We start from the raw sequence: 55,226 nt of genomic DNA, 5'->3' as shown, positions 1-55,226 counted from the left end.
TTTGAACTTCAATCTCGTTTCACCGAGCTCGTGGACGTGTATATCGAAGACCGGCCTGAAGAAACCGCTGTTGAGGAAGTTCTGCACGAACTCGAAAGTGTACTTCGGCCCGTAGATGTGGAGGGGCTTTTCACGATTCCAGAGGTTCATCGTCTGAATCAGAGCGGCTAAACCGAGGTAGTGGTCGCCGTGGAAGTGTGTGATGAAAATCTTCTCCACCTTCATCGGACTGAGCTTCGCGGTGTTCATCTGCCTTATCGTGCCCTCGCCGACGTCGAAGAGTATGATTTCCCCCTTGTAGCGGAGCGCTATAGCTGGAACGTTCCTCTCGCGCGTCGGCATTATTCCGCCAGTGCCGAGAAAAATCACCTGAAGCATGTTGGTAGCTCTCGCGGAGGGGTTAAAAAGGTAGCCAAAGAATTAAATACATCGGCGCGTTAGAAAACCGGGGTGAAAGCATGGAGGAGATTATGAAGGCCATCGAGGAGAAGAACTGCGAAAAGCTCAGGAGGATTCTCTACTACAAGGTGGACGACCTGAGCGACGAGGAGCTTAAGGAGGTCCTCGAGAAGGCCGAGGCGCTCGCTAAGGAGTGCAAGGACTGGGAGCTGTACAAGCTCGTGCTCTACTACTACCACGAGATACTCAACGAGGACAAGATTTCGGAGTTCGAGAAGCTCGCGAAGGAGAGCGACGACTTCGAGCTGAAGTTCCACCTGGCTGACCTCTACTACCTCATCGGGGAGCTTGAGAAGAGCCTTGAACTGTTCAGAGCGCTCCTTGAAGAGGAGGTCGCCAAGGGCAACATCGAGCACGCCGCGAGGATATACTACAGCATGGCCATGATTCACGAGGAGCTCCAGGAGTACGAGAAGGCCCTCGAGCTAATCGAGAAGGCGGAGGAGCTTTACAGGGAGCTCGGCGACGAGAGGGAACTCCTCAGGATTGAGATTCACAGGGGCTACATAACCTTCGAGGCCGGCGAGGCCTACAGGGGCAAGGCCATAATAGCCGGCGTCCTGCCGAAGGTTCTCAACGACAACGAGCTTCTCGTCGAGGCACACCTCAGCTTCGAGGAAATCTTTGAGGAGGAAGAGAACTACGATGCGGCCTTACAGGAGTGCCTCTACGCCCTCATAAGGGCGAAGGGAACGGACTACGAGGACATAGCCTTCGGTTCATTGATGGACGTCCTCTGGCAGCTCTTCCTCGACGACGACTTCGAGACGGTTTACCTCAACATAGATATGTTCATCAACGCCTTCCCGGACATGAAGGACTTCTTTGAGGCGGTAAAAGCTCTCGCACTCTTCAAGGACGGCAAGATTGACGAGGAAGAGGCCAAGAAGGCCATCGAGAAAGTCAAGGACCCAAGGTTGCTCGAGATGCTCGAGTTCCTTGGTGAGGCGGAGCTTTAGAGGGGAACCACAACCGGAACCCCTCTTACCTCCCCTATCTCCACCTTAACGCCGTAGACTTCCTCAAAGAGTTCCTCGCTCAGGACTTCAAAGTTACCGTCCGCTATTTTTCTCCCGTCCTTCATGAAGACGAACCTCTTGGCAAAGCGCAGGGCAAGGTTTACGTCGTGCATGACCGTAATGACGGTCTTCCCCTCCCTCGCCAATTCCCTCGCGAGCCTCATCACCTCAAGCTGGCTCTTGAGGTCGAGGTTGTTGGTCGGCTCGTCCATCAGCAGGATTTCCGGTTCCTGAGCCAGAGCCCTCGCTATGCTGACCTTCTGCAGTTCCCCACCGCTTATCTCGTTCGTCCTCTTGAGGGCCAACTCCTCAATGCCGAGCCTCTTTAGTGCATCTTCAACGACCTTCAAATCCCTCTCCGAAGGGGTTAACCCCATGTAGGGTCTCCTGCCGAGGAGAACGGTGTCGAAGACCGTCAAAAACCCCGGCTCGACCCTCTGCGGGACGTAGGCGAGAACCTTCGAGAGCTCCCTTGGGGAGTAGTCGTTAATCGGCCTGCCCTTGACGAACACACCGCCACACTTCAGAATTCCGGCGAGACACCTGAGGAAAGTGCTCTTTCCGGCCCCATTCGGCCCGAGGATTGCCACGAACTCACCCTCACTTACTTCAAGGCTTATTCCCCTCAGGACCTCCCGCTCGCCGTAGGAGAAGCTTATGCCTTTCGCCTCAATCATCGCCGGCCCTCCATCTTCACGAGGAGGTATATGAACGTCGGCGCGCCGAGGAACGATGTTATGACGCCGACGGGAAGGTTCATAGGCGAGACGATTAGCCTCGCGACTGTGTCGGCCGAGACGAGGAGTAGCGCTCCTGCTAACGCCGAGAGGGGAATCAGCGAGCGGTAATCACCGCCGGCGATGAGACGCATTGAGTGGGGCGCTATGAGTCCGATGAAGCCGATTACCCCCACGAAGGCCACCGTTACGGAGGTTATGAAGGCTGAGAGAAGTGTCCCGATTAGCCTTTCTCTCTCGATGTTGACCCCAACGCTCTTGGCTATCTCGTCTCCAAGGGTTGAGGCGTTCAAATCCCACCGCTTGACGAGGAAGTAGGCGAAAACAAAGGCGAAAGCGACGGCCATTATGGCGTTTTCCCGCCACGTTGCTCTCGCGAGGTTTCCGAAGCTCCAGTAGACCATCGCCGAGAGCTGAAGCTCGTTGGCGAAGTACTGGACGAGGGTAGTTAGAGCAACGTAGAGGGAGCTCATCGCAACTCCGGCCAAAACTATTGCCTCTGGACTCAGACCGCGGAGCCTCGCGAGGGCGAGAATGACGAGGGTAGCGCTTATCGCCCCGAGGAACGCGAAGAGAACGACGGCGTAGGGGTTGTTGAGGAAGACCTGCCCCGAGTTGAGGGAATAACCCGCGCCGAGGATTATGGCGAGGGAAGCACCGAACATGGCCCCGTTCGAGACCCCCATAGTGAACGGTGTGGCGAGGGGATTTCTCAGGTAGCCCTGCAGAACCGCGCCGGCGATGCCCATCGAGGCCCCGACGAGGATTCCGGCGACGATTCTCGGGAGCCTTATGCCGAGGATTACGAGGCGGTCGTCCCTGCTCCCACCGCCGAAGAGAACCGCGAGGACTTCCCTAACCGGAACGTGGTAGGGTCCGCTCGAGAGGGAGAACAGAGAGACCGCTAACAGGGAAAGGAAAAGGGCGAGGCCTATGAGGAACTTTCGCCTCAGGTACGCCCTGTAGTCCATGACCATAGGCATCACGGGTTCGTTGGAAGGCCGTAGGTGACGTTTCCGCTGGCGAGGTCTATCTTCCCAAACCCGCCGAATTCCTTGGCGAGCTCGCCGTAAACCGGCTTTCCGACGAGGAAGGTGAAGATTTCGTTGGCCTTCTCAACGGGGTCTATACCCTTGAAGCGCTCCGGGTAGATAACCTTTCCGATGTAGTATGCGTCAGCTATGGCAATTCCGATGTTGGTGTTGTAGAAGTTGTAGGGCAGGACTCCGTAAACGTGGCCCTCCTTGACGGCCTTGAGCGAGTTGTAGAAGTCGGGGTTGCTCTTGTAGTCGTCGAGGATTATCTTCAAGCCACCCTCGTCGATGAAGATGTAGTCCGGGTTCTCCTTCAGCAGAAACTCCTTGTCCACCTGCACCCAGCCGTTTTTACTGCTCAGGTTCGAGGCGACGTTGTCGAGGTGGAGAACGGTAAAGGGCGCGTAGTCGGTGAAGGTGCTCGTTATCCCGTGGGCGCCCTTGAAGCCTATGCCACCGACGTAAACCCTCGGGCTCTTCAGGCCCTTCGTGAGGTTCTCAAGGTAGCTCTGCTGTTCCTCGATGAACTTTATGACCTCCTCGGCCCTCTTCTCCTTTCCGAGGATTTTTCCAGCTAAGAGGAGCGACTTGAAGAAGACCGGGTCTGTGAAGTTCTTCAGCGTTCCGTAGCTGAGAACCACGACGGGGATTCCCGTCTTCTGCTGAACCTCATCGGCGGTCTGCTTACTAACAAAGACCATGAAAATTACCTGCGGGTGAACCTTAATCAGGGCCTCCATGTCCGGAAGCTTTCCGGGACCGCCGGGGCCGATGACCGGCAGTTTGAGAAGCTCAGGGTGGGCCAGGATGTATGGCCTCCCGTAGGGGAAGCGCTTCTCGAACTCCTCGATTCCAACCACCTTATCGGTCGCGTTGAGGTAGACGAGGATTCTCAAAGCTCCCGGTCCGACGGCCACGACCCTGCTAACGTTTGCCGGAACCTTCACGGTTCTTCCGAGGGTGTCGGTGACGGTGATGTAGCCCGGGCTCGTGGTTGAGCTCGTTACCGCTGGAGAGGAACTGGCTGGCTTGGTTGAGCTCGACGTTGACGTTCCTATGCATCCCGCTATTGAAACGACCAGCAGGATTACGAGGAGCGCGAGGGCCTTCTTCATCTGTATCACCAACTCCAAAAAAGGTAGCACGCTTTTAATGGTTTTGGTGCATCGATGTTACCAACTCTTTGTTCCAAACCGGCAGATTTTTAGGTGAACCTTGTTTCATTAATTCTGGTGATGAACTTGAGAATCGCGGTTCCGCTTGCTGGGGAAGATTTCGAATCAGAGGTTTCGGAGCACTTTGGGAGGGCAAGGCGCTTTGCGATAGTTGACGCCGAGAACGGAGAAATCAGGGATGTCAGAATAGTTGAGCTCCCCTTCGAGGAGCACGGGCCGGGCGACATTCCGAACTTCCTGAGAGAGCAGGGGGTAGAGGTTGTCCTCGCCTACGGGATAGGGAGGAAGGCGATTGCCCACTTCGAGGCCCTCGGCATTCGGGTGATTCCGGGGATAGGCGGGAAAGCACGGAAAGCCGTCGAGGCGTTTCTTCGCGGGTCTGCCGAGAGCGACCCCCAGTGGAGGGAGCGGATAAGTGAGGGCAGGGAGCACAAAACATGATAAGATTTTTAAATGAACTTTTCTTCATTTCTTTGGTGGTCGCATGGGAGTTAAAGACTTCGCCCCGAGCTGGTTTGCGAGCGTGATGGGAACCGGAGCGCTCGCTTTGGTCAGCAAAGCCTATTCATCAAAACTTTCTGCGTTGAACGGCTTTGCTGAGTTCCTCGCCTACCTCAACACGCTCCTGTTTTTCGTCCTCCTCGTTCCCTGGACGCTGAGGTGGGTAAAGTACCGCGAGGAGGCCTTAAAGGACCTCTATCACCCGGTTCTCGGCAACTTCTACGGGACTATCGGCGTCGCCTCGCTCGTCCTCTCGGCGGACTGGCTGTTCATCTTTGGGAATGAAAGGCTCGCCTGGGCCTTCTGGCTCTTTGGGGTGCCCTTTGTCCTGCTCTTCGCCTTCCTGATTCCCTACATCGTCTTCACAGGAGAGGGAATAGACACCAAGAACATAACGCCCGCCTGGTTCATTCCGCCGGTCGGGCTCATAGTAATCCCCATCAGCGGGGCGAAGCTCATGACACTCTCCTCCGGAACGGTGAAGGAGCTGATGGCCTTCATCAACTACTTCGCCTGGGGCGCGGGCTTCTTCCTCTACTTGGCCCTCTTCGCCATCGTTATGTACCGCTTCATAAAGCACGAGCCGATGCCCTGCGGGATAGCTCCCTCAATCTGGATTAACCTCGGACCAATAGGAGCCGGGACGAGCACGCTCTACGCCCTCGTGAAGGCCAGCGACTTCCTAAAGGTGAAGGAGCCTTTCCTGGCCTTCGGGTTAATCTTCTGGGGCTTCGGTGTCTGGTGGTTCGTCATGGCAGTAATACTGACGCTCCACTACATCAGGAAGCTCAACCTGCCGTACAGCCTCGCGTGGTGGGCGTTCATCTTCCCCTTCGGCGCCTACGTCAGCGCGACCTTCAAGGTCGGGACGACCTTCGGGATAAACGCGATAACGGACTTCGGCTTCGCCCTCTACTGGCTCCTGCTGGCGATGTGGCTGGTTACTGGAGCCTTAACGCTGAAGAACTTCGTCTTCAGAAGCTCAGCGCGACAAGGAGCGTCTTGAGGGCTATGACGTACATTATGGCCCCTATCACCTTTTTTACCTGCCCCGAGCTCATCTTGAAGTGCATCAGGTGAGTTCCCAGCCAGCCACCGAGTATTGCTGGAACCGAAACCCAGAGTAGCAACTCCCAGTCAAGAGTCCCGAGCTTCCAGTAGGTCAGAAACCCGCTCAGCGATGAGAAGAACACTATTAAGGCGGTAGTGCTGGCGACTTTCTTCGGCTCGTAGCCAAGGAGGATTAGGGCCGGGCTGATTATTCCGCCACCTCCGACGCCGAGGAGACCACCGAGGAAGCCCGCGATTCCTCCAATCAAAGAACCCTCAACGAGGTGGTTGCCCTTTCTTTTCCGCTCCTTCGGCCTGAAGAAGAGCATCATTGTCCCGGAGTATAGGAGGAAAGCCACGAAGACAGCCAGAACGACGCGGTGTGGTATGAACTTCCCGGAGTAAGCTCCGAGGGGAGATGCCAGAGTCGCGGTGACGAGAATCGGCAGACCAAAGCGGACGTCGAGCTTTTTCGCCCGCAGGTTCTTGACGGTCGCTGAAAGCATCGAGAGGACGTTTATGAAGAGGCCGGTCGGCTTGGCGCTCATCAGGGGCACTCCAAGCCAGCCCATGACGGGAACTATGGCTATCGCCGAGCCCACGCCACCTATCGAGAAGACCACGCTAAGGATGAAGGCTATGAGCGCTAACTCCGGGTAGTTCGTTTTAGGCCACCCGAAGAAAATGAGAAGAGCCTCATTTAAAAGGTTTTTCATCTTTGAGTTCATCTCTGAGGTAGGTCTTCCTGAGCTCCTCGGCTTCAATCTCTATGAGCCTCAGGAGGGCGTATTCAAGGAGTCTTAACTCCACGAGGAGCTCAACGAGCTTTTTACGCCTTCCCTCCAAAGACTCTTTCGCGAGCAGTTTCCTGACGGTTTCTTCAAGGGGCATGACTTCCTTCTCAAGGATTATCTTTGGCTGTTCAAGGAACTTCTCGAAGAGGGCCGGAATCGCCGTGAAGTACTTCGTCCGCCCCCTCTTTTGAACCTCAACGAGGTAGTCCCTCTGAAGCCTGCTCAAGGCCGTTGAAATAGCTGACCTGCTGAAGCCGGTTTCCTCAACGAGGTCCGATATCGTCATGGGTTCCCCTCTCAGGAGGAGCAACGCGTATATCCTCCCCTCAACGTGCGAGTAACCCCAGCGTATCATGAGCTTCTCAACGAGATGAACGAACGCCTCTTTATCCCCCACAGAGCCCACCAAGGGTTGGATAGGGCGCGGAATCTTAATAAGTTTGCTCCGGAGGAAAGTCTTAATCGTTATGTCAGAAATTTCTGACATTTTCGAAAACTTTAAACGCATTTTGCCGAACCCATAATCGGGGGGTGGTGAAGATGAAGGCCCCGAAAACGATAAAGGAGCCGTTTCCGAACGCGATGAACCCTTCAACCGATGTAGGGGAGGTTGAATCCAGAGAAAACGGAAACCAGCTCACCACCGCGCTGAAGGCCTTCAAGCTCATACTCGGAAACCCGATAGCGAGGGCGCTGATAAGGCCGACGTTGAAGAAGTACGAAATCAACGGACGAGAACTCCCGGCTCTCTACTGGGCTCTCAGCATCTACGCGGGCGAGAGCATAAACGCGCCGATGATGGTCCGCTTCCAGGCGGATACGATAAAGCTCCTGCTTAAGCTCGGCATAAAGCTCGCCCACGGCGACGAGGAGGCCGTCAAGGAGGCCCTGCTGAGGGACCCCCACATAAGGCGCGGAATCTGGGTCGTCCTCGAGGGCATAGCGAAATACGGGGTAACAGTTCCACAGCGCCTAGCCGGGCCGTTCCTTATAGTCTGGAACTTCACCAACATGTGCAACTTCCGCTGTCAGCACTGCTACCAGAGGGCCGACAAACCGCTCGCGAGCGAGCTATCGCTCGAGGAGAAGCTCAACCTCGTTGACCAGCTCGACAGGGCCGGCGTCGCGGCGGTTGCGATAAGCGGTGGCGAGCCGACGATACACCCGCACTTCCTCAGAATCGTCAGGGAGCTATCGAGCAGGGGAATTCACACGTCGGTGGCAACGAACGGCTGGACGTTCGCCAAGAGAGAAGAGCTTGAAAAGGCCGTCAGGGCAGGAATAAAGTACGTCGAGGTTAGTGTTGACTCGGCGAAGCCGGAGAAGCACGACAGGTTCCGCGGGATTCCGGGGGCGTGGGAACACGCGGTAAAGGCCCTGGAGAACGCGGTCGAACTCGGGATAAGCCACGGAATGGCCACGATAATGGACAAGGAGACGTACCAGGAGATAGACGACATCCTCGACTTAGCTGAGAGCATAGGCGTGAAGCGCGTCATCTTCTTCAACCTCGTGCCGACTGGAAGGGCCGAGGACATGATTAAGGTGGACCTCTCTCCGGAGGAGCGCGAGGAGTTCATGAAGGAAGTTTACCGCCAGATGAAGAAGCGGAAGCTCGAGATACTGACGACCGCGCCACAGTACGCGCGCGTCACCCTGCTCATGAGCCAGGGAAGGAGCGTCACGCCGGCGCACTTCTACATAGGCGAGGACAACTCCGTGAAGACGCTCGCCGAGTTCATAGGCGGTTGCGGTGCGGGGAGGATTTATGCTGGAATCGAGCCCGACGGAACGGTAGTTCCATGCGTCTTCCTCCCGCTCCCCGTTGGAAACGTCAGGCACATGCCGTTCAGGGAGATATGGGAGAACAGCAGGATATTCAACCTCCTCCGCGACAGGGATAGCTGGGAGGGCCAGTGCGGGCGGTGCCCCTACAAGTACATCTGCGGGGGCTGTCGCGCGAGGGCCTACCACTACACGCTGGACCTTGCTGGAGACGACCCCGGGTGCGTTATCAACAAACGCCTCTGGGAGGAGATAGTCAAGCACGGAAAGCCGAAGGCCCTCACCGAGCTCAACTGGGTGGACGAAACGGTCGTTCTCCGCGGGCCGAGCCTCTACGTGCCGAGCTACTACCGGGCCGTCGAGGTGGCGATTGAGAAGGGTCTCGTGGAGGTCTATGGGTACCAAGAGGTTCATGCATAAAGCTTTAACCGGAAGGGCAAAGTTTAACGCATGAGACAAGAGACCAGAGCGGTGTTACTCCTCACCTTCCTCTCGCCCTTCCTGGCCGAGGTCCTCGGTGGCTCAACGCACCCGCTCCAGCTTGTAGTTCAACCCCTCTCCTTTCCCCTTCTCTGGCTCTTCTACGGCTCCGGCGTTTTGTTGATGCGAGAGGCGTGGATACGGTTCGGCCGGGGAAAGGTCGGCCTCATGCTCCTCGGCGCCCTCTACGGCGTCGTTGAGGAAGGGCTCGTAATCCGCTCGTGGTTCGACCCGAACTGGCCCGACCTTGGGGCGCTCAAGGACTACGGCAGGGTCTTCGGCGTGAACACGAGCTGGGCCGTTCTCCTGACGGCTTACCACGCCACGATGAGCATAGCCCTCCCGATTCTGATAGTGGAACTGCTCTACCCCGAACTGCGCGGAAGGTCTCTCATCGGAAAACGCGGGGCCTTTCTGGCCACAATCGCCTTCTGCACCTCTGCCTTTGCATTCGCGCACCTCACCGGCTACGTCCCTTCCCCGGGTCAGTACTCGGTCGCCATTCTATCGGCCCTCGCGCTCTTCCTCCTCGCCAGGAAGTTCGGGGGCAGGGACGTTCCCTTCACGCCATCCCGTCCCTTCACGGCCGGCTTCATCTCGGGAGCTACGATTTTCACGGCCCTCGCCTTTCTTCCCAAGGACCTTCCACCGCTCGCCACCGATGCAGTTGGAACGCTTGCGCTCGTCCTCTTCTTCGCCTCCCTCAACGGTGACGAGAGAAGGGCCGTGCTCGGCTTTCTGGCGTTCTGGCTGGTAGTCTACGACGTCCTGCTTGAGCTCACCGGCGTCATAGGCGAGGCCATACTCGGCCCGCTGAGCTACGCGCTCCTCTTCAGGCGTCTGGGCACAGCAGACCGGGCCTGCACCGGTCAACCTCGAGCTGAACCGTAACGTGGGTTACCCCGAACTTCCTCAGCCTCTCCTCGGCCTCGTCTATAATCCTCTGCGCCTCGCTCAGGGGCATGTCCTCAACAGATAGATGGCACTCGAAGTGAAGCTCATCCTCACCGACCCGCCAGGCGTGGAAGTGGTGGGCGTTCTTAACGCCGGGGATTGATTCCAGTTCAGCCTTTATCGCCTCAAGGTCGAGCTCCGGCGACGCCTCCATCAGGACGTCAACGCTCTCCCTAAGCACCTCGTAGGCCTCGCGGAGGATGTAGAGCGCTATCAAAACCGTAACGAGCGGGTCAACCCACTCGACTCCGTAGAAGCGAATCAGTAAACCACCAATCACGACGGCCACCGACGAGAGGGTGTCGCTCAGAAGGTGGAGGTAGGCAGAGCGGACGTTAAGGCCGTGGGCGTGCCCGTGGAGGAGGAAAACCGAGAGCAGGTTCGCGATTAGGCCGATAAGGGCCACCGGGAGCATTATGGCTATGTCAATCGGCTGGGGATTCCTGAAGCGTCGGTATGCCTCGACGACGAGGAAGAGCGAAACGCCAATGAGAACGGCGGAGTTGATAAATGCCACGAGAATTTCGGCTCGTTTGTAGCCGAAGGTGTACTTCTCGTTGGGCCTTCGCTCGGCGATTTTTAGGGCGAAGTAGCTCGCGAGCAGGCTCATGCTGTCGCTGAAGTTGTGAAGCGAATCGCTCAGGAGAGCCAAACTGCCCGAGATGAACCCGCCGATTACCTCTGCGATGGTTATCGTGAGGTTCAGGACGATTGAGATGGCCAGGTTCCTCCTGAGTCTGTGCCCGTGTCCCATCCCACCACCGGGGAGAGTTCCATCGAACCGTTAATAAATTTGTCTGCACACCACCGGTTTCAAACCCAACCATTTTTAAGGTGGCACGCCAATTTCCATCGGTGATACCATGCACGAGTGGGCGCTGGCGGATGCCATAGTTAGAACCGTCCTCGACTACGCCCAGAGGGAGGGGGCAAAGAAGGTAAAGGCCGTCAAGGTCGTTCTCGGCGAACTACAGGATGTCGCGGAGGACATAGTGAAGTTCGCGATGGAGCAGATGTTCGCGGGAACGATTGCAGAGGGGGCCGAGATAATCTTCGAGGAGGAAGAGGCGATCTTCAAGTGCCGTAACTGCGGGCACACCTGGAAGCTTAAGGAAGTCAAGGACCAGTTCGACGAGCGCATAAAGGAGGACATCCACTTCATTCCCGAGGTCGTCCACGCGTTTCTTGCCTGTCCGAAGTGCGGAAGCCACGACTTTGAGGTCGTCCAGGGAAGGGGAGTTTACGTTGCCGGGATAATGATTGAGAAGGAGGGAGAGGCATGATTGACCCGCGCGAGATAGCGATAAACGCGAGGCTTGAGAAGGTCAGGAGAATAATCCCAGTCGTCAGCGGAAAAGGCGGTGTTGGAAAATCGCTCATCTCAACGACCCTCGCTTTGGCTTTGGCGGAGAAGGGCCACAAGGTCGGCCTGCTCGACCTCGACTTCCACGGGGCAAGTGACCACGTGATTCTCGGCTTCGAGCCGAAGGAGTTTCCGGAGGAGGACAAAGGCGTTGTCCCACCGACTGTCCACGGGATAAAGTTCATGAGCATCGCCTACTACACCGAGAACAGGCCAACACCGCTCCGCGGTAAGGAAATCAGCGACGCCCTCATCGAGCTCCTCACGATAACCCGCTGGGACGAGCTTGACTACCTCGTCATCGACATGCCACCTGGACTCGGCGACCAGCTTCTCGATGTTCTCCGCTTCCTCAAGAGGGGAGAGTTCCTCGTCGTTGCAACTCCGTCGAAGCTCGCCCTCAACGTTGTCGAGAAGCTCATACAGTTGCTCCTCGAGGAGAAGCACAAAGTCCTTGGCGTCGTCGAGAACATGAAACTGAACGACGAGGAAGACGTCAGGAAGCTCGCCGAGCGCTACAACGTCCCGTACCTCATCGGCATACCCTTCTATCCGGACCTCGACGCAAAGATTGGAAACGTCGAGGAGCTCATGAAGACGGAGTTCGCGGAGAAGGTTAGGGAGCTTGTGGAGAAGCTCTAACTTCACAATTTTTCTTTTGGTGACTCAGATGAACCTCGAAGAACTCTTCCAAGGAAAGAAAAGGGTCGTGGTCTGCGGAATTGGAAACGACATCAGGGGGGACGACGCCTTTGGCGTTCTGGTCGCGGAGAGGCTGAAGGAGTTGCTCGACAACCCCGACGTCCTCGTGCTGAACTGCGGGGAGGTTCCTGAGAACTACACTGGAAAAATAGCGAGCTTTAAGCCAGACCTCGTCGTCCTCGTCGATGCCGTTGATTTTGGCGGTGAAGTCGGCGAGTACATCATAGCCGACCCGGAGGGAACGCTCGGAGAGGCGATATCGACGCACGGACTTCCGCTGAAGTTCGTTACACAGTTCATGAAGACGCTGGTCAAGGCGGAGTTTGTGCTCATAGGCTGTCAGCCAGGCTCGACAGGCCTCTTTCAGGAACCGAGCGAGCTGATAAGGAAGCGCGCCGAGAGGCTGGCGGAGCTGTTGGCGGGGATTCTCAACAAGGAGTAGCCCCAGCGGGACCCACGATACCACATCAACTCCAAGCCCCAAAGCTTATAAGCCATAAAACGTACTCACGAGTATGATACTCATGAGTAAGTTTATTGACCGCGAAAGCGAGCTTGAGTTCCTGAGGTCGAGGTACTCCTCGGGGAAGCCCGAGCTAATAATCCTCTACGGTCGGAGAAGGATAGGCAAGACGTACCTTATTCAGAGGTTCCTCTCGGAGGTCGGGGGAATTTATCTCCTCGCGGAGGAGAGCGAGACTATCTTAGAGGATTTCTCAGAGAGACTGGCGGAATACTTCAACGACCCGTTCCTGCGGGAGAATCCGCTACAGAGCTGGAAAGCGTTTTTCACTTACCTCGCGGGAAAAAGCCGGGAAAGGCTCGTCGTGGTGATAGACGAGGTCCAGTACGTGGCCAAGGCCCACAGGGAATTCCTCAGCGTCCTCCAGAAGTACTGGGATTTGCACCTTTCGAAGACGAAGATAATGCTCGTTCTCTGTGGCTCGCTGGTCTCCTTCATGGAGGGCGTTCTTTCAGCCAAATCGCCGATATACGGGCGGAGAACCGGGGCGTGGAAGGTTGAGGAGATGAGCTTTTTTAAGGTCAGGAAGTTCCACCCGCTGAGCACGGAGGAGGCGGTTTACGTCTATTCCGTCTTCGGTGGCGTCCCCCAGTACTGGGCCGACTACAACCCCGAGCTTGACTTCTGGGGCAACCTCAGAGTTTTGCTCCTCTCGAAGGGCGCCAAGTACTACGACGAACCGAAGTACCTCCTCAAGGAGGAGCTTAGGGATGTTTCGCGCTACTTCTCAATCCTCAGGGCGATAGCGCTCGGCTACACCCGGTTTGGGGAGATAGCGGACAAAGCGAAAATAGAGAAAAACTCACTCGGCAAGTACCTGCTCGTCCTTCAGGAGATGGGCTACGTTACCGAGGAACTGCCCGTAACTGGAGGAAAACGGGGACTCTACCGCATAGCGGACAACCTCTTCAACTTCTGGTTCCGCTTCGTCTATCCGCGGAGAAGCGAAATCGAGATGGGGATTGACGTTGTTGACGACATTAAGCGGAACTTCAACGAATACCTCGGCTTCGTTTTCGAGCAAATTGCGAGGGAGTTCCTAATCGAGTTGAACAGAGCAGGGAAGCTTCCGTTCCGCTTCACAAAAATCGGTAGATGGTGGCGCAAGGGTGAGGAGATTGATTTGGTTGCTTTGAACGAGCGTGAGAAGAAGGCGCTCTTCGTTGAGGTTAAGTGGAAGAAACTGAGCGAAAGGGAAGCGCGGGGAATTCTGAAGGACCTGGAGAGGAAAGCAAAGTTGGTGGGGCTTGAGGGCTGGGAAAAGAGCTACGGACTGGTGGCAAAGGACGTTGAGGAGAAAGAGGAGTTTAGAAAAGAGGACTGGTTCGTCTGGGATTTGAAGGACTTCGAGGGAATTTAACGTGAACTATTTGATTTCCAACATTCAAATTCCGTCAATCCTCCCCAAATCCTCCCTCGTGTTCACGTTGAAGAAGCTCTCGCGCCACTCCTCTGGGAGGGACTCTATCGGAAGGTAGCAGGGATTAGCTTCACGGATTGCCCTGTTGAGGGCGTAGTTTCCGGTTTTTATCTTCTCCTCAAGGATTTCGCGGAAGGCTTTGGAATAAGCGGAGTGGAGGGGCTCAAGGTAGCCGTTCTCCCACCTCGGCACGCAGGCGATTTTCCCGCTTTTCTCGAATTCTTTGATTATGTAATCAATGAACTCCGGAACGAGGAGGGGCATGTCGCCGGCAACGACGAAGGCATCGCCAAGGCTCAAGGCAGTGTAAACGCCCCCCATCGGGCCTATCAGGAGCTCATCAACGACCACGCGGTAGCCGAGTGCTTTGAGCTTCTCTGCGTTGTCCTTTGAGGCAACCAAGATTATCTCGTCGATTCTCTTGGCGGTTTCAAGCCTCTCGATGGTGTAAAGAATCAAAGGCCTGCCGTTGATTCTGTAGAGTAGCTTGTCGCCCCCGAAGCGCCTGCCCCTTCCGCCGGCCAGAACTGCCCCAATCATTCCTCCCTCTCCTCGTCCAGCTGGATGTACTCAATGGTGCTGATGTACTTCACGTAGTCCATCGCCTTCTTGGGGTTCAGCATGTCGTTCATGAGGTTCTGGAAGTAGTTATCCTTATCGTAGGCGACCTCGTAGTTAACCACAACGTCAAGGTAGCCGGAGTGGAAGTTCTCCGCTTCCTCGCGCGTGTAGAGCTCGAAGGAGACGTGGTAGCCGTACTTCTCCTCTATCGGGTCGCGAACCTTCTCCACGAAGTCGGCCATGCGGTTCATCTTCACCGGGTCGTAGGGCTTGTCGATAATTACAACGACGTCTATCTCCGGAAAGCTCGGGTCGCGGAGATGCCTCCCGTAGAAGATTATCGAGAGAAGGTTGTCACCGTAGAAGTCTTTTACCCTTTGAATCAACTCCTCCTTGGCCTTCTTCAGCGTCTCCTCGTTCATCTCACCACCTCCTGAGAAAAGTTGTGGGAAAATAAAAGTTTAATCGAAGCTCGGCTGGTAGCGGTACTCTATGTGAAGCTTGCTCTCGGAGTCGAGCTTCTCGGAAGCCTCCAGCAGGACCTTCCTGTCCTTCTCCGGCAACTCCTTAATCGGGAGCCTCAGCACATCCCTGACCTCGATGTCGAAGGCCCTCACGTTCTCGTCTATTCCGAGAGCGGACTTTATGAGCCTCACTGCCTCCTCGCTCAGCTCGCCCTCCTCCTCGATGATTAGCAGGTCGCCGGCGTAGTGGCCGGTAATCCTCGCCGAATACTCGGGGTAGTCCTCGTATTTGAAGCGGTAGAGCTTCCAGGGCACCTCAGACACCCGCCGTCACGGGATACTTCTTCTTGAGGGCCTCGCCGAGGGAGTGGTACTCGTCGTACAGCTTCCAGAACTCGTTTTCGAGGAAGCGCATGGCGACCTTTATCCTGGAGTCCTTCTCCTTGAGGAAGTAGCCGGTGACGAGGTCGTGGAGCTTCTCCCTCGGGTTGTCGCTCTCAAAGGCCTTCTCGACGAGGGCCATGAAGTCCTCAAGGACGGCCTCCCTGTCGTAGTAGCCAACGACGCGCCTGAGCTCCTCACGGAGGGTGAGCCAGTAGCGGAGCGGTATCGGCCTGTCGGGGATTCTGAACTCGACCTCGTTCTCGGCCTTGGGCGTCTCCTTCGGCGGGAGCGCGACCCAGTATTCGCCCTTCATCTTCTTCTCCTTGATGCCGAGGAGCTGGGCGACGCCGTAGAGTATCTCCTCCGGGCTCGGCGGACAGCCGGGGATGTACATGTCTATCGGCACTATCATCTCAGGTCCACCGCTCCTGAGCCTGTCCCTTCCGCGCTGGGGGGAGGTGTTGTAGAGGGCGTAGCTGTTGTAGAAGATTCCACCGCTTGAGGCGCAGGTTCCTATCGCGACCACTATCCTCGGCTTCGGTGGCATGGCCTCGTAGGCCTTCTTGAGCATTATCCTCGTCTGCCTCGTGAGCGGGCCGGTGATGAAGAGGGCATCGGCGTGCCTCGGGTTGGGAACGACCTTGATACCGAGCCTCTCGAGGTCGTAGTACGGGCTGAGGACATCGAGGACTTCAATGTCACAGCCGTTACATGAACCGGCATCAACGTGATAGACCCAGACGGACTTGAGTCTTCTTCCCATCACTCCTCACCCCCCTTCTTCACGAGCATGAAGGCCGAGACTGGAATTCCCTCGGTCTCCCTGAGCTTCTCGACGGTCTTGCGCATCTTTGCCTCCTGGGTCAGGCCGATTCTGTCTTCAAGGGCATACATCTCAAAGATTTCCTTCGGCAGGATGTTCCTCACGTACTCAATCTGTCTCTCGGTGAAGTCGAGGTACTCGCCACACTCCTCGCAGTAAGCGAGCTTGTGCTCGACGACCTCGACGAGGTCTTCCTTGTTGTCGGTCGCTATCTCAAAGCGGGTTGTTGGTTCCATCGCGCCGGTCGGGCAGACCTCCACACAGCGGTGGCACCTTATACAGCGCGCCGCGTTGAAGGTGAGCCTCTTAACGCCGTGCTCCTTGTCCCACTCGAGGATTAGCGCATCGGGCGGGCAGGCGTTGACGCAGGCGCCACAGCCTATGCACTTCTCGGGGTTGATGTGTGGAATTCCGCGGTACTCGGGTGGCTTCTCGATGTCAATAAAAGGATAGGGAGTGGTGACCGGGGCCTTCTTGCTGAACTTCTCGACCTCGAAGCGGTCCCACCTCTTGAGCTTCTCGGTGTAGGAGAGGCTCTCGGCCATCAGAACACCCCCCTGTACTTGATTGAGAGCTCGTTGAACTCGGCCTCGGTGAGAACCTTCACCTTGCCGGTCTGGACGTCGACGAACTGAACCCTCTCGGTACAGGAGTAGCACGGGTCAATGCTCGCTATGATGAGCGGTGCATCGGCAACGTGGTAGCCCTTGAGCATCTCCGGAACGGCGGGCAGGTTGTTGTACGTAGGAGCACGGACTTTCCAGCGGTAAACCTTGTTCTTCTCGCCGGTCATGACGTAGTGAACCACTTCACCGCGGTGGGCCTCCGTAAAGCCCAACGCCTCCTCGTACTCGGGCAGGTCGCCGATTGGAACCATTATGTCCCCGCCGGGCATCTGGTCGATTATCTGCTCGACCATCCAGAGGCTCTCGAAGAGCTCGTCCATCCTGACGAGGACCCTGGCCAGAACGTCGCCCTCCTTGTAGACCGGAACCTTGAAGTCGAGCTCGTTGTAGGCCATCGCCGTTTTGGTCGCCTGGTCCTTCCTCGTGTCAATCCTCCTTCCGCTCGCGCGAGCGGTCGGTCCGAGGACGGAGTAAGCTTTAGCCACCTTGTAGGGCAGGATTCCGACCCCCTCGGCGCGCTTGATGAAGGTGTTGGTGTTCAGGGCGATGTCAAGGAACTTCTTGGTTTCCTCGCGTATCTGCTTGACGACCTTGAGTATCTCTTCCTTGCGGTAGTCGAGGATGTCCCTCCTGACGCCACCGACGATGTTCATTCCGTACTGCTTCCTGTTTCCAGTGAGCCTCTCCACCAGCCACATTACCGGCTCGCGGATTCTCCACGCGTGCATGAAGCCGGTGTCGTAGCCGACGAGGTGAGCGGCAATGCCGACCCAGAGCAGGTGGTTGTGAATCCTCTCCAGCTCGAGCATCAGAGTCCTTATGTAGCGCGCCCTGTCCGGGATTTCCACGTCGGCCAAGCGCTCAATCGCCATCGCGTAGCTGACGGAGTGCTGGTAGCCACAGATTCCACAGATTCTCTCGGCGAGGAAGAGGACCTGGTTGTAGGTAAGCCTGCCCTCACCGGTCTTCTCAATACCGCGGTGGGAGTAGAAACCGCGGTAGTCAACGTCGACTATCGTCTCTCCCTTAACGAAGAGCCTGAAGTGGGCCGGCTCCTCGATACCCATGTGAACCGGACCCATCGGGACGAGCGTCGTTCCTTCCGGCTTCTCCCTGAACTCGGTCTTGGTCTCGGCCATCGGTGAGTGCCTGTAGTCCATGTCCTTTCTGAGCGGGTAAACTCCCTCCGGCCAGTCCTCAGGAAGGATGAGCCTCCTCGGGTCCGGGTGGCCAACGGGGTTGAAGCCGAGCAGGTCCTTAACCTCCCTCTCTATCCAGAGCGCGGCTGGGAGCTTCTCGGCCACGCTCGGGAAGCTCGGGTCGTCGGCCGGGAGGTACGCCCTGAGGAAGACGTAGTAGTTCTCGTCCATGTTGAAGGGCTCGACCTGGACGTTGAGGAAGGGCATGTAGACGAAGTGACCGTTGAGGGGCCTCTCGTCGGTTCCAACGGCGGTTGAGAGGTGGGTCTCCTTGAACTCCGGGTGGTTGTGCCACCAGAGGACCGCCTCCGGAAGGACCTCCCTGTCAATCACGAACTGGTACTGGCCGTAGCTCATCCTCTTGCACTCTTTAATGTGCTCCTTGAAGGCCTCGTAAAACTCCTTGAGGCCCTTTCTCTCGGCAAGGATTGTGTTAACGTCCGCCTTTCTGCACTGGCCCTTTTCACAGGCCCTGCACTCAAACTCAAAGTGAGCCTCCAAATCCCTCGTCGTTACCATATTCACCACCCCATGAACGCTATGGCAAGGATAATTATTCCGGCGAAGAACGCCCTCGTGTTCATCTTAACAACGTGGTCTATGCGAAGCCTCGCGTTCGTTGCTTCAAGTGATGCTATGACCGGATATAAAGCCACCGTCAGGAGGAACTGAACCGCAAGCACCTCTGCCGCCTTCAGGGCAGTGTCTATCGGCCCGACCCACGGGAGGACGAGCAGGCTGACGAAGAACCACAGCAGGGCGAAGCGCTTGATGTAGATGGCGTAGTAGAAGACTCCGAGGAGCCTTCCGCTGTACTCGCTGAGCGGACCGCCTATGACTTCCTGCTCGGCCTCGGCTATGTCGAAGGGCACGAATCCACTCTCGACGTAGAGCGCGTAGGCGAGCAGGACGTAGGTCATGACGAGCGAGGGCGTTAGGTGAAGGTTCGAGATGATGTCGGCTATGTTGAGCGAGCCCGCGTTGTAAGCGAGGACTCCGTAGAGGACGGCTATGAGGGGCTCGACGGTGAGGATTATCTGCATCTCCCTGGCCGAACCGAGGTGGCTGAAGGCGTTCTGGACGCTTAGACCAGCGAGCATGAGGAAGACGCTGACCATCAGTATCACGTAGAAGAACACCACCAGGTTGAAGCCTATGTCAATCGGCACCACGTTTCCGTAGGGGAGGAGGAGAGCGCCGATTACGGCTGAGGCGAGTGCTAAAAACGGTGCCCAGGTGAAGAGCGCGCTCTTGGTCGGCTTAACCGACGGAAGGCTGAAGAGCTTGTTGAGGTCGTACCAGGTCTGCATGAGCGGTGGCCCGCGCCTGTACTGAAGTCTGGCCTTAACCCTTCTCGCTATTCCGTCGAGGTAAGGGGGCAGGAGGAAGGTCAGGAGCACACCGATAAAGCTGAAGGCGAGCTTGGCCGTCGTCTCCATTTTCATCACCTCACATGACTATTAGCAGTCCCACGATAGCCCCAACGACAACGAGGGCTATGACGATGAAGGTGCCGAGCCTTATTCCCGGGATGACGTCCCTGGCTATGTTGAGGAACCTGATGAGTGGCTTGAAGACCTCCTCGTCTATGTGCATGATTTCCCTCTCGCGGAGGTCGTCGAGGGTCTCTATCCTGGTGTACGGGGTGTCGACTATCTTGGTGAAGTAGCTCGCCATCCAGAGGTAGGCCCTGACGATGTAGCGGATTATCCCGGCTCCAACGCGGTAGAACCAGTCACCGAGGTGGTAGAACGAGCCTATCTTCTCCTCGTACTTGATGTAGTAGCCCTCCGCGTTTATCCTGTACTCGTCCTCGTCTATCTCGGTTGAACCGCAGTCCCAGGGCTTGGCCTCCTTGTACTCGGGCTTGAAGACGAGGTAGAGCCCGAAGGTCAGTATTCCGAGGACTATCACGAAGAGCACGGGCGAGAACACCACGGACTGGAAGCCTATCTTGTAAACGCCATCGCTTATCGGGGCGTTGAAGACGTTGAGGATTCCGGTGACTGTTCCCGGGAAGACGCCGATAAGGAGCGTTAAACCTGCCAGAATCCACTGGCCGGCAAGCATTCCGGCCGGGACCTCTTGGACGTTCTCGTAGCGCTTCATCTCACCGCCGAACTGGGTTCCGTAGAACTTGATGAACGATGCGAGCGTAGCGGCGCTGATGAAGGCCGCGAGGACTGCACCGAGGGCCAAAACGTAGCTGTTCGAGTAATAACCGGAAACGTAGATGAGCCACTTGCTGATGAAGCCGTTGAAGGGTGGGACACCGCTGATGGCGAGCGAGGCGAAGAGCGCCGCCAAGGCGGTTACCTTCATGGTCTTGCCGAGACCGCCGAGCTCATTGAGGTCAACGGTTCCGGTTCTGTACTCAACGGCTCCGGCGGAGAGGAAGAGCGAGGCTTTGAATATCGCGTGGTTAAGGGCGTGGAAGAGTCCCGCGAAGGCTCCAAGCGCTCCTACCGCTCCAAGGAAGCCACCCTTTGGAATGAGGGCCATTCCTATTCCGAGGCCGAGCCATATGTAGCCCATCTGGCCTATCGAGTGATAAGCCAAAAGCCTCTTGGCGTTGGTCTCTCTGAGTGCGTAGAGGGTTCCAACGGTGAGGGTTATTGCACCTATCACGGCAACGAAGAGGCCGAGGCCGTAGCTCGTTCCGACGGTTCTCCAGATGAGGGCGATGAGACCGTAGAGAGCAACCTTCTCCATCGCACCGGCCATGACGGCCGAAACGCTGGTCGGCGCCGCGCGGTAGGTCTCGGCAACCCAGAACTGGAAGGGTATCATTCCCGACTTGGTCATGAAGGCTATCATGAGGAGCGCCGTGAAGACCAGCTTGGTGCTCGTGGAGGCTGTTGCCATAGCGCTCGCTATGTTCTCAAAGGTAAGCTTGTCGAAACCACCGACAAGGGAGTAGGCGGTTCCCAGGGCAAGGAAGAGCGGAATCGTGTCGAGGAAGTGCATGGTGATGTAGTACTTGACGCTCGCGTCGGTATCCCTCGGCCTCTCGCTGAAGAACACCAGTATGAACGAGCTGAGGGTCATGAGCTCCCAGCCCATGACGAAATACTCCATGCTGTCCGCGGTAACGACGAGGGCCATGCTCGCAAGGAAGGTGTTGTAGGCTATCGCGTAGACCCAGCCCTTGCCGACCTTCTCGAAGAGTTCCATGTAGTTTATCGCGAAGAGGGAAGCCGCGGCTCCGACGAGACCGATTATGAGGAGGAAGATTATGGAGAGGTCATCCACCTTGACGGGGATTCCAAAGAGGTTCCCCGAAACCGGACCGTTGGTGTAGACGGCGTAAACCTGCCAGAGGAGGGCGAGTGAACCGAGGAACGCCATGAAGCTTGACGCCTTAACCGTGGCCTTGTAGTCCCTAATCAGGCCGACGAGACCACCGAGGATGAACGCTCCAATTGCGTATTCGAGTATCATCTCACATCACCCCGCAAAGCCTATCTTCATCACAACGTCGAGGCTGACCCATGGCATTATTATTCCGACGATTATGAGGATGATGAGCACTGCAACGATGACCTTCGGCTCTTTCTTTGCCTCGCCTTCGCCGAAGAATATCTCCCTGAACCAGAGGAGAACCACGATGAGGAATATCGCCGCGTCTATGAGAACCACCGCCGGGAAGAGCCACGAAGCGACGCCCTTGGCGTGCCTGGTGCTCATTATCGTGAAGGCCTTGCTGAAGAACAGGCCGAGCGGAAGGACACCTGCCAGTCCAAGGAAGCTCATGAACCAGGCTATGCTCGTCCAGGGGACGGTTCTCCTCATGCCCTTGATGAGCTTGAGGTCGGTGGTTCCATAAGCTAAGGCGAGTCCTCCGACGGAGGCGAAGGCGAGGGCCTTAACGACCGCGTGGTTGACGACCTGGTAGAGGGCTATCTGGATTCCCGCGACGTGGCCGAGCAGGGCGTAGGCGAGGGTTATGTAGGCAACGCCGGTCTGGGCTATGGTGGAGTAGGCTATGAGCCTCTTTGCATCGCGCTGGAGCGGATAGTAAATCATCATCAGGATTATGAGGGCAACGGTCAGACCTCCAAGGAGCCAGAAGTAGTCGTCGTTCGGCTTCATGTACTGGATAACCCTGAAGAGCATGTAGGCACCGAGAGGCGCTATCGAAGCGGAGTGCACATAAGCACTCGCGGGGAGCGGGGAAGCCGTTGAGTCCGGAAGCCAAGAGTAGAACGGGAACTGTGAGCTCATCATGAAGGCCGCGAAGATTAGCAGGAGGAACGCCGTGCCGTCATAAGTGGCCTTGGTAAGGTCCTGCCCGGTGCCAAGAACGGCAACCGCACCGAGAATGAGGAGCACGCCGACGTTGAGGACGAGAAAGGCCTTGAGGGCATCAGTCTTGGCATTACCGAGCTCCACGAGGCAGAGCATCGCTATCGCCATGAGCTCAAGCGCAACGGCGAACTGGACGAGGTTGGTCGAGTATATGAAGACCATGCTCGCACCGGTGAGCAGGCCGAAGAGCGCGTAGAACTTCCCTTTCCCGGAGTCAAGGAACTTGCTCGCATAGACTGCCATAAGAAACGCGATTAGTATCGAGACGAGACCCATAAGCATTGAGGCGGTATCGGCGGTTATTCCAAAGACCTCGCCGAGGTTGCCGGTGGTAACGTAGGCGGTGTGGTAAACCTTGTCAGAGCCCTTTGAGAAGAAATCGTAAACGGCAACCCCGTTGAGGAGCAGGGAAACGCCGAGAACCGAGCCCGCTATCAGGTCGGCTGTTCTTCCGTCGAGCTTCCAGAGTATCAGGAGCACGAAGGGGATGAGCGCTGAGATTAGCACCAGTTCAATCATCACCATCACCTCTTGGTTTTTAACCCTTGGTTTCCCTCGCAAAAAAATAAGGTCAGAGGACGATGTAGGCCTTCTCGCCCTCCCCCTTCTCGGCGGAGCTCTTCAGGTTGGCCACTATCTTTCCTTCCCTGTTCCAGAGCACCTCGTTTATATCGCCGTAGAGCAGGGCCTCAGTTGGACAGGCAGAGACACACGCTGGAAGCTTTCCTTCCGCCCTTCTGTCGGAACAGAGGTCGCACTTGTCCATAATCTTGTTCTCCTCGTCGAGCTTCGGAACTCCGAAGGGACAGGCGACGGCACACATGAGACAGCCAATACACTTGAGCGGGTCGAAGGCCACCGCGCCGTCCTCGTCCCTGAAGAGCGCCCCGGTCGGACAGACGTTCATACACGGTGCCTTCTCACAGTGACGGCAGTTGAAGGGGACGGTGAAGAGGTCGGGGAACTCAAAGACCTTAATCCTTGCCTCGCCGTGCGTCATTTCACAGGCCACTTCACAGGCCTTACAGCCGATACAGCGCTTATAGTCGAGGAAAATCTTCTTGCTCATTCCAACCACCTCACTCCTCCACCTTACTAACCCTGGCCGCGACGGCCTTGAGCTCGGCCATCTTGGTCTTCTCGTGGATGGTCTCGAGGGTCAGGACGTTGATGTTCCAGTGGTTCGGCATCGCGATAACGCCTTCCCTGACGTGGTCGGTAACCTCTGCCCTGACGAGAACGCTTCCGCGCCTGGTCTCGACCTTGACGAGGTCGCCGTCCTTTATACCGTACTTCTCGGCGTCCTTCGGGTTAATCATGACGTACTCCTCGGGCCAGCGCTTCTGGAGGCTCGGGCTCTCGAAGGACATGGTTCCCGTGTGCCAGTGGCCAACGAGCCTGAAGTTGGTGAGCCAGAGCGGGTACTCCTCGTCGGGCTTCTCCGGTGGCTCGCGCCAGCCAACGAGCTGGAGATGGGCCTTTCCATCGGCCGTCTTGAAGCCCTTCTTGAAGAGAACCTTCGTTCCCTCGCCGGGCTCGGTACACGGGAAGAAGCATCCCTCCGGGTGCTCCGCGAGATACTCAGGCGTTGCACCCTTGAAGAGCGGAATGACGCTGTTTATCTCCCTGAGAATCTCGTCCGGGTGCTCGTACTTGAAGTATTCGCCAAGGCCGAGCTCCTTTGCCAGCTCAACGATGATGAGCCAGTCGGGCTTGGCTTCTCCGGGCGGGTTCGCGGCCTTGTAGCTCCTCTGGACCCTTCTCTCGGCGCTTATTGCCGTTCCGGTCTTTTCGAACCAGGCCGCGGCCGGGAGAACTATATCGGCATATTTAGCCGTCTCGGTGAGGAATATGTCCTGCACGACCAGGAAGTCAAGCTTCTTGAGCTGTTCCCTAACCCACTTGCTGTTCGGGGCCGACTTGGCGATGTTGCCACCGACTATGTACATCATCCTAATCTTGTTGCCCATCTCGCGTATCATAGTTGTCAGGTCAAGGCCAACCCAGTCCGGTATCTTGAAGCCCCAGAGCCTCTCAAGCTCGGCCCTCGCGGCCTCGTCGGTGACGAGCTTTCCGGTCGGGAGCTTGTTGGGCATTATCGCGCTCATCGCAGCACAGAGACCGCACTGCGCTCCTGGGAAGACACCGCTCCAGACGCCTTCCTTGCCGATGTTGCCGGTAATCGCGATGAGGTTCGCGAGGGCAAGGGCGAACTCGAAACCGTTGACGTGCTGGTTGAGGCCCTCGTTGACGAGGAGTGCCGTCCTCTTGGTGGCGAAGAGCCTCGCGACCTTCCTTATGTCCTCGGCGGGAACGCCACTTATCTTCTCGGCCCACTCGGGGGTGTAGTCCTTAACGGCTTCCTTGAGCTCCTCGAAGCCGGTCGTCCTCTCGTTGACGAACTCCTTGTCGTAGAGCTCCTCGCTTATAACGACGTTGAGCATGGCCAGAGCTATCGCGAGGTCGGTTCCCGGGTAGGGCTTGAGGTGCATGCTCGCGTACTTGTGGCCCCTCGTCGCGCGCGGGTCTATAACGACCATCTCGGCGCCGTTGTCGAGAACGGCCTTCTCAATGTACTGGCCGAAGAAGATAGGCGCCGTCTCCGCTGGATTGTGGCCCCAAATCAGAATGAACTCGGCCTTGGCAACGTCCTCGAAGGGGTTGGTCGCGGCCGAGCTACCGAAGACGGCCGTTCTCGCGGGACTGTTGGAGTACTGGCAGTACCTTCCAGGGAAGTCAAGATGGTTGGTTCCTATCGCCTTGGACAGCTTGTGGATGAGGTAGTTCTCCTCGAAGGTTATCTTCTCGCTTCCGAGGAAGGCTATTGCCTCGGGACCGTAGGTTTCCTTGATTTCCTTAATCTTCTCGGCGATTATCCTGTAGGCTTCGCTCCAGCTTATCTCCTCGAACTTTCCTTCTCCCTTCTCACCAACGCGCTTGAGGGGCTTCTTGAGTCTTCTGGGGCTGTTAATGAACTGGTAGGAGGCAACACCCTTCGGGCAGAGCTTTCCGCGGTTGACGGTGGGGTGGTCGTAGTCGAATTCAATCTTCCTGATGTAGCCGTTCACGCTGACCGCGTAAAAGCGACAGCCGACTGAACACCAGGGGCACACTACGGGCACGAGTTTCTCGGCCATGGCTATCACCTTTTAATGACTGACCAGTCATTTAGGCTCATTGTCAAAACCTTAAATAGTTTTCTGAGAGAGTGGAAACAAAAGATTTTTACTCATCGAGTAATGTTAAACAGAGTCATACACTTGCGGAGAGACGGAGGTGGTTCAGCACAACCTTCACGACCCGCCGGAGGTAGTGCTCACCCGGAAGCCCTATGCAGTCCTTGGCGTGGAGGTAGTGCATAAGTGATGCTATAAAAATCTGGAACGCTATAAGCGCGTCCTCAAAGCCAACCTTGACGTACGCCGTAATCCTCCTCGCCCCTTCCCTCAGGAGCTCGGAGCAGGCCTGGTGGTAAATGTCATCGATGCTCTTCATCCTCTCGCGAACGGAGAGCATGTGGAAGAAAATCTGAGCCCGATAGCTCTCAGAGTAGAACTCAAGGAACTCCTTCCCAAGCTGAAGGAGGTAGCTCTCTAAGGTGGGGAAGGAAACCGTTATGTACGGGTCGTTTAGCGAGGGCATGGCCATTATGGGCATTACCTCAAAGGCGAGCTCCTTTATGAGGTCGTCTTTGCTCTTGAAGTAGAGGTAGAAGGTGCCCTTGGCAACTCCCGCTTTAGCCACTATCTCGTCTACCGTGGTCTTATCGAAACCCTTTTTTGCAAAGAGTTCCATTGCAGACGACACGAGTTTCTCACGGGTTTTACCCGGGGACTTCGTAGCCATGCCCACCACTTCTGACCATTCGGTCATTTAACGTTATGGACAATTATGTGCAGGAGGAGAATTTAAACTTTCCGCCGGAAAGGATGGAAAAGAGGCGTTCAAAGAACCGAACTGAGAATGGCCTCGTCAACCTCCGAAACTTTCTTGAGAATCTCGGCAAGCTCACCGGGAGCCATCCCTGCAAAGGCACCCATGTTCATACCGTAAACGTAAACCCCATCGGGGTTGTCTGCAACCGCCAGACGGCACGGCATAAATGCAGAAATCCAGCGGTTCTCAGGCTTTTCAAGGGCCTTCTTTGCGAACTCCTTGTTGCAGAGCTCGATGATGTAAACCCTAACACCGACTTTCTTCTCCATATCGTGCTCGGCAACAACGCTCCATCCAATCTCCTCGACCTTGGCCTTAATCTTCTCTATGGTTTCCTCGTAGGGGTACTTGCTCTTCACAACCTTAATCATCTGGGCCATCATGTCCTCCATCGGAACCACCTGACTGACTGGTCAGGAAAAGGTCTATAAATCGTTTTCTATCACCTTTGGTTGATAACCATGGCCCTGATGCTCGCGGGGAGGGTCCTCGAGGTAAGGAACGGGAGGGCAATAGTCGACGTTGACGGCCAGCTCAAGGAGGCGAGGCTGGACTTCGTAAAGGACGTGAAACCCGGGGACTACGTGAAGATTTACTACGGCATAGTTCTTGAGAAGGTCAGCAGGAGCGAAGCCGAGGAGACCCTCGCGAGGTGCTCCTATCACCGCTCAAGGAAGCTCGAGCTGACCTTCACAGTTTCAAACCGGAGGTTTTAGAAAGGCTAAATAACGGGCAGGACAACCCGAGGTAGGTGAAGCTCATGTGTCTGGCGACCGTTGCGAAGGTTTTGGAGGTTGACAGGGAGAAGGGAACCGCGTGGGTGGACTTCGGAGGCGTCAAGAGAGAGGCCAGAATTGATTTGATGCCCGACGTCAAGCCCGGTGAATACGTGCTGATTCACACCGGCTTCATAATCGAGAAGGTCGATGAAGAGACCGCGAAGGAAATCCTTTCGGCCTGGGACGAGGTCTTCAAGCTTGAAAAGGACGCGATAGGTGGCTACTACTACCCGGGTGATTGAAATGGGGACGCTGGACAAGTTCAGGGACAGGGAGCTCGCTCAGAAGATAGTGAAGAAAATCCATGAGGAGGCGAAGGGCCTCGACGAGGTCCGCTTCATGCACGTCTGCGGAACCCACGAGGACACCGTGACGAGAACCGGAATCCGCTCGCTCCTGCCAGAGAATGTCAAGATACTCAGCGGGCCGGGCTGTCCGGTCTGCATTACGCCGGTCGAGGACATCGTCAAGATGATGGAGATAATGCGCCAGGCATACGAGGAGGGCGACAGAATAATCATGACGACCTTCGGCGACATGTACAAGATTCCGACGCCAAGGGGAAGCTTCGCCGATTTGAAGAGCGAGGGCTACGACATCAGGGTCGTTTACTCAATCTACGACACCTACCGCATAGCCAAGGAGAACCCCGACAGAACGGTGGTTCACTTCAGCCCAGGCTTCGAGACGACCACAGCCCCGGCCGCGGGAATGCTCAACGTCGTTGCTCAGGAGGAGCTTGAGAACTTCAAGATTTACTCGGTTCACAGGCTCACGCCACCGGCGGTTGAGGTTCTCATAAAGCAGGGGACGCGCTTCCACGGGCTCATCGACCCCGGCCACGTCTCGGTCATAATAGGCGTCAAGGGCTGGGAGCCGATAACCGAGAAGTACGGCGTCCCGCAGGTTATAGCCGGTTTTGAGCCGGTTGACATGCTCCTCGCGATACTCTACCTCGTCAGGATGGTGAAGGCCGGAGAGGCTAAGATAATCAACGAATACACCCGCTCCGTTAAATACGAGGGCAACGTCGTTGCCCAGAAGCTCATAGACAAGTTCTTTGAGGTCAAGGACGCGAGGTGGCGCGCCCTCGGGGTCATGCCCAAGAGCGGTCTCGAGCTGAGGAAGGAGTGGAAGGAGCTTGAGATAAGGACCTACTACGACCCCGAAGTCCCGAAGCTCCCCGACCTTGAGAAGGGCTGTCTCTGCGGGGCAATCCTCAGGGGACTGGCCCTGCCACCGCAGTGCCCGCACTTCGGAAAGACCTGCACGCCGAGGCACCCGATAGGACCGTGCATGGTGTCCTACGAGGGAACATGCTCGATATTCTACAAGTACGGGGCGTTGTTCTAACACCAAAGGTTCAAAACTCCACTCTCGTTTTCAACTTTTGGTTTTGGAAACCTATAAAGGCTCCAAATACCGAGAAAAACCGGTGGGTGGGCATGAAGGCTTACCGTATTCACGTTCAGGGCATCGTTCAGGCCGTTGGATTCAGGCCGTTCATTTACCGCATAGCGCACGAGCACAACCTGAGGGGCTACGTCAAGAACCTCGGCGATGCCGGAGTCGAGATAGTCGTCGAGGGAAGGGAAGAGGACATAGAGGCCTTCATAGAGGACATCTACCGGAAAAAACCTCCCCTCGCGAGGGTTGACAGGCTCGAGAAGAAGGAAATCCCGCCCCAGGGCTTCGACCGCTTCTACATCGAGAAGAGCTCGAAGGGCGGAAGCGGTGGGGACTCGATAATCCCGCCCGACATAGCCATCTGCGAGGACTGCCTGAGAGAACTTTTCGACCCGACGAACAAGCGCTACATGTACCCCTTCATCGTCTGCACCAACTGCGGGCCGAGGTTCACAATCATCGAGGATTTACCCTACGACCGCGAGAACACGACGATGAAGGAATTTCCGATGTGCGACTTCTGCGAGAGCGAGTACAAAGACCCCCTGAACAGGCGCTACCACGCCGAGCCGGTCTGCTGTCCCGTCTGCGGGCCGAGCTACCGTCTCTACACGAGCGACGGGGAGGAAATCACCGGAGACCCGCTGAGGAAAGCGGCGGAGCTGATAGACAAGGGCTACATAGTGGCCATCAAGGGAATCGGCGGAATCCATCTGGCGTGCGACGCGACAAGGGAAGACGTCGTTGCCGAGCTGAGGAGGAGAACCTTCAGGCCCCAGAAGCCCTTCGCGATAATGGCTGACTCACTTGAGACGGTCAAGAGCTTCGCCTACGTGAGCAACGAAGAAGAGGAGGAGCTGACATCCTACAGGAGGCCCATCGTGACGCTCCGCAAGAGAGAACCCTTCCCCCTGCCCGAGAACCTCGCGCCGGGGCTTCACACAATCGGCGTCATGCTCCCCTACGCGGGAACACACTACATACTCTTCCACTGGAGCAAGACGAAGGTCTACGTGATGACCTCAGCCAACTACCCGGGAATGCCGATGGTCAAGGACAACGACAGGGCCTTCGAGGAGCTGAAGGATGTAGCCGACTACTTCCTGCTCCACAACAGGAAGATACTCAACAGAGCTGACGACAGCGTGATTCGCTTCGTTGACGGGAGGAGGGCCGTTATTAGGCGCTCCCGCGGTTTCGTGCCCCTCCCGATAGAGATTCCCTTCAACTACCGTGGCCTGGCGGTCGGTGCGGAGCTGATGAACGCCTTTGGAGTTGCTAAAAACGGAAAGGTTTACCCGAGCCAGTACATCGGCAACACCGGAAAGGTCGAGGTTCTCGAGTTCATGAGGGAGGCGATAGAGCACTTCAAGAGAATCCTGAGGGTTAAGGAGTTCGATTTAATCGTCGCCGACTTGCATCCGAGCTACAACACGACGAAGCTTGCCATGGAGCTTGCGAACGAACTGAACGTCGAGCTACTCCAGGTTCAGCACCACTACGCCCACATAGCGAGTGTCTTAGCCGAGAAGAACCTTGAATCGGCGGTGGGAATAGCCGTTGATGGAGTGGGCTACGGAACCGATGGCAACACGTGGGGCGGTGAGGTGCTCTACCTCGGCTACGAGGACGTGGAGAGGTTGGCTCATATAGACTACTACCCGCTTCCCGGTGGTGATTTGGCGAGCTACTACCCGCTGAGAGCTTTGATGGGAATCCTGAGCAAGGTTTACAGCGTCGAGGAGCTTGAAGGGGTCATAAGGAAGTGCTGTCCGAAGGCGATAGGGAGCTTGAAGTACGGCGAGGTTGAGTTCTCGGTGGCTTTGAACCAGCTCGCCAAGGGAATAAACCTCGCCTACGCTTCGTCAACCGGAAGGGTCCTTGACGCCCTGTCCGTTCTGCTCAACGTGGCCTACAGGAGGCACTACGAGGGCGAACCGGCGATGAAGCTCGAGAGCTTCGCGATGAAGGGCAAGAACGACCTCAAGTTCGAAGTGCCTGTAGAGGGAGAACTCCTCAAGGTCGAGGAGCTGTTCGTGCAGGCGCTGGACGTCCTCGAAAAGGCCTCTCCAGCGGACATCGCTTACTCGGTTCATTTAGCACTCGCGAGGGCCTTTGCAGGGGTTGCCATCGAGAAAGCTAAAGAGTTCGGCGTTAAGGACGTCGTGATGAGCGGTGGTGTCGCCTACAACGAGCTCATAGTCAAGACCGTGAGGAAGGCTGTTGAGGCGTCGGGCCTTAAGTTCCACGTTACAACGGAGGTCCCGCGCGGGGACAACGGGATAAACGTTGGCCAGGCCTTCCTCGGCGGGCTGTACCTTGAGGGCTACCTGACGAAGGAGGATTTGATGCTGTGAAGGTTTAAGTGGAGAAAGCAGGAATTTAAACTGAGGGAAAAGACGATGCCCGTAATCCCGAGGGAAGAGCTCCTCGAAATCCTGCGCGAGGTGAAGGAAAAGCTCATCGAAATCCTCGGCGACGACTTAGTCGATGTTATCCTCTTCGGCTCGTACGCGAGGGGCGAAGCTAAAGAGGACAGCGACGTTGACGTGATTGTCATGGTCAAGAGAAGGCTAACGCTCGAAGAGCATGACCGGCTCAGTGAAATCACGGAGAAATACGTTCTGGAGAAAGGGTTAGTTGTCTCGCTCATCGTTTACCCCGTTAATCCGAGAATGGAACACGACCCGCTGATTCAGAACGTTTACACGGAAGGTGTCAAAGTATGAGTGGGTACAGGGAAATACTGGAAAAAGCCGAGAGGAGCCTTGAAGCCTCAAAGACATTGCTGGAGAAGGGGTTTTATGCCTTCGCGCTCTCAAGGGCGTACTACACAATGTTCTACTGCGCAGAGGCCATTTTGCTGACGAAGGGAATACGGGTTTCGAAGCATTCCGCAGTCATAGCGCTCCTTGGCAGGGAGTTCGTCAAGACTGGAGAAGTCCCACACAGGTTTTTCACACACCTTCGAACTGCGTTTAATCTCAGGCAGACCGCGGATTACTCCTTCGTGGTTGATATAACAGAGGAAGAGGCGCGCGAAAACATACGGCGCGCCGAAGAGTTCCTCGAATTTACGAGGCGCTATCTAATTTCGAAAGGCTTTCTGGAGGGTTGAAGATGGGTGAAAAGATAAAGCTCGAACACGGTGCGGGCGGAGAAATAATGGAGGAGCTCCTGAGGGACGTTATACTGAAGACCCTGACCCTCAAGAGCGCCGGGGGGATAGGACTTGACGCTTTGGACGACGGGGCGACGATACCTTTCGGCGATAAGCACATAGTCTTCACCATCGATGGGCACACGGTCAAGCCTCTCTTCTTCCCCGGCGGTGACATAGGCAGGCTCGCGATAAGCGGAACGGTCAACGATTTGGCGGTGATGGGTGCGAAGCCTTTAGCCTTAGCAAACTCGATGATTATCGGGGAAGGCCTCGACATGGATGTCCTTGAGAGGGTTCTCCGCTCGATGGACGAGACGTCTAAGGAAGTTCCCGTTCCAATCGTCACCGGCGACACGAAGGTCGTTGAAGAGCCCATAGAGATGTTCGTGATTACAGCGGGAGTTGGAATCGCGGAAAAGCCGGTAAGCGACGCCGGGGCGAAGGTAGGAGACACAGTCCTCGTCAGCGGGACGATAGGGGACCACGGAATAGCACTGATGAGCCACAGGGAGGGCATAGCCTTCGAAACCGAGCTGAAGAGCGACGTCGCGCCGGTGTGGGAGGTCGTTGAAGCGGTTGCAAAAGCGATAGGCTGGGAGAACATTCACGCGATGAAGGACCCCACGAGGGCCGGGCTGAGCAACGCCCTCAACGAGATAGCGAGAAAGAGCAACGTCGGAATCCTCGTCAGGGAGGATGCGATACCCGTGAAGCCCGAGGTGAGGGCCGCGAGCGAGATGCTGGGAATCAGTCCCTACGATGTTGCCAACGAGGGAAAAGTGGTTATGGTCGTTGCAAAGGAGTACGCAGAGGAAGCCCTTGAGGTGATGAGGAAGACGAAGAGGGGGAAGGACGCGGCGATAATCGGCGAGGTAATAGAAGAATACAGAGGGAAGGTCCTCCTCGAAACCGGAATCGGCGGAAAGCGCTTCATGGAGCCTCCGGCCGGAGACCCCGTGCCGAGGATATGCTAACGCATCTCGAAACCTTCCAAAGCTTTTTTCACTTCTTCCACGCTCGCCTCGTCCTCGAGCGTTGAGAGGTCGCCGAGGCCCTTTCCGCTGGCGAGAGCCTTTAGAACGCGACGCATTATCTTCCCGCTCCTCGTCTTCGGCAGTTTGTTGACGAAGAAAACCTCTGCAGGAGCCGCTATCGGTCCGAGGGTTTCCCTGACGTAGTCTATGAGTTCCTTCTTCAGGCCCTCCCTCGGGACGCAGTTCTCCTTGAGGATTACAACGGCAACTGGCACTTCGCCCTTAATCTCGTCGGGCCTTCCGATTACTGCTGCCTCGGCAACTGCCGGGTGGAGGACCAAAGCATGCTCTATCTCGGCCGTCCCAATCCTGTGCCCAGAGACGTTCAGCACCTCGTCGGCCCTGCCGAATATCCAGAAGTAGCCTTCATCGTCCTTCATAGCGTAGTCAGCGGGGTAGTAAATCCAGATTCCCTCGTCGGGCCTGCTGAAGCGCTTCCAGTAGGTTCTGATGTAGCGCTCGTCGTCGCCCCAGATTCCAAGGAGCATTCCGGGCCAGGGCTTCTTTATCACGAGATAGCCACGCTCGTTCGGCTCAGCCGGGCTTCCGTCGGCCCTGAGAACATCAGCATCGACGCCGAGGCCCGGAAAAGTAGCTGAGCCAGGCTTCAGCGGAGGCAACTGTATTCCGGCCGAGGGATAAATCATGTAGCCACCAGTCTCTGTCTGCCACCAGGTATCGATTATCGGGCACCTTCCACCGCCAACGACCTCGTAGTACCACTTCCAGGCCCTCGGGTTTATCGGCTCGCCGACCGAACCGAGGAGCCTCAAACTCGAAAGGTCGTGCTTCTTCACCCACTCGTCGCCGTAGCGCATGAGCATTCTGATTGCCGTTGGGGCGGTGTAGAATATCGTCACCCCGTGCTTCTCCACAAGCTCCCAGGGCCTGTCGGGCTTCGGGTAGTTGAGCGCACCCTCGTACATCATCACCGTAAGGCCAAGCGTTAGGGGCCCGTAGACGAGGTAGCTGTGGCCCGTTATCCAGCCAACATCTGCGGTGTTCCAGAATAGGTCGCTCTCGGTTATTCCCCACGCCCACTCCATCGTCTTGGCCACATAGACGAGGTAACCTCCGGTGGAGTGGACGATTCCCTTGGGCCTTCCGGTGGTTCCGCTCGTGTAGAGGATGAACAGCGGATGATTGCTCTCAACCGGAGCGGGCTCAACGTAGCGCTCGGCCCCGTCGAGGAGTTCGTTCCAGTCGTAGTCCCTGCCCTCGACCATGTTGACGCCGTTCTCTTCCCTCCTGAGGACGACGACGCTTTCAACGCTCGGCGTTTCGAGGAGGGCCTTGTCAACTATCTCCTTGAGGTTGAGCCTCTTACCGCGTCTGTAAAGGTAGTCGGCGGTGATGACGACCTTCGCCCTTGCGTCGTTGATTCTCGTTGCCAAGGCTTCCGCCGAGAAGCCCGAGAATACAACGCTGTGAATCGCTCCAATCCTCGCGCTGGCGAGCATTGCTATGACCACTTCTGGAACGAGGGGCATGTAGATGACGACCCTGTCGCCCTTCTCGACGCCGAGGTTTTTCAGAGCCGAGGCAAAGCGGTTAACCTCGCGGTAGAGCTCGTAGTAGGTGAGCGTTCTCGTCTCACCGCGCTCGCTCTCCCAGATTATCGCGGCGCGGTTTCTCTTTCCCGCCTTAACGTGCCTGTCGAGGGCGTTGTAGCTCGCGTTGAGCTGGCCTCCGACGAACCAGCGGAAGAAAGGTGCCCTTGAGTCGTCGAGGACCTTCTCCCAGGTCCTGAACCAGTCTAAAACCTTCGCCTGCTCAGCCCAGAAATCCTCGATGTTCTCGATGGACTTCCGGTGCTCCTCTCTGAAGGCCTCCATCGGCAGGTACCTTTCCTTGAGAAATCCTTCGCCTATCTGCATGCTACCACCTCGCTTCTCAGAAGTGGGCATTAGGAAACCTTAAAATTCTTTCGTTGATTGTCAAAGTGATAAACGACAAAAGTCGAAAAAGAGTTAGGGGAAGCTAATTAGCCAAACGCCGAAATCAGAATAGCCGTTCGTCGAAACAGGGGCGTGAGGAGTCCCAATTGACAAAGAACCGCCGAAAGATTCCGAAAAAATCCCGCAAATGTTTACAAAAATGTGTAAAAACATGAGAAAGCAACGTCAGACTGCCAAAGGTTTTTCGAATGTGTTCATCCGTTGATTATCCTCCACAGTTCTTCTATCTGCTCTATCGGCTCAACTTCCTTGCCCTTAAGGCTGTCGAGTATGAAGTTCTGGTCGAAGGGAATAACCACGTCGGGCTTAACCGGCAGTTCCTCCTCGACGCCGGGCAGAGCCTTGTTAAGAACGAGGACGTGCTTCAGGCCGAGGCTCTCGCTCAGCGCTTTTATCTTCTTCGAAAGCTCTATGGACTCGGCCGATGGCTCTGCGACGTCGATGACAACGTCAACGTACTTGTCAACTCCCCTTCCGAAGTGCTCTATGCCCGCCTCGGTGTCGACGATGATGACCTCGTCCTCCTTCAGCTTTATTCCCTCGAGAAGCTTTCTGGCAAGGAACCCGTAGGGACAGGCACAGCCTTCCTCCGCCTCCTCAATCTTTCCGATTGTCAGAACGGCGAGGTTACCCTTTCTGGCCAGAATCTCCTCAGGAATCTCATCGAGCGTCCAATCGAAGAGCTCCTCGTCGAGTTCCCCCTGTCCCTCGGCCGCCATGAGGATTTTGGCCCTCTTCTTCCCGCCGAGGTGCTCGGCGAGGGTTTTCACCTTCGGGAGGCCGAGCATCCTGTAGAGGCCGGGGTTGGACTCGTCGGCATCTATTATTAGCACGCGGTAGCCTTTTCCGGCCAGATACTTGCCGAGCATCGCGCTTATCGTGCTCTTTCCACAGCCACCTTTACCGCTCACCAGAACCTTCATTCGTATCACCATCGGGCAAAAAAGTAGCACGATTTATAAGGGCTTTGGTTCATTCTTGTTTCCAACTTCAGGTTCAGGAAAGTGGTATAAAGGCTTCCGCAAAGATAAGAGCGGTGGTGAAGGGTGATTATCTCGAAACCCTGCGTCACGATGAAGGGCGTCGTTATAGGGGCCTACTCGTGGGAGAAGAGGATAAAGCTCGACCTTACTAAAACGGCCCAGTGTTTGAAGGAGAGGGGCTACACGGTAAAAAAGCTCCTGCCCGGAATGATGCTAATCCTGGAGATGGAGGGCTACGAGGTTAGCGTTTACCCGAGCGGGAAGATAATCGTCAAACTCTTAGAAGATGCGAAGAAAGGTGAGGAAATTGCGAGGATTGTTTACGACTGCGCCGGGGTTCTGGAGGTGGTAGCGTGAGGATTCCGGAAGATGTTAGGAAGGATATACCGCTGACGAGCGAGGTCATCTACTTCGACAACACGGCAACCTCGCTCACGCCGAAGCCGGTTGTGGAGGCCATGGACGAGTACTACCTTAAGTACAGGGCCAACGTCCATCGCGGTGTGCACAGGCTCTCCCAGATGGCGACGCACAAGTACGAGGAGAGCAGGAAGGTGGTCGCGGACTTCATCAACGCGAAGTTTGAGGAGATAGCGTTCACCAAGAACACGAGCGAGAGCCTCAACCTCGTTGCCCTCGGCCTTGAGGGCATCTTCAAGCCCGGGGACAAAATAGTCACGACCCCGTACGAGCACCACTCGGATTTACTCCCCTGGCAGAGGTTGGCTAAAAAGCTCAACCTTAGGCTCGAGTTCATTGACGGGGACGACGAGGGCAACCTCGATTTGAGCGATGCGGAAAAGAAGATTAAGGGAGCCAAGCTCGTCGCGGTTCAGCACGTTTCAAATGCGCTCGGCGTTATCCACGAGGTCGAGGAGCTCGGAAGACTCGCTAAGGAGGAAGGCGCAATATTCGTCGTCGATGCGGCACAGAGCGCTGGGCACATGGAGGTTGACGTTAAGAAACTACACGCGGACTTCTTAGCTTTTTCAGGCCACAAGGGGCCGATGGGACCGACGGGGATAGGAGTTCTCTACATCAACGAGGAGTTCTTTGACGTCTTCGAGCCACCGTTAATCGGAGGCGGAACGATTGAGGACGTTGATTTGGATTCCTACAAGCTGACCGAGCCGCCGGAGCGGTTCGAGGCCGGAACGCCGAACATAGGCGGTGCGATAGGATTGGCTGCAGGAATAAGGTACATCGAGAGGATTGGTCTCAACAGAATCGAGAGGCAGGAGAGGAAGCTCGTTAAGCGCACTACGGAAGGCCTTGATGAGCTTGAGATTCCCTGGTACGGGCCGAGGAACATCGACAAGCACGCTGGAGTCGTTAGCTTCAACGTCCCGCCCCTCCACCCGCACGACGTCGCGGCGATACTCGACGAGAACAATATAATGGTGAGAAGCGGTCACCACTGCGCCCTGCCGGTGATGAAGAAGCTGGAAATAAATGGGACGGTGAGGGCTTCCTTCCACGTCTACAACAGCCTTGAGGAGGTTGAGACGTTCCTCGGCGTTCTTGAGGAGCTGGTTAAGGGGCTGAGGGGCTAAGCCCCCGGCCCACGTCCTCCTGTTAAGACGAGGACGGTGAATTCAAAGTCCAGTTTCTTCGTGAGAACGTCTCCCGGAGACTGTGGCCAGAAAACGTAGAACTTCTGCTTCTCAACGAAGTGACCGTTGTGGAAGGTGTAGACGTAAACCTCGACGGCTGGAACCACAAGCAGAGGACGGACAATCACGAGCCCGGCGAAGAGCTTTTTAATCCCGAGACGGGCACTGTAACCAACGTCGTAGATTGTGTAAACCCACATGGGGCCAACGCTGGGAACGCCGAGCTTTTCAAGTTCTGTGGTGTTCAGGTTATACGTTTTAATACCCGTGGAGGACAGAACACACGATGAGGTCATGCAGAAATCGCTGTTAACCGGCGAGTGAAGGTACAGGTACTTATCGAGTAGCCTGGCGCCTGAAAGCGACGTGATAAAAATCGCTATCAGCAGAAAACCCGCCAGTCTCTTCAACCGGTAATTCCCTTTTCTGATGTACTGGTAGGAACTCCAGAACCACGCGATGAGTGCGACCACTATGGAGAAGTAGTAAACCGAGAGGAGTGCCCCGAACACGATGGGGGTTGTCGCGTGCTCGTAGTACACCATTTTACTCACCAGTAAAAGTACGCGAGACATTTAAAAAAGTTATTGAAGGGCTAAGATGTTCACCGAAGAACACCCTCGGGCAATCCACCGTGGAGGACGTCAACGCTCTCCGGGCTCCTCGTTATCAGCGTTCCGGCCCTCTTGCCCACGAACTTCCTCGTCGGGCCCGGCGGAACACCGCTCGTCTCGTAAACGAGCGACTGAACGTCGGGGTCGTGGTAGAGGAGGAGCGTCGGGCCGGCTATGTTCAGGAGCGAGTCAAGGGCGTACTGGCTCGCGATGACCGTAACCCTGTGTTTCAGCGGTTTTGTGAGGAGAGGAATCCCGGCGCTTCCAGCCGTCGTGTAACCGAGGACGGCGCCGTCAACGAGGCCAACAACCGTCTCGCGCCTCTTCTCGAAGGCAGCGGCAAGGATGAGGAACGCTATGCCGACGAGGGTTATGCTCCTGGTCTCACCGAGGTTCACCCTAACGCTTCCCTCGAGCTTTGGAACCTCCCCCGAGTAAAAGACCTCGTCGAGGGGAGTGTAGCTCTCGAGGATGACCTCCGAGTACTTCTCTTTCCTCTTGACCGCTTCTGGAACGCTTGAAACCTTGCCGAGGAGCACGTCAACGTAGAGCCTGTCCGTTAAAGCCCTGTCGAGGCCGTACAGCGTTTGGACGATTGTGACTGCCGTGTACGGGTCGAAGTAGCCGGCCTTGTAGAGCTTTATCGGGTCGAGGCCGAGGCTGGCACCGTCGCGAACCTCGATTACCTCGTCGAAGTCGCCCTCAACCTCTCCAGTGGTGTCGAAGACGACCGCGGAATAGTTGAGCTTCCGGTACTCACCAATCACGTAGGAAAGGAACCTGACGGGGTAATCGTCCATTCCAAAAACCTTCAGCGTCCTGCCGTGGTAAACGGGGTCGTAGAAGACGGGTTCCTCACCTTCGAGAACCTTAACCGCTATCCTGCTGTGCCTCATGAGAACCACCGGAGAAAATAGGAAGAGGTTCTATAAACGGCTTCCGGTTTAAACGCCTAAACGACTTTGACGAGCTTCTCCATCCAGGGACTCACGCGCACCCTAATGTAACCCCTGAACTTCCCGTCAACTTCGCGGTCGCCGGTGTAAACGCGAATCGGGCCGGTCAGCTTGTCCGGCGTCGCCACAACGATTACGTTCTCCTTCGGGATTCTCCTGAGAACCTCGGCCGAGAACTGCTGGTTGCCCCTGCCGAAGAGGAAGTTTGCCCCGCCGATTACCGTGACGACGACCTTGGGATTCCTATCAACGAACCGGAGAAGTTCCTTCTCTGTGGCGTCCTTGACGAGGAGCTTGGCTTCTCCGTCCCTTACCTCCACGACGTCAACGCCGAGGAGCGTCCCGTCTACCCCGAGCTCCTCCTTTATCCTCTTCACCGTCGAGCCCGAGCCGAGGAAATAAATCCCATCGCTCTCAAGGATTTCCTCCGCGACGGCCTCAGCTAAAGCTTCAAGCTCCTCGGCCTCGTCGGCCTTGATAGCTTCCTTGCTCCCCTGCACGAGGTTCTCAACGACGGGAACGAGGGCCTTTCCGAAGGTCTTCGCCCTGACCTCGTCCCGCCTGAAGGCCTCTTCGTCAATATCCCTCACTTCCCTCTCCTCAAGTTTAGCTTCCCCGCGCAGGAACCTAACGAGGACCTCCGATGCCTTCTCCGGTGAAACCGCAAAAACGCCGGAGTACATCTTAACCCCCGTTGGAATCCCGAGGATTGGAACCTTTTTATCAACCACACTAACGATGTCCCTCGCCGTTCCATCACCGCCGGCGAAGACTATGAGCTTAACTTTCCCGAGCATCTCGCGGGCGAGCCTTTTGGTGTGCTCTGAGCTCGTGTCGGGGATTCTAACGCCGTTAACCTCGCGGTAGCGGAACTCGATGGGGATGACCTCAAAGCGGAAGCCGAACTCCCGAAGGTAGTCCTCACCGAGCGGGCCGGGGCCCGTGAGGAAGGTTATCGAGCGGGCCTCTGGGTAGTGGGAAAGCTCGCGCAGGAAGAGCCGGACGAGGTCCGGAGAAACCGGCCTGGCCCCCCGCCTGATGGCCTCCTCGACCACTCCGTCGGTGCCCTTGAGGGCCACCTTACCGCCCATTCCCGCTATCGGGTTCACTATGAGGCCTATCACGCTCTCACCTCATGTACTTCCTCGCGAACACCGTGAGGAAGACCGCCCACATGAACATTCCGAAGAGCGCCTCGACCGACGCTATGACCCTGCCGACACCTATCGGGTGGTAGTCGCCGTAGCCGAGGGTCGTCGCGGTCACTATGCTGAAGTACTCGTAGTCAAGGAAGCTCAGACTGTTGGAAAGCCCCTGAACGCTCCTCGTGATGAAGAACAGGACCGGAAACAGGACGTTGACGGCGAAGAGCCATATCATTATCGGCCTCTTCCAGTCGGTCCCGTACTTGCAGGTCAAGTCCGCGAAGAGCCACTCGAAGCCCACCTCAAAGCGGTCCACGAGCTTTTTGATGCCCTTCCTCCTCGCCCTCAGGCGCGCCTTTCGCCTGGCGACCATCTCAAGGTAGTAGTACTGGTCAGCTCTCTCGAAGTCCCCGCTACGCTCCCAGCTCGTTCTCGCGAGACGGTAGAAGACCTCCTCCGCGTAGGGGTTGTTGAAGCGACAGTCCTCGATTATCATGAACCCCTCTATCGTTAGCTCAAGGGGAAGGCTCGGGAGGACCGTCATAATCCACGTTGAATCCACGTTGACCTGGCTCTTCCGGATTATCAGGTTGCTGTGGACGAAGACGTGAACGAACTCGGGGCTCTTTAGGTGACTCCACTTGACCTCGACGTGGCCGAAGACGTCAAGGTTCTCCAGAACGAGGTTTCCGGAGAATCCCGCGATTGAAAGCCTGACCTGTCTCTTAAACCTCGGCGCGGTGTCGAAGGAAACGTCCCTTATAATGAGCGAGCGAACCTTCACCATCCTCCTGCCGGCCTCGGAAACGTTGACCCCGTGCTCCTCCAGGATTTTTCTGAGCAACGGATACCGGGCGTTTACTCCAATCCTCCTCACGTCACGGAGGTTCGAGAGCTCGATTAGGCCCTTGGCGCTCCGTCCGCCGTAGGTTTCCTCCTCACCCTCGCCAACGTACTGGGTCGAGTTCACCATGAGGTACTTGACGCTCGAATCCTTGACGGAGATGTTGCTTGAGAAGTCGACGCGCAGGATGTTGAGGCCAAAAACGGTTGAGCCCTTGATGAGGATTACCTCCACCGTTGACTGGAAGAGAATGACCCTGTCCACGGTCGAGTTAAGTAGAACGAGACCCTTGATGTTCGAATCCTCTATGATAAGGCTCTTGATTTGGGAGTTCTTGAAAACGAGAATCCTCTCGCTCCGGTAATCCTTGATTGAAACGTCGTAGAGGTAGACGCCCTCAAAGTAGCTCTGACCGACCTTGAGCCTCCGCTTGAACGTCTCGGCCTTGAGCTCTTTTATGCCCTCACCCAGTAGGGACTCGCCCTCGTCGTAGGGGATGTGGAGGGGACAGTACTTCGACCCCTCAACGGGCTTCAGGCGACATTTTTTGCCGTTTTCGTAGACGTACTCGCACATCGTTTCGAGTTCTGAGGGGGACTATTAAGGTTTTCTGCTCTTCAAAGCCCTCATGTAGAAAGCCTCGCCCCGGTAGTTCAGCCGTATCAGCTTTCCTTCCTCCAGAAGCCTCTCGACCACGCCCCAGTCGGTGTTGTTTTTCCTTAAAAGCTCCCTCAGCGCTTCCTCGCGCATCGGGTGAACGGCGGTGATTGATAGAATGTCCTCGACGACGTTTCCGGTGCTCGCGAAGGCGTTGCCCTCGTAGCCGATGAGGTACTCAACCCTCTCGCCGAGGCGCTCGCTGAAGAGCTGATAGGCGAGGTTTATAGTTTCCTCCTTGGCGGGCTCAACCCACTTCTCCGCCGGTGGCCTCGTGGGGACGGCTATGTAGGCCTTATCCGGTTTAAGCTCCGCGAGGAAGTCGGCTATCCGCTCGAGCTCGTCGCCGTACTCTATGTTGACAAGCATCGTCTCGGTTACAAGCGTTCCATCGAAGTCGTCCCTAAAGGCCAGCATACCGTCGAGGATTCTCTCGAGCGAGAGGCTCTTGTGGGGCCTGTCTATCTTCCTCCAGAGGTGTTCGCTCACTGCATCGAGCTTGAGCGAGACGAAGTCGAAGGCCGAGAGGTCCTCCCTCACGTCGTCGCGCCAGATGAGGGAAGAATTCGTCAGTATCGCGAGCGGGACCTCGAGTTCCCTCAGAAGCTCGACCTCGAGGCCGAGGTTTACGTCGAGCGTCGGCTCGCCGTCCGGGACGAAAGTGATGTAGTCAATCCTCTCGCCCCTTTCTCTCGCTTCCTCAACCTTCTTCGAAACCTCCTCAAATAGAAATTCGGGCTCGTAGAAGGGCTTCCTCTCGATTTCCATCCTCAGGGTTCTTCCTATCTGGCAGTAGACGCAGGCGTAGGAGCAGACCTTGTCGGGTATGTTGTTGACTCCAAGGCTTCTACCGAGCCTCCTCGATGGGACTGGACCGAAGGCGAGCATAACACCACCGAATTAGGTTGACCTAAGGGCGTATAAGGTTTTGCCCAACCCTTTTATATTCCCGCGGAGAATTACAACGGATGAGGTGTCAAAAATGAACCCCGTGAAGGAAAAAGACGACCTCGAATCGGTTCTAAAGAACCTGAAGAAGCTCGAGGAGCTCAGCCCCTTCGAGTTCAAGGAACTCCTGATAAGGCTCGCCAAGAGAAAATCCGAGAGGATGATGCTCAACGCGGGCAGGGGAAACCCTAACTTCCTCGCCCTTGTTCCGCGCTACGCATATTTACAGCTCGGAAAGTTCGCGCTGAGCGAGGCCGAGCGACACTTCGGCTACATGGGCGACCTCATAGGTGGCCACAGCGACAGGGAAGGAATCGAAGCGCGCTTTGAGATATTCGTCAGGAACCACTGGAACGAGAGGGGAACGGCCTTCCTGAACTCGGCCGTCAGCTACGTTAGGGATTATCTCGGCTTCTCCGCCGGGGACTTCCTGCACGAGATGGTCCAGGGTTACCTCGGTTGCGACTACCCGTCACCGCCGAGGATGCTCCCGCTGGCGGAAAAGATAGTCGCGAGGTACCTCATGAAAGAGATGGGCGCAGGCTACGACCTCGGCTACTCGCTCGTTGACGAGACCCAACTTTTTGCTGTCGAGGGCGGAACCGGAGCGATGGCGTATCTCTTCGAGTCCCTCAAGGCCAACCACCTCCTCAACCCGGGCGACAAGATAGCGATAGCGGTTCCAATATTCAGTCCCTACCTTGAGATTCCAAAGCTTGACACCTACAGGCTGGAGATAATCGAGGTCAGGGCGAAGGAGGAGCTCGGCTACCAGATACCTGACGAGGAACTCGAGAAGCTCCGCGACCCGGAGATAAAGGCCTTCTTCCTCGTGAACCCCGGCAATCCAACCTCGGTGAAGCTCGAGGATAAGGTTCTCGAAAAGCTGAGGGAGATAGTTGAGGAGGACAGAAACGACCTCATAATCATCACCGACGACGTCTACGCGACCTTCGCGGACGACTTCAAATCTGTCTACACAGTTCTGCCTCACAACACGATACTCGTCTACTCGTTCTCCAAGTACTTCGGCGCAACCGGCTGGCGCCTCGGTGTCATAGCGCTCCATGAGGACAACGTCGTTGACCGTCTCATAAGTGAACTGCCGGAGGAAATCCAGGAGGAGCTTGAGAGACGCTACGCCCCGATAACGCCGAACGCGCGGGAGCTGAAGTTCATAGACCGCCTTGTAGCCGACAGCAGGAACGTCGCTCTGAGGCATACGGCGGGCCTCTCAACGCCCCAGCAGGTCCAGATGGTCCTGTTTGCGCTCTACGCCCTCATGGACGAGCAGGAGAAGTATAAGAACGCGGTGAAGCACGTGCTCAGGAGGCGCTATCGGGCGCTCTACCGGGGTCTCGGCCTCGAACCCGAGGAGAACCCGAACCTCACGTACTACTACACCCTCCTCGACACTGAAAAACTCGCGGAGAGGCTCTACGGCAAAGAGTTCGCGGAGTGGTTCATCAAGGCCCTTCCGATAGAGGAGTTCATCGTCCGCCTCGCCCTCGATGCAGGCGTTGTTTTACTGCCGGGCAAGGGCTTCGAGGTGCTCCACCCGTCGGCGAGGGTCTCGCTGGCGAACCTCAGGGAGATAGACTACATAAAGATAGGCCAGACGATAAGAAGGCTCATAGACGAGTACTACGAGAAGTTCAAAGAATCGAAAGGGGAGTGACCCTTTTCCTTTTCTTCACGACCTCAGCCTTCTGAAGTAGCTCTTGAGGGCGCTCCAGTTGAGGGCTATGTGGACTATCGAGAGGCCGAAGAAGGCGAAGCCGAAGTAGATGTGCAGTGTATCGGCGGTCGAGACCGGCAGTGGGTGGCCGAGCTTTGCCGTCAGCGGGCCGATGAGGAGTATCGTGCCCGTTATTCCCGTGATTAGCCAGAGGGCGAAGAGCAACAGCGAGACGCACATTCTAAGGTTGCACTTCATGGCTCACCCCTTCCTGTAAGTTTTTCCGTCTATGACTATGACGTCGGCCTTGAGCGACCCGTCCTCCTCGCTGGCGAGTATCGTTACCCTCTCACCGGGCTTCAGCAGGGCGAGCATGTCACGCCAGGTGAGGCTCTCGTTGTTCGGCCCGGTCCAGCGCCCGCGTATCTCTATCGTGTAGTTCTCCACGACGACGGCCCTGAGGGCGGTGTCAACGGCCTTTATCACGCCGGTGACGTTCACGGAAGTCGTGTTCAGAACCTCCTCCGGCGAGGGGGCGCTCTGGTTGAGCTCGGTGCCGTTGGGGGTTCCTATGTAGAACTTCACCGTGACCCTCTCCTCGGTTCCGTAGGGACAGCCGGTGCCGTAGTGGAAGACCACGTCTATGCTCCCGTTGCCGAGGACCTTCACAGTGTACTGCTTGAAGGCAGTGTATGCGTCCTTCAGCTCGGTCTTGGTCTCGTTCACGACCTCGACGTTAACCGGGTTCTCGGTCGTTATCTTCCAGTCGGAGTACTGGCAGGGCTGAGCGTGCTTGAACTTGACGGTGACGTTGAGCGTTACGAGCGTTCCGGGCTTCTCGACGTAGGCCTGACCGGGGATAACGCAGAGTATGTCGTCTCCTTGGTGGGAGGTAAGAGAACCAATGTAGTAAACACCGTTGACTGGCCCGGAGGAAGGTGACGGAAGCGGTGTGGGGCTCGTGCCAATTCTCTCGTTGGCGTAGTTCACCGCAAACGGGAGTGCCGTGAAGAGAAAGCAAAGTATGAATGAGATTACAATTTTCCTCTCCATGGGCAGAAATAACGGCGGGATACGATTTAAACATTTTTGCACAAAAGAACACATGAATACATCGAAGTCAAACCCAGCTCAGGAACCTTTTTAAATCAAAACGCTCCCGGCGCACCCTCAAGGTGGTCAGATGAGCCAGAGGGTAGCGGTTGCGGTCAGAAACGCATCGGTGTCGGGCAGGTACAGCAGGATTCCGGAAGTGCCGAGATGGTTCTACTCCTTCGTGCCCTTTAAGATAGCCACGGGTGGAAGTTCCGCACTGGTCAGCCTGTACATCCTCGAACTCGGCGGAAGCGCATCAACCGTCGGAATAGCCTTCGCGCTGGCGAGTTTAGCTTCGATGCTCGGTGCACTGTTCTGGGGCAGGCTGAGCGACAGGACCCTGAGGAGAAAGCCCTTCATACTGCTCGGCTTCGCGAGCGTCCCCCTGTTCCTGCCCCTAATGGCGCTCTCAAGGACACCGCTCCAGCTGATTGCCGTCAACACACTCTACTCCTTCTTCCTCGCCTCAACGCTCCCCGTTCCGATAGCCCTCGTCCTGAGGAGCGTTAGGAAGCACCGCTGGGACCACGGGATAGGCAAGTTCAACGAGATAAGCGGATGGGGCTGGGCGTTCGGTCTACTAATCGGCTTCGGCCTTTCACGCTATCTCAGCGTGCCGGAGCTCTTCGCGACCTTCGCGCTCCTCGGCCTCCCCGCCCTCCCTCTGGCCCACAGAACCATAAGGGAGGCACCAGTTTATATCAACAGGAGGGCAATAAGGGCCTTCGGGAACTACGTCGTCGAGAAGACCCGCTACTTCCCAAGCTTCGTCCTGCACACCAACCTAAGCCTCCCCCCGAGCCTGCGGGAGCTCTATATCTCCCTCGTCCTCCTCTGGGTCGCCATAGGGCTCTACTTCCCCCAGATGCCCGTGCTGATAAGGGACTCCGGCTACGGAGCCGACGTTGTCTACTTGGCCCTCATCGTTAACTCAGTCGTCTCGGCCCTCAACTACACGCGGGTCGGTCAGGGTATGAGGGACAAGAGGGCAACGCTTACGAAGGGCCTGCTCATCAGAATGGGGGCGTTCTCCGTTGCACTGCTCGCGGTATTGGCAGATGGGGCGTTGCCCCTCGTCATGGCCTCCTACGTCCTCACCGGCTACTCGTGGGCCTTCATAAGCCTCTCGTCAACGGGAATAGTGGGAGAAAAAGCCGGAGAGCGCGAGAAGGGAAGCGCGATGGGAACCTACAACGTCCTGAGCTCCGCGGGCTACGTTGCAGGAAGCGCCCTCGGCGGTTCCCTGGTCTCGGAGGTGGGCTTCGGGCCAACGCTTGGACTGGCAGTCCTGCTCGTCGGCGGTAGCCTCGCGGTGATAAAAAGAATGAGCTAAGGTCAGAACTTGAGAACCCTCGCGAGGACTATCAGCGGGTCCCATACCGGCGCGAAGGGCGGTGCGTAAGCAAGGTCAGTGAAGAAGGCGTCCTTCGTCGTGAAGCCCGCCGTTAGCATCGCGGCGGCGGTGTCAATCCTCGGGAGGATTTCAGCACCTACCGCCTGAACGCCAAGGAGTTTGTTGGTCTCGTTGTCAACAACGCCCTTCAGCCATATCGGCCTCGCCCCCGGATAGTAGTGGGGCCTCGTGGTGGCTTTTATGAAGGCCGTCCTGACGTCGTAGCCTTCCTTTATCGCCTCAGCCTCGGTTAGGCCGGTCTTGCCTATCTCGACATCGAAGAACTTGGTGACGCTCGTTCCCAGCACGCCGGGGAAGTGGAGCTCTTTACCGGCGATGTTGCTTCCCGCGACGTAGCCCATCTTGTTTCCAGCGGGAGCGAGCGGAATCCAGACGCGCCTTCCGGTTATGAGGTGCTTCGTCTCGGCGACGTCTCCCGCCGCGTAGACGTTCTCAACGCTCGTCTGCATCTTCTCGTTTGTCCATATCGCCCCGGTCTCGCCTATCCTGACGCCTATCTGTTTAGCCAGCTCAACGTTGGGTTTTATTCCAGTGGCGAGAATCACGAGGTCGGCTTTATACTCGCCGGCGTCTGTGATTACCTTCTCAACTTTCTCCCTACCCTCAATGCGCATGAGGATTTCCTCGGTGCGGAGGTTTATCCGCTTCCTCATCTCCTCCTCAAGTATATCGGTAATTTCCTTGTCGAAGGCCTTCTTCATAACCCTCTCCCCGCGCTCGATGAGGGTGACCTTCTTGCCCTGGGCGGAGAAGGCCTCGGCCATCTCAACGCCTATGTAGCCACCGCCGATGATTACGACGTCCTCAACGCGGTTCTTCTCCATGTACTCCCTAATGGCGACGGCATCGGGCGGGAGGTCGGCCTTGAAGACGCCGGGGAGGTCTATCCCCTCAACGGCGGGAACCCTGGGCGATGCGCCGTTGGCGAAAACCAAATAGTCCCACTCGTAGGTGTGCTCGCCGTCCTCTTCCCTAACGCGAACGTAGCCCTGGCCGACCTCGATGACCTCTGCCTTGAGGTGGAGGTCTATGCCACGCTTCTTGATGAAGACCTCCGGCGGATAGTGCATGAGCTTTTCCGTAGGTGAGATTCCCTCGACGACGTACGGAATCCCGCAGGGGGCGTGGCTGACCCACTCGGTCGCTTCAAAGACCTTGACGTCCCATTCGGGCTTGAGCCTCTTGACGCGCGAGGCGGTGCTCATTCCGGCCGCTCCGCCACCGATGATAACGACCCTCTTCATCCACATCACCGAGAAGGGTTCAAAACCTTCGGTTAAAAAGGTTGGTGGGCAGAATCGTCACTTCTTGCCCCTGAAGTACTTCCTCTTTCCAACGCGCACCATCCTGTAGACCTCTCCCTCGTCAACCTCGAAGGGAGGTCTGTTGAGTTCATAAGTTTCGTAGCTCTCCATGTCCATCAGCTGAACCTCACCGTGGGTAACGCTCGTAACCATCGCTTCGCTCTCCTCGTGCTCGACGGTATCAACTCTCTCCCTCTTGGCAGTCTTCCAGTCGAGGTGCTCGCTCTCCCAGTTCTCCAGGTTCTTGAGCGTTAAGCCCTTGCCGTCAACGCGCTCGACCTCGTAGACGTTGCCCCTCCTGTCGGCCACGATGTCCCCCTTCCTGAACTTCGGAATCCTCACGCTTACGCTCGTCCTGTAAACTTCCCTGCTCGTCTGCCTGTCGAGGCCCACCAGTTCATAGGCCTCGCTTATCGTTCCCCCAAACCTCTCGCGGATTGCCTGCGCTATCTTCCTGGCAGAACTGGTGGAGCCCATGTAGAAGTCGAGGCCTTCCTCCTTCTCTATGGTGTCCTGGATGAAGCCCATCCTGTCCTTTCGCATTATCTCGTCCACTTTCTCCTCGACGAGCTTTCCTATGGCCTTCCGCTCCTCCTCGCTCAGGGGCCTCCCTTCGGCGCGGACCTGTAGAATCGCCTCGAAGTAACCGCCGAGGAACTTCTGACAGCGGGGACAGACGGTCTGGCGGACGTAGACGGTGACCTTTTTCCTCTCGTCGTGTAACTCACGCTGGAGTTCGTGGGTTCTGGCCTTAACGCGAACCTCGTAGACGATTATCGCCGGAAAGTGCTCGATGTGGAAGTCCAGGGGCTCGAAGGAAACCACGGCCCTGCCGACGGGCAAATTCTCTATCTCCTCCAGCTCCTCGGGCGAAACGACCTCGTACTCCCTGATTTTCTCGCTGAAGGAATCCTCAAGCTCCTCGAGGAGGGCATTTTCGGCGACCTCGAAGATGAGCTCCTCAAGCTCGTAGCTCCTCGGGTCAACCCAAACCCCTCTCTTCTTGTAGCTCCCGCAGTTCTGGCATAGCTCCGTGTTCACCTCTTCTCCTATGAGCAGGACCGGGTTCTCTTTGCGGTAGCAGACCTGACAGAGGCCCTCGATGAGCGGACCGCCTTCCTCCTCGCTTATCCCACAGCGGTAGCAGAACCTCATCCCTCTCACCCGTTTCGAGTTGGGTTGAGGGTTTAAAAAGTCTCAGAAGAGGAGCTTCGCCATCTGGGCGTGGGGAACGCCTTCAATCCTGAGAACCCTCTCTGGGTCGACGTAGCCGAGCTCGATTGCCTTGGCGACACAGCGCTCCCCGGTTAAGTTCGCTATCGTTGCCTCGTCGAGGAGTTCCTCAAGCTTTTCCTCCTCAACGAGTTCGCCCCTGTAAAAGCGCTCCTTGACCTCGAGCTTGAGCTCACCCTCGCGGAAGGTCTTTCCGATTAGTTCCTCGTCGCACGCCGCGAGGAGAACCTCTCCCTGAACGCGGTAAACCTTGACGTATATCATTTCACCACCGGGAGAAAAGGGAGAAAAGAGGTTAAAAGGGTTTAGCTACCCTGAGCTTCCAGAGCTTCCTGAAGCAGTCTGATGGCCTTCTTGAGGTCGGCGTAGGACTTCCTGAGGTGGATGAAGAGCCTGAAGTCACCGAGGTTTCCGAGGATGAAGCCACCCGCGAAGTCCTTGGCGGTCTGGAACTCTGCCATTGACTCGTTGTAGTAGGCCATAGCCTGCTGGAGGATGCTCTCGTTGACTCCCGCCTGGAGGGCCTTCTGGTAGAGCTCGTGGAAGGTAGCGTTCTTGGTCGTTATGTAGTGGTAGTAGAGGTAGTTCAGTGGCATGAAGGATATTATGGTCGCGCCCGTTGAGGTCGGGGTGGTCTCGAGGTACTTGACGGTGAACTCCGCCGGGGAGTTGAAGACGACGGTGACCACTGCGTAGACGGCGTTCTTGCCCTTAACGACGTGCCAGCCAAGGACATCGGCGCCGGTGACCTGGACGTTGTAGGCGTCCTCCGGAAGGATGACGGTAATGGTGGCGTTGGTGCCGTGCGGTCCATCGGCGACCACGTCAACCTCGCCAGGCTTCCTGGTGATGTTGACTATGACAGCCTGTCCAAGGGCAACGGTGGCGTTGACCTCGTCGTAGCTGTAAACCGGCTTGGTGACCGGCTCTGAGACGTGGAGGGTCAGGGTCGTCTGGAGGTCCTGGTAGTTCGGGGAGACAACCTTAACGTTGAGCTCCTCCTCTGAGGAGGTCGGAATCATTGTGAAGTCGACAACACCGTCGACCGCGAGGTACTCCTTGCTGTTTATGTAGACGGTGGCGGTTCCGGATATCGGCTTGAGGGTCTTGGCGTCGAGCAGGACGAGCTTGAGGTTCGAGGGCTTTCCAAGCTCTGCCTTGCCGTAGAGCACTGCGAACATTGTGGGCATGCCGACCTGGAAGAACACCGGGGCGTAGGTGACCGGAACTCCGGTGTTGCTGTCGAGCAGGCCGACGACACCGAGGTAGGTTCCGCTGGCGCTGAGGTCGACGCTGTAGTCAACCTTGGTCTTGGTGTTGGCCTCGAAGGTGAAGGGCTCGGTGACGCTACCCATCTGGCCGTTGTCCTTGAGCACCTGCCTGTAGTAGACATACGGAAGCTTTCCGCCAGGAACATCGTATCCGTTGACGACGGCAACGTAGTAGCCGTAGGACGGCATGAAGAGGTCGAAGCTCTCGTCGGCGGTCGGACCAACCTGGTCAAGGTAGACCTTGACTCCCGGTATGAGGCCGTAGTAGGCGTAGAGTATGAAGGTCTGGGCGAGGCTCTGGTTGTAGAGCACCGGCAGGTACTTCTCAAGGACGGTGCTGTTGACGAAGTACACAACGTAGAGGTCAAGGTCAGCGCTCTGGTTGAAGGGTGAGGTTATGCCCATCCTGAAGTAGTAGAGCTTCTGTCCAGGAGTGGCGTTCACGAGGTCAACGACCTGCCACTCGTCCTGGGTTATGTTGAGGATGTAAACGTCAGCGTTCTCAAGGTTGCCAAGTCCGTAGGCAAACGGGGTAACGTTGAGGGTTCCGTAGGTGTTGGTGTAGTCAACTCCGAAGGTGTAGTTTCCTGGGGTCTCGTAGTCGAAGTAGTACTTGTTCTTTCCGGGGGCAACTCCAAGGACCTGCACCTGGATGTCGTAGTGGGACTCAGTGTAGCCGGTGTAGGCCGCGGTGAAGGTACTGCTGTAGACGGTGAGCTCCCAGGTTCCCGGAGTCGGGTTCTTGATGACCCAGGTGTAGCTTCCGGGTCCTCCTGGGCCGAGGTAGTAGAATCCAACGCTCGGTCCGGTGGCCGCAACGACGTGTCCGCGCGGGTCGACTATGTACGGCCTGGCCCTACCCATGTAGTTTCCGTTGGCGTCCTTCGGTATGCTCATGGTGACAACGAGCTCGTGGGTTCCAACCGGGACGTCGATGTAGTAGTGCTTGGCCTGGCCGGGGTACTCCCAGTCGCTGAGCTCGCCGGTCGGGCCCTTGTTTATCGGAACGGTAACTATGACGGGAACCATTCCGTCGATGTAGCCGGTGGTCGGGTCATCGATGTAGATGTATCCAACGTAGGTGCCCGGTGCCTGGAGCTGTGAGTAGTCGATGGTAACGTAGAACATGCCGGTGGTCTGGTAGAAGCTCGGGCCATACATGAACGGGCCGAGCCTGAAGCTGGTGCCGTTGGTGACGTCAGCGGTAATCTTGGTGGTGCTAACGTGGAGCCACGGGACGCTGGTCGAGATGTCGTAGGTGCCGTTAACGAGGTGCAGGCCGTGGTCGTAGACCATGCCGTAGACGTAAACCGGCACGGTGGCGGGCCTCTCGTTCCTGAGGTATATACCCTGGTAGAGGTACGGCAGACCGTAGTCGAGGAACCATCCGTTGAAGAGAACGTTGGCCCTGAGCGGAAGCTCCTTCTCACCGAGGGCGTTGGTGTAGGGACCGAAGGTGGTTCCCGCGTAGATGAAGGTGGTCTTCTCCTTGCTGAGGTTTATCATCTCGGCTATGGCCTTGTCAACCTGGAGGAGTCCAGCACCCTGGTCAATCGGAGTTGCTCCCTCAACAGGCTTGGCCGAGAGCATTATAGCCCTCTTGATGAGGAACGGGTTGTAGTTGATGCCGTGGGCCTTGGCGTAGCTTATCATGAGGGCAACGGCACCGCTGACGTGCGGGGTGGCCATTGAGGTTCCGTCCCAGAAGTCCGACGCCCAGGTTCCGTAGTAGCCGACGCTCCATATCGGCAGGCTTGAGAATATGAAGCTTCCAGGTGCCATGACGTCGGGCTTGACGGCACCATCAAGCCTCGGACCGCGGGAGGAGCTCATGGCGGGACCGTCAGCAACGCCGGTGACGCCGTAGTTTCCGTACCAGAACTCCCAGGCAGCACCGCTCCAGTAGTTTCCAACGGTTATGACGAAGTCGGAGTCACCCGGAGAACCCACGGTGTTGGTAGTCGGGCCATCGTTACCGGCAGCGATGGCGAAGACGACGCCGAACCAGTCGGTGAGCAGGTTGGCGAAGTAGTTCTCGGGGCTCTCAAGACCGTCGTTGTAGCCGGTGTAGAGTCCACCAAGGGACATGCTTATCACGTCGGCACCCATGAGGGTGGCGTGTATCATTCCGCTGATAATCCATGAGTCTGAACCGTATCCAAGGCTGGAGAGGGACTTTATCTCGATGAGCTGGGCACCAGGAGCAACGCCCTCAAGTCCCTCGAAGTAGGTGTTCGGGAGACCGTAACCGGCGGCGGTTCCGGAAACGTGGGTTCCGTGCTGGCCACCGTCCCAGCCGAAGACCGCCTCATCCTTGTCGAGGGTCGCGAGGACGACGCTCATGTAGGCGGTGCCGTTGGCGACCTCCATGGTGCCGGGCCTTCCAAGCTCGAAGGTCACGTAGGTGGTGTTGTCAACGACGCCCGGACCGAGGAGGATGTAGTCCCCGGTCTGGTCAAAGAGCGTCATCGGGTGGGCGTTGCTGAGGTTGACGGTGAAGGTGTAGTTGACTCCCTCGGGTATGACCATCATGTTCTCAAGGATGGTCGTGTTGAGGGTGCCGTTAACGATGGCGTGGAGGGTGTTAGCGTCGGTGATGTTGAGCTGAAGCGGAACCGGGTAGAAGTAGGTTATGTTGTCAGGAGCAACGATTATCGCGTAGAGCTCGTCGAAGTTGTGGTCGAAGTTTATGTCAAAGTACCTCTCGGGGAGGAAGCCGACCTTGTAGGTTCCGTTCTCAACGGTGACGTTGCCAAAGTCAACCGTGAGGTTAAGCTGGGGTATGGTGGTGTACCTGCTCGCCCTGTCAACGTAGAAGTAGTACCTGCCCCAGTCAATGGTGACGTTGGTGAGGTGGAGAACAACGGTTCCGTTAACGACGTCGGCGGAGGTGAAGTTGTAGTCAAGTGAAACTGCTCCCTCTCCTGTGTCGTCACGCCAGGCGATTATCTTCCTCTTTCCATCGGGGGTAACCTGAAGGTACGGCTGGGCAACGTCGGCGCCGGTATCGACTATGGCGATGATAACGCCCTCGCCGGTGGTGTTGTACTCCTCCCTGGCGAGGGGAGCGTTAATGGCGTACATGTCCCACATGAACGGGTCGAATCCACCAGAGCTGGACTGGAGAACCTTAATCGGAGCCTTGGGAGCCTTCTCCGGAAGGGTGGGCTCCGGAAGCTTAACGGTTCTGTCCTCCCAGACGTACTTAATGGCCTTAACGTTTTCAAGGTCCAGAAGCTTTGAAACGGGAACCTCCGCAACGATGAAGTCGTACTGAGGCATACTTATCGGGTCAATCTTTGCACCAAGGTTCTTCAGCTCAGAAACGACGAGGTTGCCCTTTCCGTGGTCGGGTGCTATTATGACGCGGACCGTGGATTTACCTTCCTCTTTGTACTTGTTGTACAGGCTGTGAAGGTACATCTTTACTGCTTCTGACATTCCCGTCTGCTCGGTGGCGCTGGATACCTTGTTTACGGTAGGCGTCCCCTGGCTTGAAACTGCCATCGCGGGGACCGCGAGTGGCACCAGGGAGACTACCATAAGAGCCGCCACCAACAGGCTCAGGACTTTCCTATTCACTATTACTCACCCCTGTCTACTTGATTGGAACGGTCACTGACCAATAACTCCTTCACTGACTCTGATATAAATATTTCGACTGGGGTGCGCTCGAAAACGCCGAAAAGAACAACGTTGTGTACCGAAGTATCAAATTGACACCGTGTTCCAACTACAGAAAAGATTTTTAACCTAACGGCGAATCAAAAGGCAAACTAATGCATTATGATGAAAGCCGGTGAGTTAACATGGAAATAAGGGGCCGACACGTTGCTGTAATCCTGATTGGACTCGCGATTATCGGGTTCATCCTGAACTCCCAGGTTCAGCACTACCAGGGCGGAGAAATCTACGAGTCAGCGAACCACGCGTACGGTCTTCTCGTTAAAGGGTTCAACGTTACCGTTGTGGTTGAAACCGTCGACGGAAAGACCATAAAAGGGAACCTCCTCAGCGTGAGGGGCTCAACGATATCCATCGTCGTTAACGGAACCACTTACACCGTTGGAGGACCTGAAGCGACGAAAGAAGACATAAAGGCCAAGCTCATCCGGGTAATCTACCACGGCAAGGTCTACCTCTACGAGGTCACTCCCCTTGAGGGGACCGGCTCGGAAGTGTTTTCTAAGCTCCTCCCGCCCCAGTACTATTCCGTCCGCTACTCCGGGAGGATATACATAGACGGAAACATAACCCCCATCGAGATAGGAAAGCTGAAGTACCTCGCCGATTACAAGACCTACGGTTCGATAACCATAAACCACCTCAGCTCGAACGGGGCCATCATAACCGCCAATATGGTTCCCGTCCAGTACCTTGCCAAGTACCTCGGCAACTACACCGTTTACACATACGGACTGCTATACGTTAACTCCGACGAGAGGAACCTTCCCCTGAGGCTCGTTGAGGTGAGAAGTCCATGAAGCTCCCGGCTCTCGTGCCGGTTCTGTTTATGGCCTACGTTGCAATAGGTCTCGCCGAACCAAAGACCCTTGCGGTGAGCCTCGCCTTCGCCCTCGCGATACTCTGGGGAATCAAAAAGGGAGAGCGGGTCAGGTGGAAGGATGAGGGTTTTAAAATCGATGAAAAGTACATACGGTACGCCTTCTGGACTGCGATAATTATAATAGGAATCCAGGTCATCAAACTTGGTGACGTTCCGCTTATTTACCCCGCAATACGAACCCAGCTCAACCCGAGGCTGACAGCCCTCACGTACTTCCTTGGAGTCCCCTCAAGTGTCTACCTCTTCAGCAGGGGAAAGAAGTACGC

General features: G+C 56.5%; 55 protein-coding genes (2 of these 55 only partly in view). 22 read left to right on the top strand and 33 right to left on the bottom strand.

Features of this window, described 5'->3' with window-relative positions; genetic code table 11:
- Positions 1-378, bottom strand: partial view of a ribonuclease Z gene (locus tag E3E28_RS07400; protein WP_167914592.1) — the beginning only. The gene continues 567 nt to the left of window position 1, outside the view; 378 of the gene's 945 nt are visible here — the first part of the coding sequence; its start codon is at positions 376-378; the stop codon falls past the left edge of the window.
- A gap of 80 nt (positions 379-458) precedes the next feature.
- Here E3E28_RS07400 and E3E28_RS07395 point away from each other — a divergent pair, with 80 nt between their 5' ends.
- Positions 459-1,418, top strand: a complete 960-nt coding sequence (locus E3E28_RS07395; protein ID WP_167914591.1) for a tetratricopeptide repeat protein — start codon at positions 459-461, stop codon at positions 1,416-1,418.
- Here E3E28_RS07395 and E3E28_RS07390 read toward each other — a convergent pair.
- From E3E28_RS07390 to E3E28_RS07380, 3 genes are read right to left on the bottom strand one after another with little or no spacing between them, the layout of a single operon-like run.
- On the bottom strand, positions 1,415-2,155 hold the full coding sequence (locus E3E28_RS07390; protein WP_167914590.1) for an ABC transporter ATP-binding protein: 741 nt from the start codon (positions 2,153-2,155) through the stop codon (positions 1,415-1,417). The genes E3E28_RS07395 and E3E28_RS07390 overlap by 4 nt on opposite strands.
- Positions 2,152-3,186, bottom strand: a complete 1,035-nt coding sequence (locus tag E3E28_RS07385) for an iron ABC transporter permease (RefSeq protein ID WP_167915311.1) — start codon at positions 3,184-3,186, stop codon at positions 2,152-2,154. Before E3E28_RS07385 ends, E3E28_RS07390 begins: the two co-directional genes overlap by 4 nt.
- 11 nt (positions 3,187-3,197) lie before the next feature.
- Positions 3,198-4,364: an iron ABC transporter substrate-binding protein gene (locus E3E28_RS07380; protein ID WP_167915310.1), complete on the bottom strand. Its 1,167-nt coding sequence runs from the start codon at positions 4,362-4,364 to the stop codon at positions 3,198-3,200.
- Between the two features lie 120 nt (positions 4,365-4,484).
- On the opposite strand from E3E28_RS07380, the gene E3E28_RS07375 reads away from it, so the two are divergent.
- Positions 4,485-4,865 (top strand): NifB/NifX family molybdenum-iron cluster-binding protein, encoded by a 381-nt coding sequence (locus E3E28_RS07375; protein WP_342764480.1) that lies wholly within the window; start codon positions 4,485-4,487, stop codon positions 4,863-4,865.
- 43 nt (positions 4,866-4,908) lie between these two features.
- Positions 4,909-5,931 carry a tellurite-resistance/dicarboxylate transporter gene (gene tdt, locus E3E28_RS07370; protein ID WP_167914589.1) on the top strand — a complete coding sequence of 341 codons (1,023 nt, stop codon included), beginning with the start codon at positions 4,909-4,911 and terminating at the stop codon, positions 5,929-5,931.
- On the opposite strand, the gene E3E28_RS07365 is transcribed toward tdt, so the two are convergent.
- Both E3E28_RS07365 and E3E28_RS07360 read right to left on the bottom strand, forming a co-directional pair.
- The gene (locus E3E28_RS07365) at positions 5,900-6,691 is read right to left on the bottom strand and encodes a sulfite exporter TauE/SafE family protein (RefSeq protein ID WP_167914588.1); all 792 of its coding nucleotides are present in this window, start codon (positions 6,689-6,691) and stop codon (positions 5,900-5,902) included. The genes tdt and E3E28_RS07365 overlap by 32 nt on opposite strands.
- Positions 6,672-7,175 (bottom strand): helix-turn-helix domain-containing protein, encoded by a 504-nt coding sequence (locus tag E3E28_RS07360; RefSeq protein WP_342764479.1) that lies wholly within the window; start codon positions 7,173-7,175, stop codon positions 6,672-6,674. The genes E3E28_RS07365 and E3E28_RS07360 overlap by 20 nt, the downstream gene beginning before the upstream one ends.
- 134 nt (positions 7,176-7,309) lie before the next feature.
- Here E3E28_RS07360 and E3E28_RS07355 point away from each other — a divergent pair, with 134 nt between their 5' ends.
- Together E3E28_RS07355 and E3E28_RS07350 are read left to right on the top strand one after the other, a co-directional pair.
- Positions 7,310-8,974 carry a radical SAM protein gene (locus E3E28_RS07355; RefSeq protein ID WP_167915307.1) on the top strand — a complete coding sequence of 555 codons (1,665 nt, stop codon included), beginning with the start codon at positions 7,310-7,312 and terminating at the stop codon, positions 8,972-8,974.
- 30 nt (positions 8,975-9,004) lie between these two features.
- Positions 9,005-9,925, top strand: coding sequence for a hypothetical protein (locus E3E28_RS07350; RefSeq protein WP_167914587.1), 921 nt, complete (start codon positions 9,005-9,007; stop codon positions 9,923-9,925).
- On the opposite strand, the gene E3E28_RS07345 is transcribed toward E3E28_RS07350, so the two are convergent.
- A complete protein-coding gene (locus E3E28_RS07345; RefSeq protein WP_167914586.1) occupies positions 9,867-10,742 on the bottom strand; it encodes a cation diffusion facilitator family transporter in 876 nt (291 codons plus the stop codon). The two genes, E3E28_RS07350 and E3E28_RS07345, sit on opposite strands and share 59 nt — an antisense overlap.
- Before the next feature lie 109 nt (positions 10,743-10,851).
- Between E3E28_RS07345 and hypA the strand changes: the two genes are divergently transcribed.
- From hypA to E3E28_RS07325, 4 genes are all read left to right on the top strand, one after another.
- Entirely contained in the window at positions 10,852-11,271 is a 420-nt protein-coding gene (gene hypA / locus E3E28_RS07340; RefSeq protein ID WP_167914585.1) for a hydrogenase nickel incorporation protein HypA, read from the top strand.
- Positions 11,268-11,993 carry an Mrp/NBP35 family ATP-binding protein gene (locus tag E3E28_RS07335; protein ID WP_167914584.1) on the top strand — a complete coding sequence of 242 codons (726 nt, stop codon included), beginning with the start codon at positions 11,268-11,270 and terminating at the stop codon, positions 11,991-11,993. Before hypA ends, E3E28_RS07335 begins: the two co-directional genes overlap by 4 nt.
- 28 nt (positions 11,994-12,021) lie before the next feature.
- Entirely contained in the window at positions 12,022-12,495 is a 474-nt protein-coding gene (locus E3E28_RS07330) for a hydrogenase 3 maturation endopeptidase HyCI (protein WP_167914583.1), read from the top strand.
- 73 nt (positions 12,496-12,568) lie between these two features.
- The gene (locus E3E28_RS07325) at positions 12,569-13,936 is read left to right on the top strand and encodes an ATP-binding protein (RefSeq protein WP_167914582.1); all 1,368 of its coding nucleotides are present in this window, start codon (positions 12,569-12,571) and stop codon (positions 13,934-13,936) included.
- A gap of 24 nt (positions 13,937-13,960) precedes the next feature.
- Here E3E28_RS07325 and mobA read toward each other — a convergent pair whose 3' ends face one another.
- The 13 genes from mobA to E3E28_RS07260 all read right to left on the bottom strand — a co-directional run bounded on the left by mobA (position 13,961) and on the right by E3E28_RS07260 (position 26,689).
- Entirely contained in the window at positions 13,961-14,536 is a 576-nt protein-coding gene (gene mobA / locus E3E28_RS07320) for a molybdenum cofactor guanylyltransferase MobA (protein ID WP_167914581.1), read from the bottom strand.
- Positions 14,533-14,979: a nucleotidyltransferase gene (locus E3E28_RS07315; RefSeq protein WP_167914580.1), complete on the bottom strand. Its 447-nt coding sequence runs from the start codon at positions 14,977-14,979 to the stop codon at positions 14,533-14,535. Before E3E28_RS07315 ends, mobA begins: the two co-directional genes overlap by 4 nt.
- A 39-nt stretch (positions 14,980-15,018) precedes the next feature.
- Entirely contained in the window at positions 15,019-15,336 is a 318-nt protein-coding gene (locus E3E28_RS07310; RefSeq protein WP_240921664.1) for a hypothetical protein, read from the bottom strand.
- 1 nt (position 15,337) lies between these two features.
- Entirely contained in the window at positions 15,338-16,168 is an 831-nt protein-coding gene (locus tag E3E28_RS07305) for an NADH-quinone oxidoreductase subunit B family protein (RefSeq protein WP_167914578.1), read from the bottom strand.
- Positions 16,168-16,773: a 4Fe-4S dicluster domain-containing protein gene (locus E3E28_RS07300; protein ID WP_167914577.1), complete on the bottom strand. Its 606-nt coding sequence runs from the start codon at positions 16,771-16,773 to the stop codon at positions 16,168-16,170. Before E3E28_RS07300 ends, E3E28_RS07305 begins: the two co-directional genes overlap by 1 nt.
- The gene (locus tag E3E28_RS07295; protein WP_167915306.1) at positions 16,773-18,572 is read right to left on the bottom strand and encodes a hydrogenase large subunit; all 1,800 of its coding nucleotides are present in this window, start codon (positions 18,570-18,572) and stop codon (positions 16,773-16,775) included. Before E3E28_RS07295 ends, E3E28_RS07300 begins: the two co-directional genes overlap by 1 nt.
- A gap of 2 nt (positions 18,573-18,574) precedes the next feature.
- Positions 18,575-19,498 (bottom strand): respiratory chain complex I subunit 1 family protein, encoded by a 924-nt coding sequence (locus E3E28_RS07290; protein WP_240921663.1) that lies wholly within the window; start codon positions 19,496-19,498, stop codon positions 18,575-18,577.
- Positions 19,499-19,502: 4 nt separating this feature from the next.
- Complete coding sequence (locus E3E28_RS07285) at positions 19,503-21,494, bottom strand: proton-conducting transporter membrane subunit (protein WP_167914576.1); 1,992 nt, start codon at positions 21,492-21,494, stop codon at positions 19,503-19,505.
- A gap of 6 nt (positions 21,495-21,500) precedes the next feature.
- A complete protein-coding gene (locus E3E28_RS07280; protein ID WP_240921662.1) occupies positions 21,501-22,880 on the bottom strand; it encodes a proton-conducting transporter membrane subunit in 1,380 nt (459 codons plus the stop codon).
- A gap of 52 nt (positions 22,881-22,932) precedes the next feature.
- Positions 22,933-23,430 carry a 4Fe-4S dicluster domain-containing protein gene (locus E3E28_RS07275; protein WP_167914575.1) on the bottom strand — a complete coding sequence of 166 codons (498 nt, stop codon included), beginning with the start codon at positions 23,428-23,430 and terminating at the stop codon, positions 22,933-22,935.
- A 10-nt stretch (positions 23,431-23,440) separates the two neighbouring features.
- The gene (gene fdhF, locus E3E28_RS07270) at positions 23,441-25,498 is read right to left on the bottom strand and encodes a formate dehydrogenase subunit alpha (protein WP_167914574.1); all 2,058 of its coding nucleotides are present in this window, start codon (positions 25,496-25,498) and stop codon (positions 23,441-23,443) included.
- A 115-nt stretch (positions 25,499-25,613) separates the two neighbouring features.
- Positions 25,614-26,207, bottom strand: a complete 594-nt coding sequence (locus tag E3E28_RS07265; protein WP_167915303.1) for a TetR/AcrR family transcriptional regulator — start codon at positions 26,205-26,207, stop codon at positions 25,614-25,616.
- 98 nt (positions 26,208-26,305) lie between these two features.
- A complete protein-coding gene (locus E3E28_RS07260) occupies positions 26,306-26,689 on the bottom strand; it encodes a DUF302 domain-containing protein (protein ID WP_167915302.1) in 384 nt (127 codons plus the stop codon).
- Positions 26,690-26,758: 69 nt separating this feature from the next.
- Here E3E28_RS07260 and E3E28_RS07255 point away from each other — a divergent pair, with 69 nt between their 5' ends.
- From E3E28_RS07255 to hypE, 7 genes are all read left to right on the top strand, one after another.
- Positions 26,759-27,013, top strand: a complete 255-nt coding sequence (locus E3E28_RS07255; protein ID WP_099210036.1) for a HypC/HybG/HupF family hydrogenase formation chaperone — start codon at positions 26,759-26,761, stop codon at positions 27,011-27,013.
- A 44-nt stretch (positions 27,014-27,057) separates the two neighbouring features.
- The gene (locus tag E3E28_RS07250; protein ID WP_167915301.1) at positions 27,058-27,318 is read left to right on the top strand and encodes a HypC/HybG/HupF family hydrogenase formation chaperone; all 261 of its coding nucleotides are present in this window, start codon (positions 27,058-27,060) and stop codon (positions 27,316-27,318) included.
- Position 27,319: 1 nt separating this feature from the next.
- Positions 27,320-28,429: a hydrogenase formation protein HypD gene (gene hypD / locus E3E28_RS07245; protein ID WP_167915300.1), complete on the top strand. Its 1,110-nt coding sequence runs from the start codon at positions 27,320-27,322 to the stop codon at positions 28,427-28,429.
- A gap of 92 nt (positions 28,430-28,521) precedes the next feature.
- Entirely contained in the window at positions 28,522-30,840 is a 2,319-nt protein-coding gene (gene hypF, locus E3E28_RS07240) for a carbamoyltransferase HypF (RefSeq protein ID WP_167914573.1), read from the top strand.
- 45 nt (positions 30,841-30,885) lie between these two features.
- Positions 30,886-31,212: a nucleotidyltransferase family protein gene (locus E3E28_RS07235; protein WP_167914572.1), complete on the top strand. Its 327-nt coding sequence runs from the start codon at positions 30,886-30,888 to the stop codon at positions 31,210-31,212.
- Positions 31,209-31,601 (top strand): HEPN domain-containing protein, encoded by a 393-nt coding sequence (locus E3E28_RS07230; RefSeq protein WP_167914571.1) that lies wholly within the window; start codon positions 31,209-31,211, stop codon positions 31,599-31,601. Before E3E28_RS07235 ends, E3E28_RS07230 begins: the two co-directional genes overlap by 4 nt.
- A 2-nt stretch (positions 31,602-31,603) precedes the next feature.
- The gene (hypE, locus tag E3E28_RS07225; protein ID WP_167914570.1) at positions 31,604-32,620 is read left to right on the top strand and encodes a hydrogenase expression/formation protein HypE; all 1,017 of its coding nucleotides are present in this window, start codon (positions 31,604-31,606) and stop codon (positions 32,618-32,620) included.
- On the opposite strand, the gene acs is transcribed toward hypE, so the two are convergent.
- Both acs and E3E28_RS07215 read right to left on the bottom strand, forming a co-directional pair.
- Positions 32,617-34,557 carry an acetate--CoA ligase gene (gene acs / locus E3E28_RS07220; protein ID WP_167914569.1) on the bottom strand — a complete coding sequence of 647 codons (1,941 nt, stop codon included), beginning with the start codon at positions 34,555-34,557 and terminating at the stop codon, positions 32,617-32,619. The two genes, hypE and acs, sit on opposite strands and share 4 nt — an antisense overlap.
- A 275-nt stretch (positions 34,558-34,832) precedes the next feature.
- Positions 34,833-35,561 (bottom strand): P-loop NTPase, encoded by a 729-nt coding sequence (locus E3E28_RS07215; protein ID WP_167915299.1) that lies wholly within the window; start codon positions 35,559-35,561, stop codon positions 34,833-34,835.
- A gap of 123 nt (positions 35,562-35,684) precedes the next feature.
- Between E3E28_RS07215 and E3E28_RS07210 the strand changes: the two genes are divergently transcribed.
- Positions 35,685-35,978, top strand: a complete 294-nt coding sequence (locus E3E28_RS07210) for a hypothetical protein (RefSeq protein WP_042688831.1) — start codon at positions 35,685-35,687, stop codon at positions 35,976-35,978.
- Positions 35,975-37,174 (top strand): cysteine desulfurase, encoded by a 1,200-nt coding sequence (locus E3E28_RS07205; protein ID WP_167914568.1) that lies wholly within the window; start codon positions 35,975-35,977, stop codon positions 37,172-37,174. The genes E3E28_RS07210 and E3E28_RS07205 overlap by 4 nt, the downstream gene beginning before the upstream one ends.
- On the opposite strand, the gene E3E28_RS07200 is transcribed toward E3E28_RS07205, so the two are convergent.
- Genes E3E28_RS07200 through E3E28_RS07180 form a run of 5 tightly spaced genes read right to left on the bottom strand, consistent with a single transcriptional unit; the run spans position 37,171 to position 42,338 of the window.
- A complete protein-coding gene (locus E3E28_RS07200) occupies positions 37,171-37,788 on the bottom strand; it encodes a hypothetical protein (RefSeq protein WP_167914567.1) in 618 nt (205 codons plus the stop codon). The genes E3E28_RS07205 and E3E28_RS07200 overlap by 4 nt on opposite strands.
- Before the next feature lie 50 nt (positions 37,789-37,838).
- A complete protein-coding gene (locus E3E28_RS07195; RefSeq protein ID WP_167915298.1) occupies positions 37,839-38,744 on the bottom strand; it encodes a hypothetical protein in 906 nt (301 codons plus the stop codon).
- A gap of 56 nt (positions 38,745-38,800) precedes the next feature.
- On the bottom strand, positions 38,801-39,928 hold the full coding sequence (locus E3E28_RS07190) for an ATP-NAD kinase family protein (RefSeq protein ID WP_167914566.1): 1,128 nt from the start codon (positions 39,926-39,928) through the stop codon (positions 38,801-38,803).
- A gap of 4 nt (positions 39,929-39,932) precedes the next feature.
- The gene (locus E3E28_RS07185) at positions 39,933-41,369 is read right to left on the bottom strand and encodes a potassium channel family protein (RefSeq protein ID WP_167914565.1); all 1,437 of its coding nucleotides are present in this window, start codon (positions 41,367-41,369) and stop codon (positions 39,933-39,935) included.
- 24 nt (positions 41,370-41,393) lie between these two features.
- Positions 41,394-42,338: a radical SAM protein gene (locus tag E3E28_RS07180; protein ID WP_167914564.1), complete on the bottom strand. Its 945-nt coding sequence runs from the start codon at positions 42,336-42,338 to the stop codon at positions 41,394-41,396.
- Positions 42,339-42,432: 94 nt separating this feature from the next.
- Between E3E28_RS07180 and E3E28_RS07175 the strand changes: the two genes are divergently transcribed.
- A complete protein-coding gene (locus E3E28_RS07175) occupies positions 42,433-44,076 on the top strand; it encodes a bifunctional aspartate transaminase/aspartate 4-decarboxylase (protein WP_167914563.1) in 1,644 nt (547 codons plus the stop codon).
- A gap of 15 nt (positions 44,077-44,091) precedes the next feature.
- On the opposite strand, the gene E3E28_RS07170 is transcribed toward E3E28_RS07175, so the two are convergent.
- Complete coding sequence (locus E3E28_RS07170) at positions 44,092-44,334, bottom strand: DUF4405 domain-containing protein (protein WP_099209268.1); 243 nt, start codon at positions 44,332-44,334, stop codon at positions 44,092-44,094.
- Between the two features lie 3 nt (positions 44,335-44,337).
- The gene (locus E3E28_RS07165; RefSeq protein WP_206203811.1) at positions 44,338-45,129 is read right to left on the bottom strand and encodes a hypothetical protein; all 792 of its coding nucleotides are present in this window, start codon (positions 45,127-45,129) and stop codon (positions 44,338-44,340) included.
- A gap of 130 nt (positions 45,130-45,259) precedes the next feature.
- Here E3E28_RS07165 and E3E28_RS07160 point away from each other — a divergent pair, with 130 nt between their 5' ends.
- Complete coding sequence (locus E3E28_RS07160; protein WP_167914562.1) at positions 45,260-46,504, top strand: MFS transporter; 1,245 nt, start codon at positions 45,260-45,262, stop codon at positions 46,502-46,504.
- Positions 46,505-46,506: 2 nt separating this feature from the next.
- On the opposite strand, the gene cdr is transcribed toward E3E28_RS07160, so the two are convergent.
- From cdr to E3E28_RS07140, 4 genes are read right to left on the bottom strand one after another with little or no spacing between them, the layout of a single operon-like run.
- The gene (gene cdr, locus E3E28_RS07155) at positions 46,507-47,835 is read right to left on the bottom strand and encodes a CoA-disulfide reductase (protein ID WP_167915296.1); all 1,329 of its coding nucleotides are present in this window, start codon (positions 47,833-47,835) and stop codon (positions 46,507-46,509) included.
- Between the two features lie 51 nt (positions 47,836-47,886).
- A complete protein-coding gene (locus E3E28_RS07150; protein ID WP_167915295.1) occupies positions 47,887-49,044 on the bottom strand; it encodes a 60S ribosomal export protein NMD3 in 1,158 nt (385 codons plus the stop codon).
- Positions 49,045-49,086: 42 nt separating this feature from the next.
- Positions 49,087-49,386, bottom strand: coding sequence for a DUF424 domain-containing protein (locus E3E28_RS07145; RefSeq protein ID WP_167914561.1), 300 nt, complete (start codon positions 49,384-49,386; stop codon positions 49,087-49,089).
- Between the two features lie 41 nt (positions 49,387-49,427).
- A complete protein-coding gene (locus E3E28_RS07140) occupies positions 49,428-53,975 on the bottom strand; it encodes a S8 family serine peptidase (protein WP_167914560.1) in 4,548 nt (1,515 codons plus the stop codon).
- Positions 53,976-54,202: 227 nt separating this feature from the next.
- Here E3E28_RS07140 and E3E28_RS07135 point away from each other — a divergent pair, with 227 nt between their 5' ends.
- Positions 54,203-54,877 carry a hypothetical protein gene (locus tag E3E28_RS07135; RefSeq protein WP_167914559.1) on the top strand — a complete coding sequence of 225 codons (675 nt, stop codon included), beginning with the start codon at positions 54,203-54,205 and terminating at the stop codon, positions 54,875-54,877.
- Positions 54,874-55,226 carry the start of a hypothetical protein gene (locus E3E28_RS07130; protein WP_167914558.1) on the top strand. It continues 640 nt past the right edge of the window, so only the first 353 of its 993 coding nucleotides appear in the window; the start codon lies at positions 54,874-54,876; its stop codon lies off the right edge, out of view. Before E3E28_RS07135 ends, E3E28_RS07130 begins: the two co-directional genes overlap by 4 nt.

This window comes from Thermococcus sp. 21S9, from assembly GCF_012027635.1.
Classification (GTDB): domain Archaea; phylum Methanobacteriota_B; class Thermococci; order Thermococcales; family Thermococcaceae; genus Thermococcus.
Note: the sequence above shows the minus strand (reverse complement) of the source record. Positions and strands in the feature narration are given on the sequence as shown.

Excerpts from the sequence above, each read along its gene's own strand:
- E3E28_RS07395 (WP_167914591.1), top strand. The coding sequence starts at position 459 with ATGGAGGAGATTATGAAGGCCATCGAGGAGAAGAACTGCGAAAAGCTC.
- E3E28_RS07390 (WP_167914590.1), bottom strand. The coding sequence starts at position 2,155 with ATGATTGAGGCGAAAGGCATAAGCTTCTCCTACGGCGAGCGGGAGGTC.
- E3E28_RS07385 (WP_167915311.1), bottom strand. The coding sequence starts at position 3,186 with ATGGACTACAGGGCGTACCTGAGGCGAAAGTTCCTCATAGGCCTCGCC.
- E3E28_RS07380 (WP_167915310.1), bottom strand. The coding sequence starts at position 4,364 with ATGAAGAAGGCCCTCGCGCTCCTCGTAATCCTGCTGGTCGTTTCAATA.
- E3E28_RS07375 (WP_342764480.1), top strand. The coding sequence starts at position 4,485 with ATGAACTTGAGAATCGCGGTTCCGCTTGCTGGGGAAGATTTCGAATCA.
- tdt (WP_167914589.1), top strand. The coding sequence starts at position 4,909 with ATGGGAGTTAAAGACTTCGCCCCGAGCTGGTTTGCGAGCGTGATGGGA.
- E3E28_RS07365 (WP_167914588.1), bottom strand. The coding sequence starts at position 6,691 with ATGAAAAACCTTTTAAATGAGGCTCTTCTCATTTTCTTCGGGTGGCCT.
- E3E28_RS07355 (WP_167915307.1), top strand. The coding sequence starts at position 7,310 with ATGAAGGCCCCGAAAACGATAAAGGAGCCGTTTCCGAACGCGATGAAC.
- E3E28_RS07350 (WP_167914587.1), top strand. The coding sequence starts at position 9,005 with ATGAGACAAGAGACCAGAGCGGTGTTACTCCTCACCTTCCTCTCGCCC.
- E3E28_RS07345 (WP_167914586.1), bottom strand. The coding sequence starts at position 10,742 with ATGGGACACGGGCACAGACTCAGGAGGAACCTGGCCATCTCAATCGTC.
- hypA (WP_167914585.1), top strand. The coding sequence starts at position 10,852 with ATGCACGAGTGGGCGCTGGCGGATGCCATAGTTAGAACCGTCCTCGAC.
- E3E28_RS07335 (WP_167914584.1), top strand. The coding sequence starts at position 11,268 with ATGATTGACCCGCGCGAGATAGCGATAAACGCGAGGCTTGAGAAGGTC.
- E3E28_RS07330 (WP_167914583.1), top strand. The coding sequence starts at position 12,022 with ATGAACCTCGAAGAACTCTTCCAAGGAAAGAAAAGGGTCGTGGTCTGC.
- E3E28_RS07325 (WP_167914582.1), top strand. The coding sequence starts at position 12,569 with ATGATACTCATGAGTAAGTTTATTGACCGCGAAAGCGAGCTTGAGTTC.
- mobA (WP_167914581.1), bottom strand. The coding sequence starts at position 14,536 with ATGATTGGGGCAGTTCTGGCCGGCGGAAGGGGCAGGCGCTTCGGGGGC.
- E3E28_RS07315 (WP_167914580.1), bottom strand. The coding sequence starts at position 14,979 with ATGAACGAGGAGACGCTGAAGAAGGCCAAGGAGGAGTTGATTCAAAGG.
- E3E28_RS07305 (WP_167914578.1), bottom strand. The coding sequence starts at position 16,168 with ATGGGAAGAAGACTCAAGTCCGTCTGGGTCTATCACGTTGATGCCGGT.
- E3E28_RS07300 (WP_167914577.1), bottom strand. The coding sequence starts at position 16,773 with ATGGCCGAGAGCCTCTCCTACACCGAGAAGCTCAAGAGGTGGGACCGC.
- E3E28_RS07295 (WP_167915306.1), bottom strand. The coding sequence starts at position 18,572 with ATGGTAACGACGAGGGATTTGGAGGCTCACTTTGAGTTTGAGTGCAGG.
- E3E28_RS07290 (WP_240921663.1), bottom strand. The coding sequence starts at position 19,498 with ATGAAAATGGAGACGACGGCCAAGCTCGCCTTCAGCTTTATCGGTGTG.
- E3E28_RS07285 (WP_167914576.1), bottom strand. The coding sequence starts at position 21,494 with ATGATACTCGAATACGCAATTGGAGCGTTCATCCTCGGTGGTCTCGTC.
- E3E28_RS07280 (WP_240921662.1), bottom strand. The coding sequence starts at position 22,880 with ATGATTGAACTGGTGCTAATCTCAGCGCTCATCCCCTTCGTGCTCCTG.
- E3E28_RS07275 (WP_167914575.1), bottom strand. The coding sequence starts at position 23,430 with ATGAGCAAGAAGATTTTCCTCGACTATAAGCGCTGTATCGGCTGTAAG.
- fdhF (WP_167914574.1), bottom strand. The coding sequence starts at position 25,498 with ATGGCCGAGAAACTCGTGCCCGTAGTGTGCCCCTGGTGTTCAGTCGGC.
- E3E28_RS07265 (WP_167915303.1), bottom strand. The coding sequence starts at position 26,207 with ATGGCTACGAAGTCCCCGGGTAAAACCCGTGAGAAACTCGTGTCGTCT.
- E3E28_RS07260 (WP_167915302.1), bottom strand. The coding sequence starts at position 26,689 with ATGGAGGACATGATGGCCCAGATGATTAAGGTTGTGAAGAGCAAGTAC.
- E3E28_RS07255 (WP_099210036.1), top strand. The coding sequence starts at position 26,759 with ATGGCCCTGATGCTCGCGGGGAGGGTCCTCGAGGTAAGGAACGGGAGG.
- E3E28_RS07250 (WP_167915301.1), top strand. The coding sequence starts at position 27,058 with ATGTGTCTGGCGACCGTTGCGAAGGTTTTGGAGGTTGACAGGGAGAAG.
- hypD (WP_167915300.1), top strand. The coding sequence starts at position 27,320 with ATGGGGACGCTGGACAAGTTCAGGGACAGGGAGCTCGCTCAGAAGATA.
- hypF (WP_167914573.1), top strand. The coding sequence starts at position 28,522 with ATGAAGGCTTACCGTATTCACGTTCAGGGCATCGTTCAGGCCGTTGGA.
- E3E28_RS07235 (WP_167914572.1), top strand. The coding sequence starts at position 30,886 with ATGCCCGTAATCCCGAGGGAAGAGCTCCTCGAAATCCTGCGCGAGGTG.
- E3E28_RS07230 (WP_167914571.1), top strand. The coding sequence starts at position 31,209 with ATGAGTGGGTACAGGGAAATACTGGAAAAAGCCGAGAGGAGCCTTGAA.
- hypE (WP_167914570.1), top strand. The coding sequence starts at position 31,604 with ATGGGTGAAAAGATAAAGCTCGAACACGGTGCGGGCGGAGAAATAATG.
- acs (WP_167914569.1), bottom strand. The coding sequence starts at position 34,557 with ATGCAGATAGGCGAAGGATTTCTCAAGGAAAGGTACCTGCCGATGGAG.
- E3E28_RS07215 (WP_167915299.1), bottom strand. The coding sequence starts at position 35,561 with ATGAAGGTTCTGGTGAGCGGTAAAGGTGGCTGTGGAAAGAGCACGATA.
- E3E28_RS07195 (WP_167915298.1), bottom strand. The coding sequence starts at position 38,744 with ATGAGGCACAGCAGGATAGCGGTTAAGGTTCTCGAAGGTGAGGAACCC.
- E3E28_RS07185 (WP_167914565.1), bottom strand. The coding sequence starts at position 41,369 with ATGTGCGAGTACGTCTACGAAAACGGCAAAAAATGTCGCCTGAAGCCC.
- E3E28_RS07180 (WP_167914564.1), bottom strand. The coding sequence starts at position 42,338 with ATGCTCGCCTTCGGTCCAGTCCCATCGAGGAGGCTCGGTAGAAGCCTT.
- E3E28_RS07175 (WP_167914563.1), top strand. The coding sequence starts at position 42,433 with ATGAACCCCGTGAAGGAAAAAGACGACCTCGAATCGGTTCTAAAGAAC.
- E3E28_RS07170 (WP_099209268.1), bottom strand. The coding sequence starts at position 44,334 with ATGAAGTGCAACCTTAGAATGTGCGTCTCGCTGTTGCTCTTCGCCCTC.
- E3E28_RS07165 (WP_206203811.1), bottom strand. The coding sequence starts at position 45,129 with ATGGAGAGGAAAATTGTAATCTCATTCATACTTTGCTTTCTCTTCACG.
- E3E28_RS07160 (WP_167914562.1), top strand. The coding sequence starts at position 45,260 with ATGAGCCAGAGGGTAGCGGTTGCGGTCAGAAACGCATCGGTGTCGGGC.
- cdr (WP_167915296.1), bottom strand. The coding sequence starts at position 47,835 with ATGTGGATGAAGAGGGTCGTTATCATCGGTGGCGGAGCGGCCGGAATG.
- E3E28_RS07150 (WP_167915295.1), bottom strand. The coding sequence starts at position 49,044 with ATGAGGTTCTGCTACCGCTGTGGGATAAGCGAGGAGGAAGGCGGTCCG.
- E3E28_RS07145 (WP_167914561.1), bottom strand. The coding sequence starts at position 49,386 with ATGATATACGTCAAGGTTTACCGCGTTCAGGGAGAGGTTCTCCTCGCG.
- E3E28_RS07135 (WP_167914559.1), top strand. The coding sequence starts at position 54,203 with ATGGAAATAAGGGGCCGACACGTTGCTGTAATCCTGATTGGACTCGCG.